The sequence below is a fragment of the Actinacidiphila oryziradicis genome (assembly GCF_005047355.1).
In the GTDB taxonomy this organism is placed as follows: domain Bacteria; phylum Actinomycetota; class Actinomycetes; order Streptomycetales; family Streptomycetaceae; genus Actinacidiphila; species Actinacidiphila oryziradicis.
This window is the reverse complement of the sequence record NZ_SUMC01000014.1, coordinates 1-57,671: the sequence shown is the minus strand read 5'-3', so window position 1 is coordinate 57,671 and position 57,671 is coordinate 1. Positions and strand designations below refer to the sequence as shown.

General features: G+C 69.6%; 40 protein-coding genes and 5 pseudogenes (1 of these 45 running past the window's edge). 32 read left to right on the top strand and 13 right to left on the bottom strand.

Features of this window, described 5'->3' with window-relative positions; translation table 11 throughout:
- Positions 1-445, top strand: the final stretch of a protein-coding gene (locus FCI23_RS17020; protein WP_136724833.1) for a GH1 family beta-glucosidase. 911 nt of this gene lie to the left of the window's left edge; 445 of the gene's 1,356 nt are visible here — the last part of the coding sequence; its start codon lies beyond the left edge, outside the window; the stop codon is at positions 443-445.
- A gap of 124 nt (positions 446-569) precedes the next feature.
- Entirely contained in the window at positions 570-2,708 is a 2,139-nt protein-coding gene (locus FCI23_RS17015) for an RICIN domain-containing protein (protein WP_136724832.1), read from the top strand.
- Between the two features lie 64 nt (positions 2,709-2,772).
- Here FCI23_RS17015 and FCI23_RS17010 read toward each other — a convergent pair whose 3' ends face one another.
- A complete protein-coding gene (locus FCI23_RS17010; RefSeq protein WP_136724749.1) occupies positions 2,773-3,300 on the bottom strand; it encodes a metallophosphoesterase family protein in 528 nt (175 codons plus the stop codon).
- A gap of 317 nt (positions 3,301-3,617) precedes the next feature.
- Positions 3,618-3,811: pseudogene (locus tag FCI23_RS17005) on the bottom strand (LysR family transcriptional regulator); the annotation flags it as partial.
- On the opposite strand from FCI23_RS17005, the pseudogene FCI23_RS17000 reads away from it, so the two are divergent.
- The 3 genes and pseudogenes from FCI23_RS17000 to FCI23_RS16990 all read left to right on the top strand — a co-directional run.
- Positions 3,804-4,061, top strand: a pseudogene (locus FCI23_RS17000) (SRPBCC domain-containing protein); the annotation flags it as partial. The pseudogenes FCI23_RS17005 and FCI23_RS17000 sit on opposite strands and share 8 nt — an antisense overlap.
- 311 nt (positions 4,062-4,372) lie before the next feature.
- Positions 4,373-5,869: an efflux RND transporter periplasmic adaptor subunit gene (locus FCI23_RS16995; RefSeq protein ID WP_169316820.1), complete on the top strand. Its 1,497-nt coding sequence runs from the start codon at positions 4,373-4,375 to the stop codon at positions 5,867-5,869.
- Positions 5,870-6,393: 524 nt separating this feature from the next.
- Positions 6,394-8,541 carry a zinc ribbon domain-containing protein gene (locus FCI23_RS16990; protein WP_136724747.1) on the top strand — a complete coding sequence of 716 codons (2,148 nt, stop codon included), beginning with the start codon at positions 6,394-6,396 and terminating at the stop codon, positions 8,539-8,541.
- Positions 8,542-8,593: 52 nt separating this feature from the next.
- Here FCI23_RS16990 and FCI23_RS16985 read toward each other — a convergent pair whose 3' ends face one another.
- Positions 8,594-9,037 (bottom strand): MarR family winged helix-turn-helix transcriptional regulator, encoded by a 444-nt coding sequence (locus tag FCI23_RS16985; RefSeq protein WP_136724746.1) that lies wholly within the window; start codon positions 9,035-9,037, stop codon positions 8,594-8,596.
- A gap of 83 nt (positions 9,038-9,120) precedes the next feature.
- Here FCI23_RS16985 and FCI23_RS16980 point away from each other — a divergent pair, with 83 nt between their 5' ends.
- From FCI23_RS16980 to FCI23_RS16970, 3 genes are read left to right on the top strand one after another with little or no spacing between them, the layout of a single operon-like run.
- On the top strand, positions 9,121-9,723 hold the full coding sequence (locus FCI23_RS16980) for a non-oxidative hydroxyarylic acid decarboxylases subunit B (RefSeq protein WP_136724745.1): 603 nt from the start codon (positions 9,121-9,123) through the stop codon (positions 9,721-9,723).
- A 45-nt stretch (positions 9,724-9,768) separates the two neighbouring features.
- The gene (locus FCI23_RS16975) at positions 9,769-11,193 is read left to right on the top strand and encodes a non-oxidative hydroxyarylic acid decarboxylases subunit C (protein WP_136724744.1); all 1,425 of its coding nucleotides are present in this window, start codon (positions 9,769-9,771) and stop codon (positions 11,191-11,193) included.
- Positions 11,194-11,225: 32 nt separating this feature from the next.
- Positions 11,226-11,471, top strand: coding sequence for a non-oxidative hydroxyarylic acid decarboxylases subunit D (locus tag FCI23_RS16970; RefSeq protein ID WP_136724743.1), 246 nt, complete (start codon positions 11,226-11,228; stop codon positions 11,469-11,471).
- A gap of 19 nt (positions 11,472-11,490) precedes the next feature.
- Here FCI23_RS16970 and FCI23_RS16965 read toward each other — a convergent pair whose 3' ends face one another.
- Positions 11,491-12,765 carry an MFS transporter gene (locus FCI23_RS16965; protein WP_211265359.1) on the bottom strand — a complete coding sequence of 425 codons (1,275 nt, stop codon included), beginning with the start codon at positions 12,763-12,765 and terminating at the stop codon, positions 11,491-11,493.
- A gap of 257 nt (positions 12,766-13,022) precedes the next feature.
- Between FCI23_RS16965 and FCI23_RS16960 the strand changes: the two genes are divergently transcribed.
- From FCI23_RS16960 to FCI23_RS16935, 6 genes are all read left to right on the top strand, one after another.
- A complete protein-coding gene (locus FCI23_RS16960; protein ID WP_136724742.1) occupies positions 13,023-13,847 on the top strand; it encodes an LLM class F420-dependent oxidoreductase in 825 nt (274 codons plus the stop codon).
- Between the two features lie 150 nt (positions 13,848-13,997).
- Positions 13,998-15,005: a LacI family DNA-binding transcriptional regulator gene (locus FCI23_RS16955; protein ID WP_136724741.1), complete on the top strand. Its 1,008-nt coding sequence runs from the start codon at positions 13,998-14,000 to the stop codon at positions 15,003-15,005.
- 145 nt (positions 15,006-15,150) lie between these two features.
- On the top strand, positions 15,151-16,575 hold the full coding sequence (locus FCI23_RS16950) for an ABC transporter substrate-binding protein (RefSeq protein ID WP_136724740.1): 1,425 nt from the start codon (positions 15,151-15,153) through the stop codon (positions 16,573-16,575).
- A 2-nt stretch (positions 16,576-16,577) separates the two neighbouring features.
- Positions 16,578-17,537 carry a carbohydrate ABC transporter permease gene (locus FCI23_RS16945; RefSeq protein WP_136724739.1) on the top strand — a complete coding sequence of 320 codons (960 nt, stop codon included), beginning with the start codon at positions 16,578-16,580 and terminating at the stop codon, positions 17,535-17,537.
- Between the two features lie 10 nt (positions 17,538-17,547).
- On the top strand, positions 17,548-18,423 hold the full coding sequence (locus FCI23_RS16940; RefSeq protein WP_136724738.1) for a carbohydrate ABC transporter permease: 876 nt from the start codon (positions 17,548-17,550) through the stop codon (positions 18,421-18,423).
- A gap of 11 nt (positions 18,424-18,434) precedes the next feature.
- Positions 18,435-20,057: a glycoside hydrolase family 13 protein gene (locus tag FCI23_RS16935; RefSeq protein ID WP_246143762.1), complete on the top strand. Its 1,623-nt coding sequence runs from the start codon at positions 18,435-18,437 to the stop codon at positions 20,055-20,057.
- 155 nt (positions 20,058-20,212) lie between these two features.
- On the opposite strand, the gene FCI23_RS16930 is transcribed toward FCI23_RS16935, so the two are convergent.
- Positions 20,213-22,114, bottom strand: coding sequence for a ricin-type beta-trefoil lectin domain protein (locus FCI23_RS16930; protein WP_136724737.1), 1,902 nt, complete (start codon positions 22,112-22,114; stop codon positions 20,213-20,215).
- Positions 22,115-22,825: 711 nt separating this feature from the next.
- On the opposite strand from FCI23_RS16930, the gene FCI23_RS16925 reads away from it, so the two are divergent.
- The 6 genes and pseudogenes from FCI23_RS16925 (at position 22,826) to FCI23_RS63755 (ending at position 29,556) form a co-directional block, all read left to right on the top strand.
- A complete protein-coding gene (locus tag FCI23_RS16925) occupies positions 22,826-23,020 on the top strand; it encodes a type A2 lantipeptide (RefSeq protein WP_136724736.1) in 195 nt (64 codons plus the stop codon).
- A 214-nt stretch (positions 23,021-23,234) separates the two neighbouring features.
- Positions 23,235-24,041, top strand: a complete 807-nt coding sequence (locus FCI23_RS16920) for an HlyD family efflux transporter periplasmic adaptor subunit (RefSeq protein WP_136724735.1) — start codon at positions 23,235-23,237, stop codon at positions 24,039-24,041.
- A 167-nt stretch (positions 24,042-24,208) separates the two neighbouring features.
- A complete protein-coding gene (locus FCI23_RS16915; RefSeq protein ID WP_246143761.1) occupies positions 24,209-26,326 on the top strand; it encodes an NHLP family bacteriocin export ABC transporter peptidase/permease/ATPase subunit in 2,118 nt (705 codons plus the stop codon).
- A gap of 49 nt (positions 26,327-26,375) precedes the next feature.
- Entirely contained in the window at positions 26,376-29,225 is a 2,850-nt protein-coding gene (locus FCI23_RS16910) for an NHLP bacteriocin export ABC transporter permease/ATPase subunit (RefSeq protein ID WP_136724829.1), read from the top strand.
- An 11-nt stretch (positions 29,226-29,236) separates the two neighbouring features.
- Positions 29,237-29,419, top strand: a pseudogene (locus tag FCI23_RS63760) (DedA family protein); the annotation flags it as partial.
- Positions 29,365-29,556, top strand: coding sequence for a hypothetical protein (locus FCI23_RS63755; RefSeq protein WP_407645976.1), 192 nt, complete (start codon positions 29,365-29,367; stop codon positions 29,554-29,556). The pseudogene FCI23_RS63760 and the gene FCI23_RS63755, both read left to right, overlap by 55 nt.
- Here FCI23_RS63755 and FCI23_RS16900 read toward each other — a convergent pair.
- Positions 29,547-30,311 (bottom strand): type 1 glutamine amidotransferase domain-containing protein, encoded by a 765-nt coding sequence (locus tag FCI23_RS16900; protein WP_136724733.1) that lies wholly within the window; start codon positions 30,309-30,311, stop codon positions 29,547-29,549. The two genes, FCI23_RS63755 and FCI23_RS16900, sit on opposite strands and share 10 nt — an antisense overlap.
- Before the next feature lie 138 nt (positions 30,312-30,449).
- Between FCI23_RS16900 and FCI23_RS16895 the strand changes: the two genes are divergently transcribed.
- A complete protein-coding gene (locus tag FCI23_RS16895; protein WP_136724732.1) occupies positions 30,450-31,109 on the top strand; it encodes a hypothetical protein in 660 nt (219 codons plus the stop codon).
- 147 nt (positions 31,110-31,256) lie between these two features.
- Here FCI23_RS16895 and FCI23_RS16890 read toward each other — a convergent pair whose 3' ends face one another.
- Positions 31,257-33,602, bottom strand: a complete 2,346-nt coding sequence (locus FCI23_RS16890) for a GH92 family glycosyl hydrolase (RefSeq protein WP_136724731.1) — start codon at positions 33,600-33,602, stop codon at positions 31,257-31,259.
- 365 nt (positions 33,603-33,967) lie between these two features.
- Here FCI23_RS16890 and FCI23_RS16885 point away from each other — a divergent pair, with 365 nt between their 5' ends.
- Positions 33,968-35,422: a glycoside hydrolase family 47 protein gene (locus tag FCI23_RS16885; protein ID WP_136724730.1), complete on the top strand. Its 1,455-nt coding sequence runs from the start codon at positions 33,968-33,970 to the stop codon at positions 35,420-35,422.
- A 762-nt stretch (positions 35,423-36,184) separates the two neighbouring features.
- Positions 36,185-38,038: a glycoside hydrolase family 76 protein gene (locus tag FCI23_RS16875; RefSeq protein WP_211265358.1), complete on the top strand. Its 1,854-nt coding sequence runs from the start codon at positions 36,185-36,187 to the stop codon at positions 38,036-38,038.
- A gap of 7 nt (positions 38,039-38,045) precedes the next feature.
- Here the strand turns inward: FCI23_RS16875 and FCI23_RS16870 are convergent, their stop codons facing one another.
- The gene (locus FCI23_RS16870; protein ID WP_136724728.1) at positions 38,046-38,675 is read right to left on the bottom strand and encodes an alpha-ketoglutarate-dependent dioxygenase AlkB; all 630 of its coding nucleotides are present in this window, start codon (positions 38,673-38,675) and stop codon (positions 38,046-38,048) included.
- Positions 38,676-38,822: 147 nt separating this feature from the next.
- Positions 38,823-39,290, bottom strand: a complete 468-nt coding sequence (locus FCI23_RS16865; RefSeq protein WP_136724727.1) for a hypothetical protein — start codon at positions 39,288-39,290, stop codon at positions 38,823-38,825.
- A gap of 288 nt (positions 39,291-39,578) precedes the next feature.
- Between FCI23_RS16865 and FCI23_RS16860 the strand changes: the two are divergent.
- A pseudogene (locus FCI23_RS16860) lies at positions 39,579-39,770 on the top strand (aspartate/glutamate racemase family protein); the annotation flags it as partial.
- 113 nt (positions 39,771-39,883) lie between these two features.
- Here the strand turns inward: FCI23_RS16860 and FCI23_RS16855 are convergent.
- The 3 genes from FCI23_RS16855 to FCI23_RS16845 all read right to left on the bottom strand — a co-directional run bounded on the left by FCI23_RS16855 (position 39,884) and on the right by FCI23_RS16845 (position 45,832).
- Positions 39,884-41,344 (bottom strand): glycoside hydrolase family 76 protein, encoded by a 1,461-nt coding sequence (locus FCI23_RS16855; protein WP_136724726.1) that lies wholly within the window; start codon positions 41,342-41,344, stop codon positions 39,884-39,886.
- 34 nt (positions 41,345-41,378) lie between these two features.
- A complete protein-coding gene (locus tag FCI23_RS16850; protein ID WP_246143760.1) occupies positions 41,379-43,001 on the bottom strand; it encodes a glycoside hydrolase family 27 protein in 1,623 nt (540 codons plus the stop codon).
- 215 nt (positions 43,002-43,216) lie between these two features.
- A complete protein-coding gene (locus FCI23_RS16845) occupies positions 43,217-45,832 on the bottom strand; it encodes a glutaminase domain-containing protein (protein WP_211265357.1) in 2,616 nt (871 codons plus the stop codon).
- 709 nt (positions 45,833-46,541) lie between these two features.
- Between FCI23_RS16845 and FCI23_RS16840 the strand changes: the two genes are divergently transcribed.
- From FCI23_RS16840 to FCI23_RS16830, 3 genes and pseudogenes are all read left to right on the top strand, one after another.
- A complete protein-coding gene (locus FCI23_RS16840; protein ID WP_246143759.1) occupies positions 46,542-49,148 on the top strand; it encodes a PA14 domain-containing protein in 2,607 nt (868 codons plus the stop codon).
- A gap of 57 nt (positions 49,149-49,205) precedes the next feature.
- Positions 49,206-50,083 (top strand): annotated as a pseudogene (locus FCI23_RS16835) (ABC transporter permease); the annotation flags it as partial.
- Positions 50,084-50,188: 105 nt separating this feature from the next.
- Positions 50,189-51,217 (top strand): LacI family DNA-binding transcriptional regulator, encoded by a 1,029-nt coding sequence (locus tag FCI23_RS16830; protein WP_136724724.1) that lies wholly within the window; start codon positions 50,189-50,191, stop codon positions 51,215-51,217.
- A 33-nt stretch (positions 51,218-51,250) separates the two neighbouring features.
- Here the strand turns inward: FCI23_RS16830 and FCI23_RS16825 are convergent, their stop codons facing one another.
- A complete protein-coding gene (locus FCI23_RS16825; RefSeq protein ID WP_136724723.1) occupies positions 51,251-52,174 on the bottom strand; it encodes a hypothetical protein in 924 nt (307 codons plus the stop codon).
- 262 nt (positions 52,175-52,436) lie between these two features.
- Between FCI23_RS16825 and FCI23_RS63750 the strand changes: the two genes are divergently transcribed.
- From FCI23_RS63750 to FCI23_RS16805, 5 genes are all read left to right on the top strand, one after another.
- On the top strand, positions 52,437-52,703 hold the full coding sequence (locus FCI23_RS63750; protein WP_407645975.1) for a putative leader peptide: 267 nt from the start codon (positions 52,437-52,439) through the stop codon (positions 52,701-52,703).
- 75 nt (positions 52,704-52,778) lie between these two features.
- Complete coding sequence (locus FCI23_RS16820) at positions 52,779-53,993, top strand: LLM class flavin-dependent oxidoreductase (protein WP_136724722.1); 1,215 nt, start codon at positions 52,779-52,781, stop codon at positions 53,991-53,993.
- Between the two features lie 20 nt (positions 53,994-54,013).
- Positions 54,014-55,396 (top strand): NtaA/DmoA family FMN-dependent monooxygenase, encoded by a 1,383-nt coding sequence (locus FCI23_RS16815; RefSeq protein ID WP_136724721.1) that lies wholly within the window; start codon positions 54,014-54,016, stop codon positions 55,394-55,396.
- Positions 55,393-56,502 carry an LLM class flavin-dependent oxidoreductase gene (locus tag FCI23_RS16810; protein ID WP_136724720.1) on the top strand — a complete coding sequence of 370 codons (1,110 nt, stop codon included), beginning with the start codon at positions 55,393-55,395 and terminating at the stop codon, positions 56,500-56,502. The genes FCI23_RS16815 and FCI23_RS16810 overlap by 4 nt, the downstream gene beginning before the upstream one ends.
- A 14-nt stretch (positions 56,503-56,516) precedes the next feature.
- On the top strand, positions 56,517-57,644 hold the full coding sequence (locus FCI23_RS16805) for an LLM class flavin-dependent oxidoreductase (RefSeq protein WP_136724719.1): 1,128 nt from the start codon (positions 56,517-56,519) through the stop codon (positions 57,642-57,644).
- Positions 57,645-57,671: the final 27 nt, after the last annotated feature.

Here is a 57,671-nt window from a genome sequence, read left to right as displayed (position 1 = left end):
CGGCGGCGTCCCGTACACCCGGCAGGTCCCGACGCCCGGCGCCCACCTCACCGCCATGGGCTGGGAGGTGCACGCCGACGGCCTGGAGCAGCTGCTGGTGCGGCTCACCGAGGAGTACGGCGCCCGGCGCCTCATCGTCACCGAGAACGGCAGCGCCTATCGCGACACGGTCGGCCCGGACGGCCAGGTGCACGACCCGGAGCGCAGCGCCTATCTGGAGGAGCACCTGGCGGCCTGCGCCCGGGCCGTACGCCGCGGCGCCCCGCTGGCCGGCTACTTCGCCTGGTCGCTGCTGGACAACTTCGAGTGGGCGTACGGCTACGACAAGCGCTTCGGACTGGTCCACGTCGACTACCCCACCCAGAAGCGCACGGTCAAGGGCAGCGGCCGCCGCTACGCCGACATCATCGCCGCCCACCGTCTCCGCGCCCAGCGCGCGGCCTGAAGAACCCCCGCACAGCTCCGCCCCCCACCTCGAAGGAGCCCTGCATATGAGGCAGGCGTATATGAGACATTCGCCCACTATGGTCCGAACCTCACTGCTGACCGCCTTCACACTCCTGACCACCATGGTCTCCACTCTGACCCTGACCCTGGCCGCCGCCCCGGCCGCGAACGCGGCCACCCTGCCGACGGGCCTGACCACCGTCGTGAACAAGGGCAGCGGCAAGTGTGTGGACGCCCGGTCCGGGGCGACCGCCAACGGCACCGCCGTGCAGCAGTACACCTGCAACAGCAGCACCGCGCAGCAGTGGCAGCTCCAGGCGACCGACAGCGGCTACTACCGTGTGAACAACGGCAACAACACGGCGCAGGCCCTGGATGTCACAGGCGTCTCCACCGCCGACAGCGCGCTGCTGCAGCTCTGGGCGTACGGCGGTGGCACCAACCAGCAGTGGCTGCCGGTGGTGGAGTCGGACGGCTCGTACCACTTCGTCAACCGCAACAGCGGCAAGTGCCTGGACGTGCCCAGCGCCTCCACCGCCGACAGCGTCCAACTGCAGCAGTACACCTGCAACGGCAGCGCGGCACAGTCCTTCAGCCTGGGCGCGGCTGTCACGAACCCGCCCGGCACGCCGGACTTCGGCCCGAACGTCACCGTCTTCGACCCGTCGATGTCCGCCTCCTCCATCCAGTCCAAGCTGGACTCGGTCTTCTCCCAGCAGCAGACCAACCAGTTCGGCACCGCCCGCCAGGCGCTGCTGTTCAAGCCCGGCACGTACAGTGCCAACGCCAACGTCGGCTTCTACACGGAGGTGGCGGGCCTGGGGCTGTCCCCGGACGACGTCACGATCAACGGCGCCGTGCACGCCGAGGCCGACTGGTTCCAGGGCAACGCCACCCAGAACTTCTGGCGTGATGCCGAGAACATGTCCGTCAACCCCACCGGCGGCACCGACCGCTGGGCCGTATCCCAGGCAGCCCCGTACCGTCGCATGCATGTCCGCGGCAACCTCGCGCTGGACGACGGCGGCTGGTCCAGCGGCGGCTTCATCGCCGACACCAAGGTCGACGGGCAGATCCAGTCCGGCTCCCAACAGCAGTTCCTCACCCGGGACTCGCAGATGGGCAGCTGGTCCGGCTCCAACTGGAACATGGTCTTCGTCGGCGACCAGGGCGCGCCCGCCCAGTCCTTCCCGACGTACACCAACGTCAGCTCCTCGCCGACGATCCGCGAGAAGCCGTTCCTGTACGTGGACAGCTCGGGCAACTACCAGGTGTTCGTGCCCGGGTTGCAGACCAACGCCTCCGGCACCACGTGGAGCGGCAAGACCCCGGCCGGCAAGTCCATATCGATCGACCAGTTCTACATCGTCAAGCCGGGCGCCACCGCGTCCGACATGAACACGGCCCTCGCGGCGGGTAAGAACCTGCTGGTCACCCCCGGCGTCTACCACCTCAACCAGACGCTGAACATCACCCGCCCCGACACAGTGGTGCTGGGCATGGGCCTCGCCACCCTCGTGCCGGACGGCGGGATCACCGCAGTCAGCACCGCCGACGCCGACGGCATCGAGCTGGCCGGCCTGCTGATCGACGCGGGTACCACCAACTCCCAGACCCTGATGCAGATCGGCCCGGCCGGCTCGTCCGCCAGCCACGCGGCCGACCCGCCGCAGCTGTCCGACGTCTTCTTCCGGATCGGCGGCGCCACCGTCGGGAAGGCGACCCAGTCGCTGGTGATCAACAGCAGCAACGCGATCATCGACCACACCTGGATCTGGCGGGCCGACCACGGCAACTCCGGCACGGTCGGCTGGACCACCAATACGGCGGACACCGGTCTGGTGGTCAACGGCAGCAACGTGACCGCGTACGGTCTGTTCGTCGAGCACTTCCAGAAGACGCAGGTGCTCTGGAACGGCAACGGCGGCAGAACGTACTTCTTCCAGAACGAGATGCCCTACGACCCGCCGGACCAGGCCTCCTGGATGAACGGCTCCGCCAAGGGCTACCCCGCGTACAAGGTCGCCGCCTCCGTCACCACCCATGAGGCGTGGGGCCTGGGCAGCTACTGCTACTTCAGCTCCAACTCGAGCGTGGTCGCCGATCACGCCTTCGAGGTGCCTACCGTGTCGGGAGTCAAGTTCCACGACATGGTGACCGTCTCGCTGGGCGGTGTCGGCACCATCAGCCATGTCATCAACAGCACCGGCGGGCCGTCCAACTCCAGCACCAACGTGGCCGACCTGACCGCGTATCCGTAACCCGTCGTTCCCAACACGTCCGGGCCGTCACGTCCGAGGGTGCGTGACGGCCCGGACCGGCGGTTCAACGCCGCCCGGCCGGGTGGCGAGGCGGCAGGCGGTGCAATGTGACCTCGGACAGTGTGCCGTCCGCCACCTCGGCGGTCATGTAGGTGCAGTACGGCTGGCGGCGGCGGTCGGTGGGCGAGCCGGGATTGAGCAGCCGCATCCCGCCCCCGGCCGTGGCAGCTGTGGAGTCCCAGGGAATGTGGCTGTGCCCGAAGACCAGTACGTCCAGATCGGGGAATCGCCCGGCGCAGCGCCGCTCGCGGCCCTGCGCCGGGCCGGTTTCGTGGACGACGCCGAAGCGCAGCCCGCCGAGTTCGGCGCGGGCCACCTCGGGGAGGCGGCGGCGCAGCGCGGGGCCGTCATTGTTTCCGTACACCCCGATCAGCCGGGCGGCGCGGGCTTCCAGGAGGTCGAGCGTGGCGGCGTCCACCCAGTCCCCGGCGTGGATCACGGCGTCGGCGCGGGCGATCCGGCCCAGCAGCTCCTCGGGGAGCGCCTTGGCACGTTTGGGCAGGTGGGTGTCGGAGATCAGCAGCAGTCGCACATTTCCACGCTAAGGGCCATACCGTAAGTCTTGATGGGATGGTCCGGTATGCAGTCGCGGTGCTCCGGCGTGGTCCTTGGGCCGCTCGTTCGCGGGTCGGGTCTCATCCGGGGTTGCTGCGGTGCATGACCGAATTCTGCCGATCAGAGGCGCACCGCCAGGCTGGATGCCTGGCCAGCGCGCTGCCACGTAGCTCCCGGCCCGAAGGTATGGAGCCTCGCCGTGGTTGACTCGACGGGGCTTCTTGCAGCCCACCATGGAAACGAAGACGATCCCACGAAGTCACGGCCCCGTCCGATCGATATGCCGGATGAGGATCATTCTTGCCCTGGATGGGCGTCCGGCGCGGCCTCCGCCGTCGGTTCCGCCGGTTCGGCCATTTCCGCTCCGACCCGCGCGGCGGTCTCCCGGAGCCAGATGTGCGCCGCGACGTGCGTGTGGACCGGTGCCACCACAGCGCCTCCTGGAGCGGCACGGCCTCGTAGGGCGGTTCCATGATCCGTACGGCGGCGCGCGGCGCCCCGTATCGGACGGCCTCAGGCATCACCGGCGAGGTACGTGGATACCGGCCGGGAGACCGAATCCGCGTGACCTACGGCACCACAACCGTCCAGGTCGCCCTCACCTCCGCCGCCGACGGGGCCAGAACGATGCTCCGCGTCCACCAGGAGCGAATGGCCAGCGCCGAGCAACGCGAGCGGCAGCGGACGCACTGGCAACGAGTGATGAACAAGACCGCCGGAGCACTGGACCAGGGCTGAGCGCCCGGGTCGGATGACGAACCGTCAGCCCGCTACACAGCGGCGATAGCGATCTACTGCTGGAGTACTGACCGCATCGGTGTGGACGTTGCCTGGGAATTGGCCGTGAGTTCCCGGGGAAGTGGTGCGGCGCAGGGCCGCAGAAGGCGACGATCGCTGGTGTGGTTTGGCGTTTTCGGCCGAGTTAGTGAGGTATTCGCGAAGGCCGGGCTCCCAGAGAACTCCCAGGTTCCTTCCAGGGATTCAAAGGGGCGGGCAGCCAGAATTCCCCACTCATGAAGGTGCTTCCACGGCGGCGCAAGGCTGCCCTGATGAACTCGGTGTTGGGCGTTGTGCTCCTTGCGGCCGTCGGCGGTGCCTATGCGGGGGTGAGCAGCGGCACTGGCACTCGCGCGCCTACCGGCACGCGAGCGGTGGCGGTCGCCAAGGGCACGGTGCTGGCGATGGTGTCCGGCTCCGGGGCGCTGGTCTCGCCGAGCGATCTCGGAGTCAACTTCACCACCGGCGGCCAGCTCACCGAAGTGGACGTCAAGCCCGGTGACAAGGTCACCAAGGGGGAGGTGCTGGCCAAGGTCGACGCGACCGCGGCAAACGAGACGCTCACCCAGGACCAGGCGTCGCTGACGGCGGCCCAGGCCAACCTCAGCAAGGTCGAGGCTGGTCAGGCGAGTTCCACCTCGACGGGGTCCAGCGGCAGCTCCGGCGGAGGGTCCGGCAGCGGCGGATCGGGAAGCGGGTCAACCGGCGCCTCGGCGGGCACGGGCGGATCCGCAGCGCAGCCGTCCGGGTCGGTGCCGACGCGCAGCGGCGCCACGCACGGCCCTACGCCCAGTGCCTCGGCCAGTCCCAGCGGCGCCACGCACGGCCCTACGTCCAGTGCCTCGGCCAGTCCCAGCGGCGCCAGCAGTCCCGGGGCCCGGAACGTGTCCTTCGTCCAGGCGGTCGCCACCAACACCACGGCGAGCCCGTCCGCGTCCGTGGACCCGGTCCAACTCGCCCAAGCCCAGGCGCAGCTGATCCGGGCCCAAGACGCGGTGAGCGCGGCGCAGCGCGCGGTCGCCGGAACCGTACTGATCTCCCCCGTCGGCGGCACGGCGGCAACGGTGGCCGGCAAGGTCGGCGAGACGGTCTCCAGCACGGGCAGCGTCTCCGGTTCCGGCTCGGGCTCGACCTCCGGTTCCGGTGGCTCCACTGGCTCCTCGGCCACACCGACGGGTTTCGTGGTGATCACCAACCCGACCGGGATGCAGGTGACGGCCGACTTCTCGGAGGCCGACGCGCTCAAACTGCAGCCCGGCCAGGCGGCCACGGTCACCCTCAATGCCGAGCCCGGAACGGCGCTCAACGCCACTGTGCTGTCGATCAGTTCCCTGCCCGCGACCAGCGGATCCGGCTCGGGCGGCGGCAGCAGCAACTCGGGCAGTGCCGTGCAGTACGCGGCGATGCTCAACATCACCAGCCCGACCACCAACCTCAGGACCGGGCTCAGCGCCGGCATCCAGGTGGTTACGGGCGAGGCTTCCAGTGCGCTGTACGTGCCGACGGCGGCGGTGAGCGGGACCGGCACGAACCGCACGGTGACGGTGGTCAAGGCGGACGGCACCACGCAGCGCACCAGCGTGACGGTGGGCGTGGAGGGCGACACCGACGATCAGATCACCAGCGGCCTGGCCCAGGGCGAGCAGGTCCAGATCACCACGGTCTCCTCGACCGGGACGGGCGGCTTCCCAGGCGGCGCCTTCCCGGGCGGCTTGGGCGGCACCCGCGGTGGCGGCGGCGGCGGGGTCCGTCCCGGCGGCGGCGGATGAGAGTACGTGGTGGGCCGACGCAACATCTAACCGCCCCCAGGAGATGCGGCCCGCGAACTCCTCGACGATCGAGGATGAACGCACGCTGCTTACCAAAACGTAGCGCTGAAGGCGAAGAGGACCGTGCGGGGCGCATCGTCCACATCGAACTCGCCCGTCACTCTCCATCCGGGAAGCATCACGGAACCTCTGGCCCAGGGTCTTCAACTGTTGGGTGTTTGGCTTGAGTGGGCTGGTTGATGCTACTTCGTGTCGTCGGTGCGGATCCTCAGGATCTGCCACTGCTTCCATCCTGGTCAGTTGCGGTTTCCGTCTCCTTTGAGGGATGCGGGTGTTCACCGTCTCGTCCTCGTCGGATGCCGACGGTCGTGGTCTTCCCGTACTTTCCCCGGCCTTCCCGCACCCTCGGGGTGCGGGAAGGCCGTGTCCTTGTGTGATGGTCAGTGGTTAGGCCGATCGGAGTGCCGGGATGCGGCTGCTTTCGAAGATGACCGGACACGTGGGGGAAAGGCGGAGTGGTGGGCATGGCCAAGCTGATGGCGACGGCCACGTGTACCGCCTTCTCCGGTGTACTGGAGGGCACCGGCGAGCGGGTCGGCCGGCGAGCCCTGCTGGAACGGGTGGGTTTTCTGGCCCAGTTGAGCCGGGAGCTGACCGGCGCTCTGGTGGCCGCCCGGTGGGATGAGGGTTCCCTGGAGGTGCTGGCCGCCGGGGTGGACGAGCGGGGCCAAGACCTGCCGTCCAAGGGGTGGATGGCGATGCGTCGCCTGAACTGGCCGCGGACTCTCACGCCCCCGGCGGGGGTGTATGTCCCGGACCGGGTGCGGCGGGGTGCCGAGGAGTACGCCGCGCGCACGCTGCGGCTGGCCCTGCACCGTCGCGGCATCGTGGCCGCCGTCCTGGCCACCTGGCCCGATGATCCCTCGCGGCGCACCGGGGGCGAGTGGGCGGCACTGCGGGCGGCAGTGCCCGCCGGGGTGAGCGGTGCGGAGATCCGCAGCCGCACCCGGCGGATCCGCCAGTTCGTGGCCGGGCACGGGCAACTGCCCGCCGGGCTGTGTGCCCTGGAGGGCCCGCCGCAGGTGGCCGGGCAGGTGTTGCTGGCGGCGATGGACCGTCAGCAGGTCACCCTTGAGCGGGTGGATGCGGCCACCGCCCGGTTGCGGGTCAAGCTCCCCCTGCGGGCGGCCCCGGCCACGGGCCGGGACTGGGCCTGGCACGTGATCGACATCCGGCTGCCCGGCACTATCGCACCGGATGCGGTGCTGCACACCCCGACCCTGCGCCCCGCCCCGGCCGGGAGGATCGCCGTTGACCTGCCGCACTCCCGGCTCGTCCCGGCCACCAAGGCGAGCGGGCACCGTGTGGCGCTCGGCTTCGACTGGGGCGTCAACACCCTGCTCACCGGAACTGTGGGCCGCCTGACCGGCCAGGGCCCGGCCAAGCGGGTGGTCACCGACGGGCGCCCCCTGGTCTTCGACGCCACCACGGTCAGTGCCGCCCTGCACCGGCTGCGCGGCGTCCGCGAGCACCTCGCCGCCAAGCGTGACCACTACCGGGCGCTGGCCGGCGGGCTCGGCTCCCCGCACCTGGCCTGGGGCGAACACCTGGACCGGGCCCGGGTACTGCAGAGCGAGCACGGGCGGGTGTGTGCCCGGATCCGGCGGCTGAATGCCTCGCTGGCCTGGGCGGCGGCCCGCTGGGCCGTCGACCAGGCGGCAGCACTCGGCGCGAGCGTCATCTACCTCGAAGACCTGACCACCCTGGAAGCACGCGGCCACCGGACCGGCAACGCCCGGCTGTCCGGGCAGGTCCGCGGCACCGTCGCCGAAGCGATCCGGCACCTGGCCGCGAAGGCCGGGATCACGGTCGTCACCGTCCCGGCCCGGGGCACCTCCAAACTGTGCCCCGGCTGCCTGAGCCGTCTCACCCACCACCCCGCCCCCGACCGGCTTCACCAGCGCGGCTGGAAGTGGGCGCACTGTGCGGGCTGCGGACTGTCCATGGACCGGGATCACGCCGCCGCCCGCCGGATCGTCTCCCGCGGCCTGCTCGCCCAGGCCCACACCACCACCGACCGCGCCACCGGTGCCCGGACCATCCGCACCACGGTGGACGGCACGGTGGCTCTGGTGAGGCGTCCGAAGAAGGCCACCCGCCGTCTGCGCCGACAGCGCCGCGCGGAGCAGGCCCCGCCCCGCCCGCGCGGGCCCAAGGCCACCGAGGGCAAGCAGCGCCCCACCCCCGGCAGGCCGAGCGGCACCCGGCACCGAAGTGCCCGGCGCGCCGCCCCGGCACAGGCCCCGGGCCACAAGACTTCCCGCCGTATGCCCGATGTGCGTACGGTCCCCGCCACCACCCCCACCACGGGGGCAGTCCAGCGTCCGGCGGGGCATGACACCACGACACCAGCCGCCGTATCCGGGCCGGTGCCAGGTCATGGAGTACCCGCACCCCACCGGCCCGAAGATCTTCTTCCGGCCGGCCGGAGGCGGCTCTCACACAGAACCTGCCGGCAGCGCACCCGCGCCGCCGAGCGGACCGGCTTCCACCACCTGCACGCCACCGAGGTCCACCCCCTCACCCCGAGGTTCGGACCACCGGACGGCAACCGCACACGGCCACGCCGCGCCCGAAAAGCCTGGAAACCACAGGCACACACAGAGTTCTAGAGACGCTTAGTGCGGCGACCGCATGCGTTCGTCGGGTCCGTCGGCGCGCCGGTCACTGTTCGGGGACGAGTTTGACCAGCAGGGCGTGCAGCTGGTCGCGCTCGGCCTGGGTGAGGCGGTCGAGCAGTCCGCTGTCCACGGAGGCGGCCACGGGTATCGTGTCGGCGACCTCCTGGCGGCCGGCGGCGGTCAGTTCCAGGAGCCGGCGGCGGCGGTCGGAGGGGTCGACGGTGCGGGTGAGCAGGCCGCGCTGCTCCAGCCGCAGGAGGACGGCCGCGAGGGTGGCCTTGTCGATGCACGCTGCAGTGCCGACCGCCGACTGCTCGATGCCGGGACGCTGGCGCACGGCGCGCAGCACGGCGTACTGCGGCTTGGTCAGCAGGGGCAGCCGGGCCTGCCAGCGGGCGCCGTGCTCCTGCAGTGCCCGCCGTATGAGGTGGAAGGTCTGCCGGTACAGCTCGGAGCCGTGATCCTGGGGCCGTGGGTTGGAGCTCATGGGCCAATGTTAGGCTGTAAACGAAACGTTCGTGGACGAACTATAGGCCGACGAACGTTACCTGCTTAAACCTGTGAGGCATCATGCGGCTGATCATCGGAATGACCGGGGCCACCGGCGCCCCGCTGGGCGTGCGCCTGCTGGAGGCGCTGCGGGAGCTGGAGGACGTCGAGACACACCTGGTGATGAGCCGCTGGGCTCGAACCACGATAGAGCTGGAGACGCCCTACACCGCTCGTGAGGTGGCCAAACTGGCGGACGTCGTGCACGGGGCCGGGGACCAGGCGGCCTCGATCTCATCCGGTTCGTTCCGCACCGACGGGATGATCGTCATCCCGTGCAGCATGAAAACGCTCGCCGGTATCCGGGCCGGCTACGCCGACGGGCTGGTCGGGCGGGCGGCGGACGTCGTCCTCAAGGAGCGCCGGAAGCTGGTCCTGGTGCCGAGGGAGACCCCGCTCAGCGAGGTGCACCTGGAGAACATGCTCGCTCTGTCCCGGATGGGCGTCGCCATGGTCCCGCCGATGCCTGTCTTCTACAACCACCCGGAGGGCGTCGACGACATTGTCGACCACGTGGTCGCCCGGGTACTCGACCAGTTCGACCTGCCCGCCCCGCGGGCCCGCCGATGGGCCGGACTGGCCGACGCCCGCCGCGCCGGGGACCCGGGCACCTCGGACCACTGATCCCTCCCCGGGACGCGCCCGGAATGCGAAAGGAACACGAACACCATGGCTTACGACGACCTGCGGGCCTTCCTGGACGCACTCGACAGGCAGGGGCAGCTGCTGCGTATCACCGAGGAGGTCGCGCCCGAGCCCGATCTCGCTGCCGCGGCGAATGCCGCCGGCCGGATCGGCGACGGCGCCCCGGCCCTCTATTTCGACAACGTCACCGGCTTCACGGACGCGCGGATCGCGATGAACGTTCACGGCTCCTGGCGTAACCACGCGCTGGCCCTGGGCCTGCCCGTGAACACCCCGATCAAGGAGCAGGTGGAGGAGTTCGCCCAGCGCTGGGACGCTTTCCCGGTCGCCCCCGAGCGCCGGGAGAACGCCCCGTGGTCGGAGAACACCCTGGACGGGGAGGACGTCGACCTGTTCAAGGTGCTGCCGCTTTTCCGGCTCAACGACGGCGACGGCGGCTTCTACCTCGACAAGGCCGCCATCGTCTCCCGCGACCCGGACGACCCGGACAACTTCGGCAAGCAGAATGTCGGCATCTACCGCCTGCAGGTCAAGGGCCGCAACCGGCTCGGCATGCAGCCGGTGCCGATGCACGATGTGGCGCTGCACCTGCGCAAGGCCGAGGAACGCGGCGAAGACCTGCCGATCGCCATCACCCTGGGTAACGAGCCGGTCATCTCCATCGTGGCCGGCATGCCGATGGCCTACGACCAGTCCGAGTACGAGATGGCCGGCGCCCTGCGCGGCGCCCCCGCGCCCATCGTCACCGCCCCGCTCACCGGCTTCGACGTGCCCTGGGGCTCCGAGGTGGTCCTGGAGGGGGTGATCGAGGGCCGCAAGCGTGAGATCGAGGGCCCGTTCGGCGAATTCACCGGCCACTACTCCGGCGGCCGCAGGATGGCCGTGGTCCGGATCGACAAGATCTCCTACCGCACCAGTCCGGTCTTCGAGTCCCTCTACATCGGCATGCCGTGGACCGAGACCGACTACCTCATCGGCCCCAACACCTGCGTTCCCCTGCTCAAGCAGCTGCGCGCGGAGTTCCCCGAGGTCCAGGCGGTCAACGCCATGTACACCCATGGACTGCTGGTCATCATCTCCACCAAGAAGCGCTACGGCGGCTTCGCCAAGGCCGTCGGCATGCGGGCGATGACCACCCCGCACGGCCTCGGTTACGTCAAGATGGCGATCATGGTCGACGAGGACGTCGACCCCTTCGACCTGCCACAGGTCATGTGGGCGATGTCAGCCAAGGTCAACCCGGCCGGAGACATCATCAACCTCCCCAACCTCTCCGTCCTCGAACTCGACCCCGGCTCCCAGCCCGCGGGCATCACCGACAAGCTCATCATCGACGCCACCACCCCCGTCGCCCCCGACGACCGCGGCAACTTCAGCACCCCGGCCAAGGACCTCCCCGAGACCCCGCACTGGACCGCCAAACTCCAGGCCATGCTCGCCGCCCGCTGACCCGCACCCTTCCCGGGAGAGAAGAGAACCCCGTGACCTGCCCCCGCTGCGACTTCGACACCATCCGACAACTCGCCACCTCGCCCGTCCCCGGCATCTGGGACGTCCTGCAGTGCCACCGCTGCCTCTACACCTGGCGCACCACCGAACCCGCACGCCGCACACAGCGCGATACCTACCCCGACGAGTTCCGCATGACCCAGGCCGACATCGACAACGCCCCCGAAGTCCCCACCGTCCCCCCGCTGCTCAGCCGGCCGCCGCACACGGCGCACTGACGCGGCAGTCCGCCGCCGCTCACCGCTGCGCGGGCGGGCCGGGACGTCCGCATCCGCCGGGGAGCTCCTCGTACGCCATGCCGGTGCCCGGCGGCTCAGCCGAGCCCGCCACCACGGATCCGCGCGACCCCGAGCCCTTGGTGGCGAAGGGCGAGTATCGCGGCACCCAGCGCATCAGCGCCGCCGCGGCCAGCACCCCGACCCCGCCCATCAGGACGATTCCGGAGGCCAGACTGCCCAGCCCGGCGGCGGCGGACACCACCAGCGGTCCTCCGGCGCTCCCGGAGTCGGCGCACAGCCTCCACACCCCGAGGAACTGCGAGCGGGTCTCCGGCGGTGCGACATCCGCGCCGAGAGTCATCAGAATCCCGCTGCCGATCCCGTTGCCGAACCCCATGAGCATCGCGACAACGGTAAGCGAGACCAGTCCGTGGGTGAGCGGCAGCAGGGCCTGTGTCAGTCCCAGTACGAGCATCGACGGCACGGCGATCCACAGCCTGCCGGCGCGGTCCATGACCATGCCCGAGGGGTAGAACGTCAAGGTGTCCACGAGTCCGGCGATCCCGAAGACGATGCTCGTGGTCGAGGGGGCCTGACCGAGGTGCTCTGCCCACAGCGGCAGTACCGTCTGCCGGGTCGCGCGCACCGAGCCCACCAGGAAGACCGCCGTCCCCAGGGTCAGGAAGACCCTGTGGTGCCGCGCGACCACGGCCCGGACCGAGACAGGTGCGGAGCGGCGCTCCTGCGCCCTCCCCGGTTCCGACACGTCGCGGACGAGCAGGACCACCAGACCGGCGGCCATCGTGCACGCCACGGCCAGCCAGTACACGTCCCGCACCGGGCGGCCGTACACCACCGCCGCGCCGATGAACGGCCCGATGAACGCGCCCACCCGGGACATGCCCCCGAGCGTGGACAGTGCGCGGGCTCTCAGGCCCGCGGGGATGACCTCGGTGAGATAGGACTGCCGGGCCAGGGTGAACACGGCGTTCGTCGCCCCCGTGGCCGTGATGGCCAGCGCCAGTTGCCAGAGGGCGCGGGCCTGCGCGCAGCCGACCAGCGTCACCGCGGCGACCGCGGCGGCGACGAGCATGGCCTTGCGGTCGCCCACCCGGGCCGCCAGAGCCCCCGCAGGTACGTCCCCCAGAATCTGCCCGACCCCGAGCAACGCCAGCGTCAGCCCGGCCGCGCTCACCGAGGCGCCCAGCGCCCGTCCGCTCAGCGCGACGATCGGAGCGAGCGCGCCCATGCCGGTCTCGAATATCAGCGCGGGCAGGAAAACAGCCGGCGCCAAGCCGACAAGGGACACCTGCCGTGAACTCACCTGCTAAGGCCTCGCTTCGAAGGTCGCCAGCGATCCGGGTTTCCCGGCGATCATATGCGGCGGGGATCCGGCAGCGGCGGGCAGGTCCCGCACCGCGGCGGCGGACTCGTTGGACGATCGCACGTCGCCCGGATGGTCCCACAGACGTGGTGAGATCCGCCGAAGAGGGGTACACAGCGGGACGGAACCCGTCATTCGCCTGACAAGAACCAGCTGGAGGAGCCGCCGTGAAATTCGGGATCTCGACCTTCATCACTGACCAGGGCATCGGACCGGCCGCTCTCGGGAGAGCGGTCGAAGACCGGAACTTCGATTCGGTGTTCATCGCCGAGCACACACACATCCCGGTGGAGCGCCGCTCGCCCTACCCCGGCGGTGGTGAGCTGCCGGATATCTACTACCGCACCCTTGACCCGTTCGTCGCGCTGAGTGTTGCCGCCGCGGTCACCGAACGGCTGCTGCTGGGGACCGGTGTCGCGCTGGTGGCGCAACGGGACCCGATCATCACGGCGAAGGAGGTGGCCTCCCTAGACCATGTCTCCGGCGGTCGCGCGGTCCTCGGCGTCGGCGTCGGCTGGAACCGTGAGGAGATGCAGAACCACGGCACCGATCCGACCACCCGCGGCCAGCTGGTCAACGAGCGGCTGCTGGCGCTCCGGGAGCTGTGGACCAAGGACAAGGCGGAGTTCCACGGGGAATTCGTCGACTTCGGCCCGGTGTACTCCTGGCCCAAGCCGGTGCAGCGCCCGCATCCGCCGATCTACGTGGGCGGCGGCCGGGGCGCGTTCCCCCGGGTCGCGGAGTTCGGGGACGCCTGGCTCGCCAACAGCCTGCCGCCGGAGGAGCTCGGCCCGCAGATCGAGGAGCTGCGCGCCATGGCAGGCCGCGAGGTGCCGGTGACGGTGTACGGGGCAGCCGACGATCCTGCGGCGATCGAAGGCTACACGCGGCTCGACGTGGAGCGGGTGCTGCTCTACCTGCCGACGAAGCCGGAGAAGGAGACGCTGGACCAACTGGACAGGCTGGCCGAGCTGGCTGCCCGGTTCCGCTGAGCTGCCGGGAGACCGGGCACGCCGGCACCGGCTGATCAAGACGCCGGGCGGGGCCGTCCGGGGCCGTCCGGGGACGGCGGCCGACCGTGCTTGCAACAAGGCTGCAGGTTTCTGCAAACGGTTTGCATTAGGTGTCGTATGATTGCGGCCATGACGCGGCGACTTGCTCAGGTGGCGAAGAAGGTTGGGGTCAGTGAGGCAACGGTCAGCCGGGTGCTGAACGGCAAGCCGGGCGTGGCGGAGCCGACGCGGCAGGCGGTCCTCACGGCGCTGGACGTGCTCGGGTACGAACGGCCGACCCAGCTGCGCGGGGAACGCGCGCGGCTGGTCGGGCTGGTGCTGCCGGAGCTGCAGAACCCCATCTTCCCCGCCTTCGCCGACGTGGTCGGAGCCGCGCTCGCGCAGCAGGGGCTGACACCCGTGCTGTGCACGCAGACCGCGGGAGGGGTCAGCGAGGCGGACTACATAGAGCTGCTGCTCCAGCACCGCGTCTCCGGCGTGGTGTTCGCCGGCGGGCTGTACGCGCAGGCGGATGCGCCGCACGACCACTACCGGCTGCTCGCCGACCGGAATCTGCCCGTCGTGCTGATCAATGCCGCCATCGACGACCTGGCCTTTCCCCGGGTCTCCTGCGACGATGCCGTCGCCGTCGAACAGGCCTGGCGCCACCTGATCTCACTGGGCCACGAGCGGATCGGCCTGCTGCTGGGTCCGTCCGACCATGTGCCGTCCCGGCGCAAGCTCGCCGCCGCCCGCGCCGTCGCCGAGACCGGCGGCGGCGCGCTGCCCGAGGAGTACGTCGGACGGGCGATGTACACCCTGGAGGGCGGCCAGTCCGCGGCGGCGAGGCTGTGGGAGCGCGGGGTGACGGGCATCGTCTGTGCCAACGACCCCATGGCTCTGGGTGCCGTCCGCGCCGCGCGGCGGCTGAACCTCTCCGTGCCCGGCGACGTCTCGGTGATCGGGTACGACGACTCGGCGTTCATGAACTGCACCGAACCCCCGCTGACCACCGTGCGGCAGCCGATCGAGGCCATGGGCCGGGCCGCGGTGGAGCTGCTGGTCGCCCAGGTCGGCGGGAAGACCGTCGCTCCGGACGAGTTGCTCTACGAGCCTGAGCTTGTCGTCCGCAGCACCACGGGGCCGGCGCGCCGCTGATCCCGGTCTCACGGGTCCCTTCAGTCAATCTTTTGCGGAATCTGCGCGATATCTTGCGGTCATCTGTCGGGAGTGCTTGAGTTTGCCCCGCCCCCGCTGCGCGTAGTTGCGGGCTTTCCACGCTCATGCCCGAAGGGAACCACCGATGAGAAGCTCCTGGTTCCGCTCTCCCAGCTCTCCTCGCCGTACCGCCGCGGTCTGCCTCGTCTCCGCGCTCGCGCTGACCTCCGTGGCGGCCTGCGGTACCAGCAGCAGCAAGAGCGGCGACAACAACCCGACGGGCGGCGGCTCGTCCGACGCCTCCGCCCCGCTGGACCCGAAGGCCAAGGTGACGCTCACGATCGACTGCATGCCGCCGGCCGCCAAGGCGGCGCAGCTGAAGGAGTGGAACGCGGATGTGAAGACGTTCAACAAGACGTACCCGAACGTCACGATCCAGGGCAGGTCGACGCCCGGCCAGTGTGAGGAGCCGGCCCGCTTCACCGCCGCCCTCAAGGCGCAGTCCCAGCCGGATGTCTTCTACACCTACTTCACCGACCTTCAGCAGGTGCTGGACAACAACGGCGCCGCCGACATCACGGCGTACGTCAACAACAAGACCGTCCCCGCCCTCGGCGACATCGACCCCAACGTGCTGGGCGTCCTCAAGCAGGGCGGCAAGCTCTACGGCGTGCCCACCAGCAACTACCGCATGGGCCTGCTGATCAACCGCAAGCTCTTCACCCAGGCCGGACTCGACCCGAACAAGCCGCCGACGACCTGGGACGAGGTCCGCACCGACGCCAAGGCCATCGCCGCCCTCGGCAAGGGCATCGCCGGTTACGGCGACTACAGCACGGCCAACACCGGCGGCTGGCACTTCACCGCCGCCATGTACGGCCTTGGCGGCGACATCGTCTCCTCCGACGGCACCAAGGCCGCCTTCAACACCGCCCTGGGCCAGCAGATCGTGAACAATCTGCACGCCATGCGGTGGAACGACAACAGCATGGGCCAGACCCAGCTGCTCAAGTGGGGCGACCTGCAGAAGCAGATGGCGACCGACAAGCTCGGCATGTTCCTCGCCGCCCCCGACGACATCACCTACATGGTCCAGCAACTCGGCGCGAAGTACGACAACTTCGGCATGGGACCGATCCCCGGCGGCAAGGCGACGCTCTTCGGCGGCAACGACTACATGATCAAGAAGGGCAGCTCCCCGGACAAGATCAAGGCCGCCATCGCCTGGCTGAACTTCGAGACCCTCACCCCCGGGAAGGGCCAGTTCGAGTACGCGCGCACAAAGGTCGACGGCCTGCCCGTCGGACTGCCCCAGCCGGCCTTCTTCACCGGCGCGAGCAAGACCAAGGACGACGGGCTCAAGACCGCTAGCGCGACCATGCCGGTCGAGAACTTCAAGGCCTTCATGGACAACCCCGTCCCCGGCAAGGCGGAGCCCCCGAAGGCCCAGGAGATCTACAAGGTCCTGGACAACGTGATGTCCGGCGTGCTCACCGACAAGAACGCCAACGCCGGCGCGCTGCTCTCCGCCGCGGAGAAGCAGGTCAACCAGGTCCTGGCGAACGGCTGACGATGTCGGCACCCACGCTGGCCACGAGCGAGGCGGCGCGGCAGCGCCCCGGGCAGCCCGGCAACAGCCGGACGAAGAACTCCCACGAGGGGTTCGCCCGGGCGCTGCGGCGCAATCTGTCGGCGCACGGCTTCCTGATCGGCGCCGTCCTGTGCTTCGCGTTCTTCTCCTGGTATCCGATGGTCAGGGAGTTCGTCCTGGCCTTCCAGAAGACCAAGGGCGGCCACACCACCTGGGCCGGCTGGTCCAACCTGACGTATATCTTCAACGATCCGGCCTTCTGGCAGGCATGGCGCAACACCCTGCTGTTCACCGGCCTCGCGCTGATACTCGGGTTCGCGGTGCCGTTCCTGGTCGCCGTCACGCTGAACGAGTTCCGGCACGGCCAGGGCTATCTGCGCATGCTGGTCTATCTGCCGGTGATGCTCCCGCCGGTCGCCTCCGTCCTGCTCTTCAAGTACTTCTACGACCCCGGATACGGTCTCTTCAACCGCATCCTGCAGCTGTTGCACCTGCCCGACCAGCAATGGCTGCAGTCCACCAGCACGGCCATGCTCTCCGTCGTGATCGCGTCGACCTGGATGAACATGGGCGGCGCGACCCTGATCTACCTGGCCGCGCTGCAGGGCATCCCGGGGGAGCTGTACGAGGCGGCCGAGCTCGACGGGGCCGGACTGCTCCGCAAGATCTGGCACGTGACCATCCCGCAGACCCGGCTCATCCTCTCGCTGATGCTGCTGATGCAGATCATCGCGACGATGCAGGTCTTCACCGAACCCTTCCTGCTCACAGGCGGTGCGGGCCCCGAAGGCGCCACGACCACGGTGGTCTACCTGATCTACCAGTACGCGTTCAACTTCAACAACTACGGCAGCGCGGCGGCGCTCGGCCTGGTCCTGCTCGTGCTGCTCGCGGGGTTCTCCGCGGCGTACGTACGACTGAGCCGCAGCAGCGAGGACTAGGAGGCGGACGATGACGACGAGAACGCTGATTTCGCCCGCACAGCTGGGCAGGACCCGTGGCAAGGTCGTGTACTGGACCGTGTTCGCTGTGGTGATCACGGTCTTCACCCTGGTCTTTCTCGGCCCGCTGTACTGGATGGCCACCGGCGGTCTCAAGACCACCCAGGAGTTCGTCCAGACCCCGCCCACCGCCTTCCCCACCTCCCTGCACCCGAAGAACTACTCGCACGCCTGGGCGGTGATGGATCTGTCCCGGCTGCTGTTCAACACCCTCTGGTACGCCTTCGGCGCGCTCGCCTTCCAGTTGGTGTTCGACGTTGCCGCCGCCTACTCGCTCTCCCGGCTCAGGCCGGTCCTGGGCAAGCTGATCCTGGGGATGATGCTCGCCACGCTGATGATCCCGGCGACCGTCCTGGTCGTACCGCAGTACCTCACGGTGCTGGACGTGCCGTTCTTCCAGCGCAATCTGCTCAACTCGCCCTGGGTGATCTGGCTGCCGTCCGTCACCAACGCCTTCAACATCTTCCTGCTGAAGAGATTCTTCGACTCGATCCCGGGCGAGCTGCTGGACGCCGCGGCGGTGGACGGGGCGTCGCGGCTGCGGACCCTGTGGTCCATCGTGCTGCCGGTCTCCCGGCCGATCCTCGGCGTGGTCTCCATCTTCGCGGTGGTCGGCGTCTGGAAGGACTTCCTCTGGCCGATGCTCACGCTGCCCGACCCAAGCAAGCAGACGCTCAACGTTGGCATCTACTCGCTGGCCAGCGGCGTGCCCGAGAACTGGCTGGTCGCCGCGCTCGGCATCGCCTCGCTGCCGACGCTGCTGATCTTCCTCGTCTTCCAGCGCAACATCATGGGCGGCCTGACCGCCGGCGGTCTCAAGGGCTGAAAGGAATTCGTGTGCTCACTTCGGACTGGTGGCGCTCAGCTGCCATCTACCAGGTGTACGTACGCAGCTTCGCCGACGGTAACGGCGACGGCACCGGCGACCTCGCCGGGGTACGCGCCCGGCTGCCGTACCTGGCGGACCTCGGCGTCGACGCCCTGTGGTTCAACCCCTGGTATCCCTCGCCGATGATCGACGGCGGGTACGACGTGGCCGACTACCGTGACATCCACCCGGCGTTCGGCACCCTCGCCGACGCCGAGAAGCTGATCGCCGAGGCGCTGGACCGGGGCATCCGGACCATCGTCGACATCGTGCCCAACCACATCTCCGGCGCCCACCCCTGGTTCCGGGCCGCCCTCGCCGCCGGACCCGGCAGCGCCGAGCGCGAGCTGTTCCACTTCCGGCCCGGCCTCGGCGAACACGGCGAACGGCCACCCAACGCCTGGCGCTCCCAGTTCGGCGGCTCCGCCTGGACCCGCACGACCGGCCCGGACGGCACGCCGGGGGAGTGGTACCTGCACCTGTTCGCCCCTGAGCAGCCCGACCTGAACTGGGCCCACCCCCGGGTGCGGGCCGAGCACGAGGAGGTGCTGCGCTTCTGGCTCGACCGAGGAGTCGCCGGCGTACGGATCGACTCCGCCGCCCTGCCCGCCAAGGCCCCGGATCTGCCCGACTTCACCGAGGGCCGCGACCCGCACCCGTACGTCGACCGGGACGAACTGCACGACATCTACCGCTCCTGGCGCCGTGTCGCCGACTCCTACGACGGCGAGCGCGCGCTGATCGGCGAGATCTGGCTGCCCGACACCGAACGCTTCGCCCGCTATCTGCGCCCCGACGAGCTGCACACCGCCTTCAACTTCGACTTCCTGGCCTGCCCATGGGACGCAGCGGGGCTGCGCGCCTCCATCGAAGCGACCCTGGCCGCCCACGCACCGGTCGGCGCCCCCGCCACCTGGCTGCTGTCCAACCACGACGTCACCCGCACCGTCACCCGCTACGGCCGGGCCGACAGCTCCTTCGACTTCGCAGCCAAGGCCCACGGCATCCCCACCGACCGGGCGCTCGGCACCCGCCGCGCCCGGGCCGCCGCCCTGCTCACGCTGGCCCTGCCCGGACCCGTCTACATCTACCAGGGTGAGGAACTGGGCCTTCCGGAAGTGGAGGACATCCCGACAGACCGGCTCCAGGACCCGATGTACTTCCGCTCCGGCGGCACCGACCCAGGACGCGACGGCTGCCGGGTCCCGATGCCCTGGTCGGGGCACGAGCCGCCGTACGGCTTCGGTACCTCCGGCGATCCATGGCTGCCCCAGCCCGGCGACTGGGCGGAGCTGACCGCCGAGGCCCAGGCAGCCGACCCGGCCTCGATGCTCGCCCTGTACCGGGCCGCGTTGCGCCTTCGGCGTACCGAACCGGGGCTCGGCGACGGCCCGATACGTCTGCTGGACACCGCCGAGGGGGTACTCGCCTTCACCCGCGAGGGCGCCTTCGGCTGTGTCCTCAACCTCACCGGACAGCCGGTGGCGCTGCCTGGCCACCGGGAGGTGCTGCTGGCCAGCGGTCCGCTCCGGGACGGGCTGTTGCCGCCGGACACGGCGGTCTGGCTGCGCCTGGACGGCGAGGCCGCATAGGGCGGGGGGACGGGTCGCCTGCGCGGGCCGGTGGCCGATGTCGCGCCCACCGGTGCCGCCCTGCGGCACGCCTGCCCACAACGCTGGAGGCATGACGCAGGGGCGCGGCGCCGAGTCGAATCGGCGGCGCGCCCCTGCGCTTTCATTCGCCGTGGTTATCCGGTTGGCACCGTCCACTTCTGGTTGGTGGCGCCGGTGCAGTCCCAGATCTGCAGGCGGGTGCCGTTGGCGGAGCTGGCGCCGGTGGCGTCGAGGCAGCGGCCGGAGGCCGGGTTCACCAGGGTGCCCGAGGTGTAGGTCCACTTCTGGGCGTTGGTGCCGTTGCAGTCGTACAGCTGCACCTGGGTGCCGTTGGCGGTACCGGCCGATGTGAGGTCCATGCACTTGCCGAGCGCCTGGAGGGTGCCGTCGGTTGAGACGGTCCACTGCTGGGCGCTGGTGCCGTTGCAGTCGTACAGCTGGACGGCGGTGCCGTTCGCGCTGGCGGCGCCGGCCAGATCGACGCACTTGCCGCCGATGCCGGTGATCGTGCCGGTGGGAGCGGTGGCGCCGCTCTGGGTGCCGCTCCAGGTGAAGGTGGCCGAGGTGTGCGCCGGCACGGAGTACGTGAAGGACTGGCCGCCCCAGACCACATGCAGGCTCTGGGCCGAACTGGAGTCGTTGTAGGAGACCAGAGCCTTTGAACCGTCCGGGTTCTGCCACGCGACGTTGGGCACAGTCGAGTTGGCCGTGGAATCGATGCGGTAGGCGCCCGGCTTCACGAACTTCGTCAGCTGGCCCATGTCGTAGTACTCGACGTTGTAGTCGACCTGTCCACTGCGGCTGTCGCCGTTGTGCACGGTGATCAGACCGGTGCAGGTGCCGCAGCCGCCGTTGTGCGGACCCATGTTCTGGTCGACGGCGAGGGACCACTTGACCACCGACTTACCCCAGTTGCGGGTGTAGTCGATGATGTTGAGCATGTCCTCGCGCTGCTGGTCGGAGACCCAGGTGCCGCCCGAGTGCTCGGTGTCGAAGGCATCGGTGGCGGGGTACTGGTTGTGCACGGTGGTCTGCTCGGTGACGTTGCCGCCGTAGCCGTGCCAGGCGATGCCGCCGAACAGCGAGTCGTTGCGGATGGCGGCGGTGTCGACGGTCGGGGCGCCGTACGAGGCGTAGGTGTCCCAGTTCCAGTCCAGGGCGAGGACTTTGGTGCTGAGCCCCGCAGCGTGGAAGGCCGGCAGGAGATTGGTCCCGATGAAGTACTGCAGGCCGGAGCCGTTCCAGTTCATGGAGGGGTAGCCGGAGCAGCAGGTGGGCTCGTTCTGCGCGGTGACGTAGTCGATCGGCACGCCCTGCGCCGCGTAGGCCTGGACGTACTTCACGAAGTACTGGGCGTAGGCGGCGTAGTACTGCGACTGCAGCCAGCCCAGGCTGGTGGCGCCGTTGTCCTTCATCCAGGACGGGGCGGTCCACGGCGTGCCCATGACCTTCAGCGATGGGTTGAGCGCCTTCGCCTGCTTGGTCAGGGGGAGGACGTCGGTCAGGTCGTGGCTGATGGAGAAGGAGTTGAGGTTGGGATCGGTCGAACCGGCGGCCACGTCGTCGTAGGTGTAGCTGTAGCGGGCCAGGTCCGAGGCGCCCATCGGGTTGCGCAGGAAGCTCAGGCCGATGCCGGAATTCGGGTCGAAGAGCTGCTGCATGACGGATGTGCGGGTCGCGCTGCTGAGCGCGCCGCTGCTGTTCATCAGGTAGGCGGCGGTGTCGGTGAAGGACGCGCCTGCGCCGCTGAACTGCTGGTATTTCGTGTTCTCGTTGACGACGACGGTCTGCCCACTGCCGCTGGTGCCGGAGGTGAAGGCTGTGGGCGTCTGCTGCTGGAGGCCGCGGGTGACATTCCGGCCGCCGGAGTCGTTGGTGGTGGTCAGCCAGACGTTCACCGCCTCGCCCGCGGCGTGGGCGGGAGCCTGGCCGGTGAGTGCCAGGGCGGCGGTCATGACGGTGGTGAGCAGCGCCGCGGCCAGGCGGCGCGGGCGGTGGCGGCCGCGGCCCGGTCGCGGGGTGCGGGAGTGTCTCATGGCGTGATGCCTTTCGGCCGGCGGTGGGGGGAGCCGTGCGGCCTCTGGAGCAGACATGTCGTGTCCCTGACATATCTACTTCGCCAGGCCGTCGGCGGGGGCGGCGGATGCTGCCGGATGCCGTGTCAGGACCCTGTTCCGACGGGCGGCTACTGAAAGGTCCAGACCTTAGTTCACGTCGTGATTTAACTCGTGATGTAAGGGGGGTGTCAAGAGTGCGAACGTGCGTCAAGAGTGCGAACACCCTTACCGGCGGTCCCGCGGACGGGTGATCCGCCACCGGAGTGCGTCTCACGGCGATCCCGGTGATCCTGCACATCGCTCACGCAGAAGGCGCACAGCAACCTGACGGAATCCCGGCATGCCCGTGCCCGGCAAACCAAAAATGCGGGTATGTCCGACCGGGATCCGGGGCGCGACCCACCGATGGGAATTGCGTCCTGGAATTATGTGAAGAAGTCGTCACCGTATGGTGGGCAAAGCAGCGGTGGGCGTGTTGTGTCACCGAAACGTTGACCCAAACATCGGACCTGCCGGGTGGACGGGCGGCCCGCTGGCGTGGTTCTATCGGGCGCTAGACGGGAGTTGTAAAAAGCAGGTTCCCGGGGTTTCGGGCATCAGGCGACCGTTGAAGTGGCCGGATCGGCTTGACGCTGAGCCGGCCGATGCTATTCAGGAACACTCAAAGAGCAATGAAGGGAAGCAACAGTCATGCGTAACGACTTCACGCCCCAGGTCGAGACCCGCGAGATTGCCGACAGCGACCTGGACAACATTTCCGGTGGCATCCTGGGCCTCGTCGGTGACGTCGTTGGGACCGCCGAGTCCGTTCTGCCCGTTTCGCTGCCGCTCGCGCAGGTCACCGGCCTCGTCGGCCAGACCACCGGTCTTGTTGCCGGTCTCTGACGGAGACGTTCGCTACGCGGCTTCATAGCCGCGAGCGCCACTCGGTCTACCGCCCCATCTGAATCCCGATGGGTCGGCCATGGGCTCCGGAATTCTTGTTCCGGGGCCCATGGGTTCCGTAGGCCGTCGGCTGCCGCTTGCGCAGGCGGCGCCTGTGTTATGGTCGCGTATTGCTGTACCCGACCGAGACGAATGCAGTTGAGGGAATAGTTCCGTGGAGTTCCGGCAAAAGGCGCTTTCCAAGCTGCAATCGCCTGAGGAGCTCGATATACCTGTGCGCTTCGCCCGGCCGCAGGGCTGGCTCGTACTGGCTGTCACGGCGGTCGTCATGGGCGTCGCATGTTTCTGGGCCGTTACCGGCTCTGTGTCATCCAAAGTGAGCGCACCCGGGATCCTGACCCATGCGGAGGGCAGTTACATCCTGCAGAGCCCGGTCGCGGGCCAGGTTACCGCCGTCTTCGCCAATGAGGGCGACACGCTGCCCAAGGGCGCACGACTGCTGAGCGTGCGCACAAGCCAGAGCGCGGAGACCGTACGCACGGTAGCCGCGGGCCGGGTGACCTCGCTGTTGGCCAAGATCGGTGCGGTGGTCGCCACCGGTGCGGATCTGGCGACAGTGGAACGAATCGACAACCCCAACGAGCCGCTGGTGGCGGTGTTGTACGCGTCGAGCAGCAGCGGATCGACGATTCCGGTGGGTTCTTCGGTGGATCTGACCGTCCAGTCAGTGCCGGCACAGCGGTACGGGGTGCTGCGAGGCCGCGTCCTCGCGGTCAGCCGGATACCCGAGACCCGGCAGCAGATCACCAGCTTCCTCGGGAGCAGCCAGTTGGCCGAGCAGTTCTCGGCGCAGGGCCAACCGGTGGCGGTTGTGGTCCAACTGACCCGGTCGGCCGGCACGAAATCCGGGTACAAGTGGTCGTCGGCGCACGGCCCGCCGTACGCGGTCGATTCCACGACGTTGGCCACTGGCGCCATCCACCTGGCCGCGCAGCATCCGATCGACTGGATCCTTCCGTGACCGCGCGGCACGATTCCGCAGCGACGGAGCCGACGCCGGTCCAGGGGCGTGGGCGGCACCGTCCGAACCAGCTCGACCGCGGGCGGCACCGTCCGGACCGGGCGAAGCCCGAGCCGAGGCCGAAAGGCAGAAAGCAGAAGACCGTCCGCAGTCCAACGGTCCTTCAGATGGAGGCCGTGGAGTGCGGTGCCGCTTCGCTGGCCATGGTGCTCGGCCACTACGGCCGGCACGTGCCCCTCGAAGAACTGCGTATGGCCTGCGGTGTGTCCCGCGACGGCTCCAGGGCCAGCAACCTGCTCAAGGCCGCACGCGGCTACGGCCTCACGGCCAAGGGCATGCAGATGGAACCGGCTGCCCTGGCGGAGGTGCGGGCACCGGCCATCCTGTTCTGGGAGTTCAACCATTTCGTGGTATTCGACGGGATGGGACGGCGCCTCGGCCGTCGGGTGGTGCACATCAACGATCCTGCCCGGGGCCGTCGACCGGTGTCGTTGGAGGAATTCGACTCCAGTTTCACCGGCGTCGTGCTGACCTTCGAGCCCGGCGGCGAATTCCGCCGGGGCGGCCGGAAGCCGGGTTTCCTGGCCGCCCTCCCGGCGCGGCTGCGCGGCACTACGGGCACAATGCTGGCCGCGTTGATCGCCAGCTTCCTGCTCGTCGTGGTCGGCGCGGCGGCACCGGCCTTGAGCCGTACGTACATCGACATGTTCCTGTTGGGCAATCAGACGTCATTGCTGCTGGTGCTCTTCGCGTCGATGGCCGCCATGGTCGTGCTGACCGCCGTACTGACCGCTCTGCAGCAGGCGAATCTGCTGCGTGGGCGCATCATCTCCTCCACACTGAGCAGCGCCCGGTTCCTGCGGCATCTGCTCAGGCTGCCCGTCACGTTCTTCGCCCAGCGCAACCCGGCCGACCTCGTCCAGCGACTGCAGTCCAACGACACGGTCGCCGAGACCCTGGCGAGGGACCTCGCCGCCGCCGGTGTGGACGCCGTGGTCGTGGTCCTCTACGCGGTCCTGCTGTGGACCTATGACCCGCAGCTGACCGTGATCGGGGTGCTCATCGCCCTGCTCAACGTGGCGGCACTGCGGTTGGTGGTCCGGATCCGGGGCACCGGCGTGCAGAAGCTGCGGGCGGACAGCGCCCGGCTGACCAACACCTCCTACAGCGGGCTCCAGCTGATCGAGACGATGAAGGCCACCGGAGCCGAGAACGGCTACTTCCGCCGCTGGTCCGGCCAGCACGCGACCACGCTGGAAGGCCAGCAACGACTCGGTGTGCCGAGCGCGGCGCTGGCCATTGCCGCGCCCACGCTCGCGGCACTCAACAGCGCGCTGATTCTCCTGATCGGCGGGCTGCGGGCGGTCGAGGGCCATATCTCGATCGGTTTGCTGGTGGCCTTCCAGTCACTGGTGACCAGCTTCACCGCACCGGTCACCCGGCTCAACGGGGTAGCCGGCCGGATCCAGGACTTCGCGGCCGACGTGGCCCGGCTCAAGGACGTCGAGAGCTTCCCGGTGGATCCGCTGTACTCACGCCCCGAGCCGGCCGCGAGCACCCGCAGGCTCAGCGGGCATGTGACGCTGGACAACGTCACCTTCGGATACAGCGCGCTCGACAAACCACTGCTCACCGACTTCTCACTGTCGGTCGGGCCCGGCCAGCAGGTCGCGCTCGTCGGCGGATCCGGCAGTGGCAAGTCCACGGTGTCCCGGCTGATCTCGGGTCTCTACAACCCGTGGAAGGGCGAGATCCGCATCGACGGACAGCGGCTGGAGGAGATCTCCCGCAGCGCGCTGTCCGCCTCGGTCTCGTTCGTCGACCAGGACATCTTCCTCTTCGAGGGCACTGTCCGCGACAACGTGGCCTTGTGGGATCCGTCGATAACGGATGAGGCCGTCGTCGCGGCCCTGAAGGACGCTGCCATCCATGACACCGTCTCCAGGCGTCCCGGCGGCATCCACAGCCGGGTGGAGCAGGACGGCCGCAACTTCTCCGGCGGCCAGCGACAGCGGCTGGAGATCGCCCGGGCGCTGGTCCGTCAGCCCAGCGTCCTGGTGCTGGACGAGGTGACAAGTGCCCTGGACGCGGAGACCGAGCAGTTGATCATCGACAATCTGCGGCGGCGCGGCTGTGCCTGTGTCGTCATCGCGCACCGGCTGAGTACCGTCCGCGACAGCGACGAGATCGTCGTACTGGACCACGGAACGGTCGTGGAACGCGGGCGGCACGAGGACCTGGTCGCTGCCGGAGGGCCGTACGCCGAGTTGGTCAGGGAGCACTGACGTGACATCTGTTCACCAGCCCGTGGCCGCCGGGGCCGAGCCCGGTGACATGGTGGTCGGCGCCATGGGCGGCCTGGGCCGGCCGGTCGACTGCACGAGCACGCGCAGCCTGTCGCTGGAGGGCCCCCATGTGCTGTGGCTGGTCGTGCACGGCGAGATGGACCTGTTCGCGGTCGACGCCGCCCAGCAGGGGCGCTGGCACTTCCTCGGCCGGCTCGAAACCGGCGCCCTGCTGCTCGGGCCGGCCGACGGCCCGCGGCACACCCTCCTCGGCAGGCCCCTGCAGGGGTGCGTGCTGCACCGGATCCAGCTCCGGGAATTGTTCCGGCCCGAGTACGGCGAGGAGTGGTCGTACAACAGCTCCGAAGCGGGGCTCAGCCCGCTGGAGGACGCGTTCGCCCGCGGTGTCGGACGCAGCCTGCGCCTACTGTTCGAAACGCCCGTGGACGGCCGGCCGGCGCAGGGATCCGGGCCGCCGGTACCCGGCCAGGAAACGACACCAGGAGCTGAGCGCCCGGCAGATGAGTACGAATCGGCCGACGACAGCATCCTGTGGATGCCGGTGGCACCCGGCAGCCTGCAGTACGGTGCCGCGTTCGGCCCGGAGGCGGCCGAAGACCTGCTGATCGACGGCGCCATGTGGCAGCGCCTGGTCAACCAGCAGACCCGACTGCTGTTCGCGCTGGACCGCTGGATCGACCGGCTGGAGCGGGCCCACGAGGACCGGACAGCGGCCGGCATCAAGGCCGGCGAAGCTGTTCGCGCCCAGGCGGACCAGGCGTTGCTTGCCTCCATCGACACCTCGGGGAAAGCCGCCTCCGGTCTTGTCGGGACCGCCGACGACGCCACACTCGCCGTCTGCCGCGCCGTCGCCGAAGCCGCCGGAATCAGGATCTCGGCGCCCGCCGAGGGCGGTGCGCTGGACGGCCGGATGAATCCGGTCGAGCGGATCGCGATGAGCTCCCGGTTCCGCACCCGCGTGGTCAAGCTCGCCGGGCGCTGGTGGCGGGAGAACGCCGGCCCCCTGGTCGGCCACCGTGCCGGGACCGGAGCCCCGGTCGCTCTGCTGTGGCGCCGTGGCAGGTACGAGGCGGTGGATCCCGCCACCGGTGGACGTAGGCGGATCCGCAAGGCGGACGCGGAAGAGTTCGAGCCCCGCGCCGTCATGTTCTACCGCCCGCTGCCGGACCAGCCGATGGCCGCCTGGCGGTTGCTCCGCTTCAGCCTGCGCGGCACCCGCAAGGATCTGCGCAACCTGGTCCTGGGCGGCCTGGTAGCGGTCGGGCTCGGGGCGCTGGTGCCGATCGCGACCGGACAGGTTCTCGGTGTCTACGTGCCGAACGCCGAGAACGGTTTCATCGTCCAGATGTCCCTGGCGATCGTGGCCACCACCATCGTCTCCGCGGCTTTCATGCTGCTGGAGAACATCTCCATCCTGCGCCTGGAGGGGCGTGTCGAAGCCACGCTGCAGTCGGCCGTCTGGGACCGGCTGCTGCGTCTGCCGACGAAATTCTTCACCGAGCGCTCCACCGGAGAGCTGGCCAGCGCGGCAATGGGCGTCAGCGCCATCCGCCGCGTGCTGTCCGGCATCAGCTCGGTGGCCGTACAGGCCGGCACGGTCGGCACGGTGAACCTCGCTCTGCTCCTTTGGTACAGCCCGCTGCTGACTCTGGTGGCGGTCGCCATGCTGGTCGTCATCGCCGCGGTGTTCCTCGGTATGGGCCTGTGGCAGCTGCGGTGGCAGCGCCGGTTGATCGTGCTCAACAACAAGCTGAACAACCAGGCCTTCCAGACCCTGCGCGGACTGCCCAAACTGCGCGTTGCCGCAGCGGAGAGCTTCGCCTACGCGGCCTGGGCCCGGGAGTTCGCCCGCAGCCGCGAGCTGCAGCAGCGGGTGGGCCGGATGAAGAACCTGATCACGGTCGTCAACGCGGTCTATCTGCCGCTCTGTACGCTCATCATGTTCATGTTGCTCGCCGGTCCGGCCCGCGGGACGTTGTCGGTGAGCAGCTTCCTCACCTTCAACACCGCCGTGACGATGATGCTGACCTCGGTGACCCAGCTCACCGGCGCGCTCATCTCGGCCGCCTCCGTACTGCCGCTGTTCGAGCAGATCAAGCCAGTGCTTGACGAGACGCCCGAGGTACGCGGGGGAAGCACGGCACCCGGCACCCTCTCCGGCGCGATCGAGGCCAGAGACCTGTCCTTCAGGTACGCCGAGGACGCCCCCCTGGTCCTCGACAACGTGTCCTTCCAGGTGCTGCCGGGCGAGTTCGTCGCGATCGTCGGAGCCAGCGGCTGCGGCAAGTCGACCTTGCTCCGGCTGCTCATCGGCTTCGACAAACCCGTCTCCGGCGGTGTGCTCTACGACGGTCAGGACCTGGCGGCCCTCGACCAGGCAGCCGTCCGCCGTCAGTGCGGAGTCGTCCTGCAGAACGCACAGCCGTTCACCGGATCGATTCTGGACTGCATCTGCGGTGTCGAGATGTTCTCCCTGGAAGAGGCGTGGGAGGCCGCCGGGATGGCGGGCCTGGCCGAGGACATCAAGCGCATGCCGATGGGCATGCACACCGTGCTCTCCGATGGCGGCGGCACCGTCTCCGGCGGCCAGCGGCAACGCCTTATGATCGCCCAGGCCCTGATCCGCCGCCCGCGCATCCTGTTCTTCGACGAAGCCACCAGCGCGCTGGACAACGAGACCCAGCGCATCGTCATCGAAAGCACCCGCAAGCTGCGCTCCACCCGCGTCGTGATCGCCCACCGGCTGTCCACCGTCATGGACGCCGACCGGGTGATCGTCATGTCGGACGGCCGGGTCGTCCAACAGGGTTCGCCCGCCGAACTGCTCGCCGACACCGGCGGCCTCTTCCACGAGCTGGTCCGCCGTCAGATCAGCTAAGAGACCGCCGCGTCCTGGTGGTGACCTTCGCGGAGTCCGGCCTGCTCGTGGTCGGCTTCTTTCTCCCCGGTGACACCCTGCTCTTCCCAGCCGGAGTGCTGTGCGCAGGCGGGACACACGGCAGCCCACGGCTCACCCTGTGGCAGGTGCTCATCTGCGCGGCCGTCGGGATGACCGCCGGGGCACAGGTGGGCTCTCGTCCGTCCCCCGCGTCGACCAGTACCTGCTGCCACTCGTCGCCGTCGCCGTTGCGCTGTCCTTCCTGCCCATCGCCGTCGAGCTGCGCCGTGGCCGGCAGGCCAGGTCACGCAAGGGAGACCGTCAGCCGTGAGCCACCTCCGGCGGCCGCTGTGCCAGCAGGGCGTGGAACCGTTCGGCGAAGAGGTAGGCGTCCCCGGGCCAGCGGGCCGAGAGGTAGTTGCCGTCCTGCACGACGAAGGCGTGCGAGTGGTCGGTCGCCGTGCCCCGTGCCAGCGATCGCGGGCCCCGCTCGAACCAGTCCGGGGCAGCCAGAGCGGCTCTGACCTCGTCCTCGACATACGCCGGGTACGTCCGGTAGTACCGTCCCAGGCGCCAGGCGGTGGAGTAGTAGGCGGCCCGTTCCATGCTCTTGGGCAGACAGGTGGTGCGCCGGTCCGCGAGCACGCTCCGGCCGGTGGCCGGATCCCGGGTTCGGGCGAGGACCAGGACGCCGTGGCAGATGGCTGCGACCGGGCGGCCCAGCGCCCAGAAACGGGCGACCTGCTCCTGCAGGGCGGCCGAGCCGAGGTACTGCCGCATGCCGGGGGCGTGGCCGCCGGGCAGGAGCAGACCGTCGTAGTCCGCGGGGTGCAGGGTGCGCCAGCTGACCGGCCGGCGGAACTCGGGCGCCTCAGCGAGCTGCCCGTACCAGGCGCGGGCCTCCGGCTCGGCGCCGAGTTTCCCGAAAAGGACCCCGGTGAGCAGGCGCGGGTCGCAGCGCGGAGTGATGCCTCCCTCCTCGGTGGCGAAGGTGACAGAGTGTCCGAGGTCGGTGAGCAGCCGCCACGGAACCGCCACCTCGGTGGTGTCGAAGTCGCTGTCGGGCACCGGCACAAGCAGTTTCACTGTGATCCTTCTTTGAGCGCCGCCCAACCGCCGGCCGACATTGCTGCCGCTGAAATTGAACGCCGGACCGGACAGACACCGCCGATTCGATCACCATAGCCCCAGCCGGTCCGGCGACAACCGAGGAGCCCGAACGACATGAAGCTGTACGCACAGACCCGGATCCGCCGGAGCCGCCAGGCGCTCGGCGATCTGTCCATCGTCGCCTGGATAGCGCTGTGGGGCTGGATCGCTTGGCTGGTCCACGGTGCGATCATGAAACTGGCGGTGCCGGGGCGCAGCCTGGAGGACGCCGGTACGCGGCTCGCCTCCGACCTCGACTCGGCCGGGAACCAGGCCGGCTCCGTGCCGTTCGTGGGCGACTCGCTCAAGAAGCCGTTGGTGAGCGCCGGAGGGGCGGGAACCCAACTGGCCCAGGCAGGACAGGCAGAACAGGACGCGGTCGCCCACCTGGCAATGCTCTTCGCCCTCATGGCGTTCGCCGTTCCCGTCGTGCTGGTCCTGTTGCTGTGGCTGCCACGCCGGTTGCGGTGGATGCGTCGGGCCTCAATCGTCCAGCGATTGCTGGACACCGATGGCGGCGGCGAGCTGTTCGCACTACGAGCACTGGTCGGACCGCTCCCGGCGCTGGCCGCCGTGAGCCGGCTGTACGGTGACCCGGCCGCGGCCTGGCGGCGCGGCGACCCGGACGCGACGGCAGAACTCAGCCGCCTCGGCCTCGCCCGGCTCGGACTCCGTCCTGAAGGCCGCCGCTACGGGGGACGGCTCCGCCGCGACCGCGGCGCCGACGGCCGATGACGGGACCGGCCGGCCGATCAGGCCGTCGCGACGGCCCGATCGGCCGGCCGGGCGTCTGTCGGCAACCCATGGACAAGACGGCGCGGGGTTGACGTCGCTCACCCCCGCCCGCCCCGGGGGAGCGGGGCGGGCGGGGGCGGACCCGGGTCAGTGCAGCGCGGGGGGTGCGGCCGAGGGGGCGGTGCCCCAGCCGGAGGGGGCGCTGCCGGTGGTGAGGGTCAGATCCCGCGAGCGGCGGATGCCGGCGGTCGTCAGATAGGTCTTGTCATAGGCCGCGCCGTCCAGCCGGACCGACTGTACGTACCGGTCGGTGTCCGAAGTGCCCGGCGCGCTGACCGTGAACCGGCCGTGCGGGTACCACCGGCGGTCCAGAGTGAGATCCACCTGGTCGAAGACCGGGGTGCTCAGGCCCCAGGTGTCGGTGCCAGGCTGCACCGGGAAGATGCCGATGGCGGACAGCACCATCCACGACGACATGGTTCCCAGATCGTCGTTCCCCGTCATGCCGGTGGGAGTGTCGGTGAACAGGGTGAGTGCGGCGTGCACCACGTCGGTGGTCTGCCACGGCCGGCCGGTCGACAGATAGCTGTACGGGGCGATGAGGTCGGGCTCGTTCTGCGGGTTGTACTTGTCGGCGTTGTAGTAGTCGTACGGGCCGTTGACCCACACCGTGCGGGCCGTCCCGGCCGGATCCGCCAGAAGCCGGTCGTAGGCGAAGAACGAGTCGAGCCGGGCGTTGGCCGCGTCGTTGCCGCCGATCAGGCTCACCATCCCTGGCAGGTCCTGGGGGACCAGCCACTGGTACTGCCATGCGGTGCCCTCGTGGAAGCCGACGCTCTGGGCGGGCTCGGCCGGTCCGGTGAAGGCCCCGTTGGCGTCGCGGGCCCGGAAGAATCCCGTGCTGGTGTCGAAGATCCTGCGGTAGTTCTGCGCCCGCGCCGCGTAGCGCTTCGCGTCCGCCGTGTGGCCGAGGTCGCCGGCCATCTGCCCGAGCATGGCGTCGGCGAGGGCGTATTCCAGCGTCGCCGAGGCGCCGTGGTCGAAGTCGGAGTCGCCGGGCTTCCGGTGCTGCCACCCCTCGATGTACGGCGCGAATCCGGACGCCAGGTACTGCGCGTTGGCCTCGCGGCCCACGGCGGGGGAGTCGGCCGGCGGGACGCCGTCGGCGTTCTTCTTCAACGCCCGGTACGCCTCCTCCTCATGGCCGCCCAACAGCCCTTGCTGGTAGGCGTTGGTGAGGTACGGGGTTACCGGGTCGCCGGTCATGATGTTGGTTTCGACCGTGCCGTAGCCCCACTTGGGCAGCCAGCCGCTCTCGGCGTCGATCCGCAGCACCGACAGTGCCATGTCCCGTGCCTCGGCAGGTGCGAGGAGCGACAGGAGCTGCGCCTGGGTGCGGTAGGTGTCCCACAGGGACCAGTTCTGGTAGTACGTGAAGCCGGTGGCCCGGTGCTTCTTCTGGTCCCAGCCGGTGTAGCGGCCGTCGGCGTCGCTGCCGATGTTGGGGGCCAGGAAGGACCGGTAGAGGGAGGAGTAGAAGGTGCGGCGCAGCGTGGTGCTGCCGCCGTGGACCTGGACGGCTTCCAGCCGCTTCTCCCATGCCCTGCGGGCGGCCTCGGCGGTGTGGCGGAAGCTGCCGCCGCCCTCGGCCCGTAGATTGCCCGCGGCGCCGGCCGCGTCCACATAGCTGATGGCGGTGGTGGCCTCGACGACCTGGTTGTGAGTTGTGTCGAACCGGACATACGCGCCGTTGCGACCGGTGCTGGTGGAACTGGCCGAGCCCTGGGTCACCTGGCTGCCGTTCCACGTTCCGTAGGAGGCGAACGGCCGGTTGAAACGGGTGATCGTGTAGAGCGTGTACGGCTTGGTGTCCTGGCAGAAGCCGCTGCCGGTGATCGTGGTGCGTACGGTCCGCGCATCGAGGACCTCGACGGTCGTCGACAGGGTCCGGTGCAGCGACTGGCCGGCGTTGAGCAGGACGTTGGCGTGGTCGGTGGCGGGAAACGTATAGCGCTGGCGGCCGGTGCGCGCGGTGGCGGTCAGCTCGGCGGTGATCCCGCCGTAGGACGTCAGCTTGACCTTGTAGTAGCCGGGACTGGCCTGCTCGTTGTCATGACTGAACTCGGCGGCGTACTTGGCGTAGTCGGTTTCGGTCACCTCGCCGGTCGTCGGGAGCACCGGCAGGTCCCCGCCGAGGCCGCAGCCGACGCCGGACAGATGAATGGCGCTGAAGCCGCGGATGTGTGAGTCCGCGTAGTCGTATCCCGTGCTGTGGCCGGTGTCCGGGGAGAGCTGCAGCATGCCGAACGGCACCGCCGCACCGGGGTAGGTGTTGCCTTCGTTCTGCGTGCCGATGAAGGGATTCACCAGGTCGGTAAGCGGCTCCGGGCGGTCTGCCGCCTGCACGGGCGACGGCACTGCGGACAGAAGCAGAGCGGCGAAGGCGGCAGCCACCCCGTAGGTGCGCAGCCTGGCGGGACCGGTCCATCTCATCGTTCACGACCTTTCCGGGCGTATGACATCGTTGTCATCTTCTCAACCTGGACTGCCCGCAGAGCTTCCCGTCTGGTCCTATTCATGTCAAGGGGGTCGTGGGTGTGTTGGGGGAAGTGGGGAGTTGGCGAATCGTCCTCCGGGGCCGTACGACGCCTTGACTCTCCCGACTTGCGGAAGTCAGTCTGTGTGACAACGTTGTCCCGGAGGAAATCCGGATTCGGGCGCGACTTGTCAGCGGCACGGCAGAGCTCTTGTCCACCGGCTGCTGTGCGAGTACCGTCCCATCCGCTACCAGCCCTTGACAACGATGTCCAGCCAGCCCCGCGCGCACTGGAACACCGGACAGAGAGCGAGCTCCTCAGATGACCTCATCGTTCCCCAGCACCCGGAATGTCACCCGGCGCGGATTACTGCGCGGAGCCGCCACTGGAGCCGGAGCCGCAGCGGTACTCGGGCTGCTGGGCACACCCGCCGCACGGGCCGAGCCGGCGGCCCTCGCCGCCGGCCGCCCGAACCGGCTGCCCGGGGCGGACCGGGCGAAGGCGGCGCAGGTCCGAGCCGAGTTCCTGCACGGCTGGAACGGCTACAAGAAGACCGCCTGGGGCCACGACGAGGTGAGACCCGTCTCCGGCGGGACCAATGAGTTCTTTGTTGCCGGGCAGCCGATCGCGCTGTCGGTGATCGAGGCGCTGGACACGCTGTACCTGCTGGAGCTGGACGACGATCTGCGTACGAGTTGCGACTACCTGGAGCAGCACCTCGACCTGGACATCGACGGCAACTTCCACGTCTTCGAGGCCATCATCCGCGTGGTCGGAGGGCTGCTGTCCGGCTACCTGGTCACCCGGCGCCCCAAGCTGCTCGACCTGGCCCGTGAGGCCACCGACCGGCTGCTGCCGGCATTCACCAAGTCGCCCACGGGCCTGCCGTACACGCAGGTCAACATGCGCACCGGAGCGGTGTCGGGGAACACCCCGCCGCTGGCCGAGATCGGGACGAACATCCTTGAGTTCGGGGTGCTCTCCCAGCTGACGGGAGATCAGAAGTATTACCAGGCAGCCAAGACGGCCTACCGGGAGACGATGCGCCGGATCTCGCCGCTGGGTCTGCTCGGGACGTCGATCAATGTCGAGACCGGCGCCTGGGCCGATGAAACGGACACGGCCCCGAACCCGCCGGTGGACTCCTTCTACGAGTACCTGTGGGGCGGCTGGGAGCTGTTCGGCGACCGCGACCTGCTGAACTGGTACCGCCAGACCACGGACGCACTGCTGCGCCGGCAGGCGGTGACGGTGGACGGCAACCTGTGGTTCCGGCAGGTCGACATGAACACCGGGGCGACCACCGGCACCCGGAGCTCGGAACTGGCCGCCTTCTACGCCGGCCTGCTCGCCATGGGCGGCGACCCGGCGCACGGCGAGGCGTACTACCGGTCCTGGTCGGCGGTGATGGACCACTACCCGGTGCTGCCCGAGGAGATCGACTACACTACGTTGGCCGCCACGCAGAAGGGCAACCAGCTGCGGCCGGAATATGCGAACTCCTCGTTCAACCTGTTCCAGCTGACCGGCGGACAGGAGTGGCGCGACACTGCCTGGAAGTACTTCCAAGGGATGAAGAACCTGCGGGTGGACGGCGGTTACACCATCGCCGACGACGTCACGGTCGCCCCGTTCGCGCTCGGAGACCTCACACCCGGGTACTGGTTCGCCGAGAACATGAAGTACCTGTATCTCACCTTCGCCGACTCTCCGCGCTACGACTACCGCACGGGCTACCTCTCCACCGAGGGCAAGCTGCTGCGCGGTGTGCGCTGACCCGCTGCCTACCGCCTGCGGCGTCGCCGGGCGGACCGGGGTCCCAGAACGCGTGACCGGCGCTGTGGCCGCAAACCTCCGCCGCGTCGCGCGGCCTGCGGCCGCCAGGGCCTGTCCGGCGGATCGTGGGCGGCCGCCGCGCTGGGGGCACCTCCCGTTGGCAGCCGGGGGAGGTTTGCTCGCGCCCGCCGCGGAGCAGCTGCGGTGCCCGCAGCGGCGAAGGGGCCGTTCATGATCCGCCGGACTGGCCCTGGTCATCAATCGCCGGACGGGCTCATTTTCTGAGCCCGTCCGGGGGCAGCCCCCAGCGTTGGCCGGGCGATACCGAGGATGGAACCGGTGATCCAACCATCCGCGTCCAGGCGGCGGGCCGGGGCTGGGCACGGCTCGCCCGATGGGTTGACACTCCGTCAGCTGGACCCCATCATCGGGTGGAACTTGACGGGCAGTCTCCCGCATTCCGCTGCTCGAACGGATGTTGTCTGGAGCAACGGGCTCCTTCACCGCCACCTCCGGCATCACCGGAGCGAGCCAGGACGGCAGCTACGTCTGTCTCACCGGCGTCGCCGCGGGCAGCTACAGCGTGACCGCCTCCGGCCTGGGCAACCCCACGGCGCCGACAGCGCCGGGCACCAGTGCCCTGCGTGCCGGCTTCACCCGGTGTACCGGCGAGGGCGGCACGTGCTCCTTCCGCGGCACTCGCCTCCCGCAGTTCCTCCGCAACAGTTGCGCCACCCGCCCGAGCTCGGCAGGGAGATATCCATGGCACTACTCGATCGTCGGATGCCCAGGGGACTCCTGGCCATCGTCACCGTGGTCGCGGCGTTGGTCGCGGCGTTGCTCACCGCCCCGACGCACGCCGTCGCCGCCACCGCCGTGTGTGCTTTGTCCTGCGACACCCGGGACCCATCGCTCGCCCAGCAGGAGAGCTTCCCGGTGGCCGACAAGGCCATCAACGGCCGGACGCTGCGACTGCACGTGTCCGGCGCGGACGACATGGCGTGGGCCAGTATCGACGGTGGCGTGAGCGGCGACTCGGTCTGGATCGACCGGTCCTGGGACGGCGGCGCCACCTGGGAGGGGCTGCTGGGCAAGGCGAGCATCCCCAGCACCTGGACCGGCACCAGGACGCTCATGTACAACATCACCGATCCCAGCGGCCACCGGCGCGGACTGGTCCGCGCCTGCGGCGACGCGAGCGCGGTGGCCTGCACGGGCTGGGTCTACCCGACCGTCTGCGACACGCTCTGCGACGGCACCGACGCCGCTCAGGCCGCCGGTGACGACCAGCCGGTGTCGTCGACCACCCTGTACGGCCGCACCATCCGACTGCATGTGGACCAGAAGAACTCCATGGCCTGGGGCAGCATCGACACCGGCGGCTCCGGCGACGAGATCTGGCTGGACCGCTCCTGGGACGGCGGGTCGAGCTGGCCCGACGGATCCTCGCTCGGCCGCACCAGTACGCCGTCCGGAGCCACCACGACCCGCACCGCGATGTACGCCACCCGTGACCCGCGCGGTCTCCTCTACGGCGGTGCGGTCCGCGCCTGCGGCCGGGAGGCCAGCCACCAGGAGGGAAGCTGCACCGCGTGGGTACGGCCCGCGCCGTCCAGGGCGCGCGCGGCGGCGGACGCGCTGATGTCCTCGTACGACCCGTACAACGGCTGGTGGCCGAGCAGTTGGTGGAATTCCGCCGCCACCCTCACCTCTCTCATCGACTTCGCCAAGACCACCGGCACCCATGACTACGACTGGGTCATCGCGCGCACCTTCGACCAGAACAAGGGCACCTTCGCCGCGGGCGTGCGCAGCTCGGACGCGATCGAGGGCGACTTCATCAGCCGGGCCATCGACGACGCGGGCTGGTGGGCCGTGGCCTGGCTGGACGCGTACGACTACACCGGCAACTCCCGCTACCTGAACGAGGCGGTGACCATCACCAACTACGTCAACCAGTACTGGGACACCGGCACTTGCGGCGGCGGCGTGTGGTGGGACCGCGAGCGCACCTACAAGAACGCCGTGACCAACGGGCTGTACCTGTGGCTGACCGCGTCATTGCATCAGCGCATCAGCGGCGACACCCTGTGGCTCCAGCGGGCGACGACAGCCGCGGCCTGGTACAGGTCCAGCGGGCTGATCAACTCCTCGGGGCTGGTGAACGACGGGCTGAACTCGGCCTGCGCGAACAACGGACAGACCGTCTACAGCTACAACCAGGGGCTGGCCATCGGCGGCTTCGTCGAACTGTGGAAGTCGACCGGGGACAGCGCACTGCTGACCACCGCCCGCACCCTGGCCGACGCCGCGATGACCAGCTCGCAGCTGACCAGCAACGGGGTGCTCACCGAGTCCTGCGACGTCGGCTCGGCGACCTGCGACGACAACGGGAAGCAGTTCAAGGGCATCTTCATGCGCCACTTCGCCGACCTCGCTGCGGCCACCGGGGCGGCCACCTACAAGGCGTACATCCAGAAGCAGTCGGACACGCTGTGGGCGAACGACCGCACCTCCCTCAACGCCCTCGGTGAGCGCTGGGCCGGCACCAGCCCCAACCAGGCGGACTGGCGCACCCAGGCCAGCGCGCTCGGCGCACTCACAGCCGCCGGATAAGGGCGCCTCAACGGACATTGCGCGGGCGGTACTGGATGCTGATGCGCGGGCCGACGGGCTTGGCGGTCTTGGGAATCGCGTGGTCCCAGGTGCGCTGGCAGGACCCGCCCATGACGATCAGGTCCCCGTGGCCCAGCGGCTGCCGGACGGTCCGGCCCTTGCTGTCGCGCGGTCGCAGCAGCAGGGGGCGTGGCTCTCCGACGGAGACGATGGCCACCATCGTGTCCCGGGTGTCGCCCCGGCCGATCCGGTCGCCGTGCCAGGCGACGCTGTCGCGGCCGTCGCGGTAGTAGCAGAGGCCGGCGGTGACGAAGGGCTCGCCGAGCTCGGCGGCGTAGTGCTCGCTGAGCGCCTGGCGCGCCTCGGCCAGGATGGGATGGGGGAGTGTGTCGTCGGCGTCATAGAAGGAGAGCAGCCGGGGCACGTCCACCTCGCGGTCGTACATGTGCCGCCGCTCGGCCTGCCACGGTACCCGCCTGGCCAGTACTTCGAACAGCGCGTCGGCGCCGCTCACCCAGCCCCGTCGCACGTCGATCCACGCGTCGTGGCTGAGCACTGTACGGCGGACCGGGTCCAGCGGGCCCAGGCCGACCTCGTCGGTCTCATCGAAGAGTGAGCCCTGCAGGTAGATGGCCATACCGACAGTTTACACTCCGAGTAGAACGTATGATCTAATCCGTCTCCCTGAGTGCGCTCTCCTCGGGAGATCGGTGGAGCCGCCGGCGCCACCGATGTGCGCCGGCGGCCCTACGCCGTACGTACTGCGCGTATTGCCCGCGGGTCGTCAGAACACGAAGGGACCGGGGGACTGGGTGGAGGTGGCGGTGCAGGTGGCGGTGATGCCGAGCACCACGACTGTCAGCGATGTCGCCGACAGGCTGTCGCCCGAGGCCACCGTGCCGGTGAGCGGCCCGGTCGACACGGCGCTACCGGCCGCGAGCGCCGGGTTGGAGCTGCCGGTGAACGTGGTGGTCCCGGAGCCGTTCTCGGTCAGGGTGAGTGTCGACTTGACCGAGTTCGCCGAGATGGCGATCGGGGTGGTGATCGCCGACGTCGACACGTTGATGGTCGCCGCTGTCCCGCTCGCGGAGGCCGTGAGTGTCGCCGATCCCGAACCCCAGATACCGCAATTGAACGAAATGGTGGCGGTGGTGGGCGTCACCGCGTCCGCTACGGGTGCCATTACGAGCACACCTGCGACGGTCGCAGCGGTGCCCAGCACCGCGCTGATCGCGAGCTTGCCGCGTTTCATGGAATTCCCTTCCGGCTGCCGCATGGTGGAAGCGGCGCACCACGGCTCGCCCGGTGGCATGGCCAGGTCCACACGGCGGCGGCGCGCTCCGAGAAGGCCGGCTCTGTGCGGGGCCGCGGCTCAGACCCCGCGCCGACCTTGAGAAGATGATGACCCCTCAGCTTTCAGGGACCACCCTTATTGATGCGCGCGTCCCGGAAGAAGGCAAGAGACATTTCCATGAGTTTTGGCATGCTCGCTTCAATGCTTCCGCCGACGGGTGTACTTCGTCCCCCACCGCAACGGCGCGGCATGCCGGTGGTGGACGGCGTGGCTGCCGCGGTGCGTCTGGCCGAGTCCCTGGTGGCGCTGGGCCTCTCCACCAGCCGCGCCGGCTCCTACGCGAAGCCGCTGCCCAAGCAGCGCCGGTGGGGCCCGCCGGAAGGGTGGTCCAGCCCTCCGGCCGGCCCGCCCCCGGACCGCGGGGCAGAAGATCACTGACGACAGGGGCGCCGGGGCCGGCCGGTGTGCGGGCCTGCTCGTCCCAGATCTCGGCACCCGGGACGATGCGGCAGGGGTCCGGCACCGCGGCCGCCCGCCCCTTGACGGTGCCGTCAGGATGCCGCGTTCATCAGGTCGACGGCGCTCTGCTGGCGGGCGGCGTCGGTCGTGTCGAGCGGGCCGGCCCAGTGCAGCCCGTACGCGTCGAGCGCGTTGCGGTCGTTTGCGTACGCGGAGTCGGCCTGCCGCCCGATGTACGAGGTGTAGGGGCGGTCGGACAGCTGGGCGTTGAAGGCGCTCAGCCCTCGGATGCAGGCGCCCTTGAAGGTGGGGCCGTCGGCGCCGCAGTCGCCCGTCTCGCACGGCTCCCGCAGGATTCCGCCGGAGTTCAGCGAAACGGAGGTGGTCAAGGCGTCACCGATCTGCCGGCCCGCGGTCAGCAGGGCCGAGGTTCCGGTGGCACGATACAGCTCCGCCAGACCGCCGAGCAGTACGCCCTGGTTGTACGACCAGGTGGTGGCCCCGTTGTTGCCGCAGGTCGACAGACTGATGCCGTCGTTCACCAGGTGCGAGCTGTTGATCATGCCGGTGCCGCTGAACCACGACCACTCCGCGTTGGCCCGGCCGAGGTAGACCGTGTCGCCCGCGATGCGGTTGTGCAGCGCGGCGTTCAGCTCCAGGTAGAGGGAGTTCTCGATGGCGTTCTTGTAGGTCTTGGCGGTGCTCCACCACACGCCGCCGCCGCACACCGAGTCCCAGTACCGCGCCATGTAGTCCGCGTCGGCGCGGGCGGTGGTCAGGTATCTGCTGTCGCCGGTCAGGTCGTACGCGTCGACCCAGGCCAGTCCCCACCACCCCGAGTCGTCGATGTAGTCGTTGGTGAAGTTGCCGCTCTGGGCGGACAGATTGCGGTCGTAGGTGTTGGCGATGGCGTACTTGTAGCTGCCCATTCCGGTGACGCGGATGTTGTCGATGACGGCGGTCAGGGCGTTGGCGGAGTTCCACCAGCCGGTGGTGTCGAACAGGCCGGTGCTGTTGTTGTAGGACTGCATCAGCGCGGTGGCCGCCGCGGTCGGGCGGCTGGACGCGTTCCAGGTCGTGCGAGCCCACGGCGTGCACGCGATCTCGATACGGTCACCGGCCTTGCCGCAGGCCCGGAGTGCGCCGACGCCGAGATTGTTCCAGTCGTCGACGTTGTACATCAGGGTGCGCCAGCCGGTCTGGCCGGTCGGGACGGTGGTGTCGCCGAGCTTGCTGCCCGAGCTCCAGGTGCGGCCGCCGTCGAAGGAACGGTCGAGCCAGACCTCGTCGGTCGGGCTTCCGCCTGCGATCGAGGCCCAGCCCATCGCGTCGTTGTCGTCGAAGTGCAGGACGAGGTTCCGGGAGTAGATGGTCGCGGTCACCGGTTGCCGGTCCTGCGAGGAAAGCGCGGCGTCACGGCCGTCGCAGTACTTGTTGCACACGGTTGCCTGGGCCGCGGCGACCGCGACGCCCGCGGTCGCCGGGATCAGGAGAGCGAGGGTCGCGATCAGGCCGACCCCGGCTCTTCGCGTTCTACTTTCTCTTGAGCTCATGTCAGCTCCGAAGGCGTGGGGGGATGGAGCCGGGTCAGCCCAGGCGCCACTGCTGGTTGGCGCCACCGTTGCAGGTCCACAGTTCGATCTGGATGCCATTGACATTCCCGGAGGACTGATCGCCGCCGGTGACGTCGAGGCAGAGCCCTGACTGGGTGCCGGTGACGGTGCCGTCGGGGTTGAGGCGCCATTGCTGGTTGGCGCCCCCGGTGCAGGTGTAGAGCTGCACCCTGGTGCCCGAGGTGGTGCCGTTGCCGTAGGCGTCCAGGCACTGCGTGCCGCCGTAGAGCCGCAGTTCACCGGCGGCGGTGATGGTCACGGCCTGGTTGGCGCCACCGCCGCAGTCCCAGATCTCGATCTTGGTGCCGGGGGTGGTCTCGTTGTTGTAGGCGTCCAGGCAGCGGTTGGAGGAGGCGCCGACCAGCGGATGGGTGCTCCCGACGCTGGTGCCGCTGCCCACGGACACCCGGTACATCACCGAGCCGTGTGCGCGGACGGTGGCCGAGATGCTTCCGCTGGTGCTGCTGACCACGTGCGACCAGAGGTTGTTCAACTGATAGGAGGAGGCCGCCGGTAGGCCCGCCGCGGTGGCCGAGGTGGTGATGGTGGCCGCGGAGGAGTTCTCGTTGAACAGGACCACGGACACATCGCCGTTCGCCAGCGGCTTGGCCAGTACGTGAAGACCGCCCGAGGAGGACACCTCGGTTCCCTGCTTGCCCAGCGAGTCCTGGTCGACGGCGATGACCTCCTTGTTGCCGTAGAGCGAGAGGGTGGCGGCGGAGGCGCTGCGCAGGTCGGTCCCGGCGATCAGGGGCGCGGCCATCTCGGACCACAGGCTGAACTCGGAACGGTCCTCGGTGAAGGACATGCCGTTGCCGACCTCCAGCATGTCCGGGTCGTTCCAGGCGCCGGGGCCGGCGTACTGGGCGAGCTGGACGTTGGCCTTGTAGATGGACAGCATCGTGGAGAAGCTGGCGTTGATGTCGTTGGTGGTGCGCCAGCTGTTCCCGACCCCCGCCCCCCAGGTCCAGACGCTGGCCAGACCCCAGTTGCACAGGCTGTAGAGGATGGGGCGGCCGGTGTTGGCCAGGGCGTCGCGCATGGCGGTGTAGCGCTGCTGGTCGTTGATGCCCTGGTTGTTGCAGTTGTCGTACTTCAGGTAGTCGACGCCCCAGGCGGCGAAGCTGTTGGCGTCCGTCTGCTCGTGGTTGAGGCTTCCGGGGTAGCCCTGGCAGGTGGCGGTCCCGGCGCTCTCGTAGATGCCGAGCTTGAGGCCCTTGGCGTGGACGTAGGCGGCGGTTCCGCTGATGCCGTCGGGGAACTTGGCGGGATCGGGCACGAGCTGGCCCGCGGAGTTCCGGGCCGAGGTCATCCAGCAGTCGTCGATGTTGACGTAGCTGTACCCGGCGTCCTTCAGGCCGGAGGAGACGAGATAGTCGGCGGTCTGCTCGACCAGTTGCTCGCTGACGCTGCAGCCGAAGGCGTTCCAGTCGTTCCAGCCCATCGGGGGCGTCCTGGCCAGGCCGTTGTTGAGCGCCTGTGCGGGCGGTGCCGTGCCGAGGACGAGCAGGGCCGGGGCGAGGACGAGAAGCAGCGCCATCGCGACGGCAGCCCTCAGGGATCTCATGGAGCGTGCTAAGCCGGATGTGACTGTCATGTCTGGGTCTCCTGTTTCGCCGTGTGCGGACGGGGCGAACTCAGGCGCCCGACAACGTTGTCGAACTGTCGGGGCGGCCTGCTGTTGGAAACGTAATCATCGCGAAGGTGCCACCGGGCCGCCCTGGCGTCAATGGTCCGGACTAAATCTTCTGCCACGGGCCGCCGGGACGGCAGGAGGTGAACCCGCTCCTGCCGTCCCGGCGGCCCGGCGCGTCAGATGAGCCGCCAGAGGTGGTCGGTGGTGCCGTTGTCGTTCCACTGGGTCACCTGGGCGGCGTTGGCCTGGGACGCGCCGTCGACGGCCATGAGCTTTCCGCTGTGCACGTTGACGATTTTCATCCAGCCGTCACCATTGTCGACAAAACGCCATAGGTGGTCCTGGGTGCCGTTGTCGTTGTACTGCTGGACGTGAGCGCCGTCGGCGGTGCTCTGGTCGTGGACGGCGAGCAGCTTGCCGCTGTTGCGGTTGTAGATCCGGACGGTCCCGTCACTGCCCGCCACCACGGTCCACAGATGGTCGGCGGTGCCGTTGTCCTCGTACTGGGTGACTTCGGCGCTGTCGGCGAGTGACATGCCGCTGACGGCCAGCAGCTTGCCGGAGTTGCGGTTCTGGATACGCGACCAGGTGACGGCGGAGGCCGCCGGGGTGTTCAGGAGGGCGAGGGTGCCGCCGATGACGGGCCGGTCGGCGAAGCCCTGCTGGGCGCCGGAACCGACGACGTACCAGTCGGAGAAGGGCACCCGCTGCGGTGTGGTGTTGGCGAAGCCGTAGACGCCGTTGACCAGCATGGAGCGGGTGTCCGGGTGGTCGGCCAGCCAGGCGGCGGTCCAGATCTCCCAGTCGGTCTTGGTATAGCTGTTGCGCGGATCCAGCAGCACACCGTACGTACCGGCATGGGACAGATACCAGGCGGCTTCCTGGGCGGCGACCCCGGTGGGCACCAGGTCCAGGCCGAGGAGGCGGTCGGAGAAGCCGTTGTACTTCAGGCTCCAGGTGCCGTCCTGGTCGTAGGCGAGCTTGAGGTGCGAACCGGAGGAATCCTCGGCCAGGGTGACCCACTGGCTGATGTAGCCGCGGGCGACCGCCAAGTAGTGCGACGCGTCCGAGGTGTTGGACGCCGCGCGGGCCACCACGTTCATGGCGCCGATGCCGATGATGCCCTTGAGGGCGAGGTTGGCGCTGTGGGCGATGAAGCCGGTGAAGTCGTCGGTCTGGTTCTGGTAGCCGGGGTCCAGGGCGTTGGCCACGAGGTATTCGGCCCACTGGCGGAGGATCGTGTAGTGGGCGGTGGCGAAGGCGGACGCCTGGGCGGCCGGCAGGCGCTGGATCACGGCCGCCGCCATGATCAGCATGTCGGCGGACTCCTCGACCGGCATGTCCTCCTCGTTGCCGTCGTTGTGCCCGGCCGCGTTGGGATAGCTGGAGCCGAGGTCGTGCTCGGCGAAGGTCTTGGGCCAGCCGCCGTTCTCCGCGTAGGTCAGCAGGGGTTCGAGGAGCAGCCGCAGATACGCGGGGGAGAGGTAGAGGTAGGCGGGGGAGGCCGGGTAGGTGACGTCGATGGTGGAGACGTTGCCGTCGGAGGAGATCTCCTTGAGGAAGGCCCACGGGGAGCCGCCCCGGTCGACGAGTTCCGTACCGGCGACCGCCTGACGCAGCGCCAGGGCGCAGACGGCGGCGTAGTGCTCGCCGGTGTCCCCGCCGCCCGCCGCTGCTGCGGCGTCGGTGTGGATCTGCTGGTCGAGGGCGGTGGCGGCGGTCAGGGCGGCGGAGTGGTCGGCGTTGAACCAGTCGAGCATGTCGGTCCACGAGCCCCAGTAGTGCGTCCACCACGGGTTGAGGTTGGTGCCGAGGTAACTCATGGCGGGGGTACGCACATGGCCGACCGTGGCCTGGAACACCGCCGACGGGCTGCTCGAAGTGACCGTGCCCAGGCTCTGGTTGAGGCCGAGGACGGGCCAGCGGTCGTTGATGGCGCGGGGCTGGGCGGTGTCGGTGGTGTTGGCGAGTACCCCGTTTCCGGCGGACGCCCCTCGCACCACGGTGTCCTGGCCGATCTGCCAGGTCAGTTGGCCGGTGGTGGGGGCGGCCAGGACCAGCGAGCCCCACGACGCCTGGTCGCCGTTCTCCTGCAGCACCCCGGGGCTGGACGGCTGGCAGGTCAGGGCGGTCATGCTGCCGGTCTGCTGGTGGGCCCAGGTGACCAGGGTGGAGTTGTCGCCGTGCACCCACTCGGCGGAGGCGTCGAGGTGCAGGTCGACGGAGTGGCTCGCCCCGTCGGCGCTGGCGGCCTGCACGCTGATGTAGCTCAGCGGCACCGACTGGCGCTGGAGGTTGCCGAGGTCCACGGGGGAGAAGAAGGTGACCGTCAGCGTGACGCCGCCCCCGGTGAGTGTGAAGATCGAGCGGGTGGCGGTGAGTTGCAGCGAGGCCTGCGTCATCACGGTGAGCGTCGGGCCGCTCGGCAGGCCCGGATTGCCGAGGAATACGTACGGTGTGCCGTCGATACGGGCGATGCCGCACAGTGCCGTGATGTGCCCGTTCCAGAAGGTGGGCCAGGTGCCGGCGAGGTTGTCCCCGGCCAGCCAGGTGGACAGGTACGGGGAGCGTACGGCGAGCGGGGTGGCGGGCGGACGCAGCGGGCTGAACGTCGAAGCCGCGGCGTGCGGCGCGGGCTGGGCCGCGGAGGCGGGCCGGGCGAGCGGCCCGGCGATGGTGACGGCACCCACGGCGGCCACACCGCTCCACCGCAGCAGGTCACGTCGGGAAAACGGCGGTAAGGCCCGGGCGGGGCCGGGTATGGGGCGGTCGCGGTCTTCGGGGAGAGACACGGGGGACTCCTTCGGGAGAGGGCAGGAGGAGGTGGGCGAGGCGGACGGCACGCGGAACCGCGCCGGTCGGCGGCATGGGATCGACAGCGCCGCGCCCGACCTGCTCAGTGCCCGGCAGGCCGGGGTAGTCAGTCGACCTGACCTGGACCAGCCCTCGGAGGACCCTGAAAGCGCGGTGGACCGCCGGATTCAGACATCGTTATCAGGGGTGAGATGCCGACCTCGCCGTGGACTGCGGAGGCGGGGAGTTCGGTGTCATTGCGTTACTCCATCCGATGGACCGGCTCGGACGCGGAAGCCGGAGGCCGGGCGGCCCGAGGTGCGGGTCGGGGGAAACCGGTCGAACGGGTGCTTCGGTGGCCGTCTTTATAACGATGGAAACACGGCGTCAGTCGAATGACAGCATGCCTGGCGACCGCTGTCCAGGTCCCGCGCAGCACTCTTTTACCGCGCTTCGCCTGGCACGTTTCCGGGATTCAATATTTCGCGCGCGAGGTCTGGACACCACCTGAAGGGGTCTGCTTTCATCCTCCTCGTCGTCAAATTTCTAACGTTGTACACAACCGGTTCTGGTGTTCTGCGGCCTGCGTCGGGGCTCGGTGACCCCGCCGAGACCGTCCCCACCGGTGGCGACCACGCAATCTGAGGGAAGGCGTCCCGACCCATGCGTCCTGGCGGATTACGATCAAGGTTCCTCGGCCGTGCGGCCATGCTGCTGACTCTCCTACTCGGCGCGGCGCTCGCGGCGCCGGCATCGGCGAGCACCGCGGCGATCACGGCCGCGCCTTCCGCAGCCGGCACCCCGTCCGCCTCCGCGGGGCAGGGCCTGCGGGGCGACTACTACCGCAGCTCCAACGGCACAGCGCTGGACTTCGCCACGTACACCGGCACTTCGATCGACTCGTCCCTCTATGTCGATGACCTGCTTCCAGCACTGCGGACCTTCGCCGGCAGCACTGACAACGTCGCTGTGCGATGGACCGGACAGCTGGAGGTGCCCGCGGACGGCACGTACACGTTCTTCATCAAGGGCGACAACGGGTTCCGTATGTCGCTGGACGGATCGAGCGTCATCGACCACTGGACGACCGACTGGGACGTCCAGACCATGTCACAACCCCTGACGCTCACGGCCGGCCCGCACCAGCTGGCCTTCGACTACAACCAGGGCGTTGGCGGCGCCTACCTGCACACCGAGTGGTCGGGGCCGGGCTTCGCCAGGCAACCCCTCCCCGACGCGGCGCTGCGGCTGCCCGCCGGATTCACGCAGGCCGACGCCAGCGCCACGATCGACCCGGCCGGCACCAAGGCCACGATCCAGCTCGACGCCCCGGTGACGCAACTGCCCTCCGACGCCGCGAAGCACCTCGCCGTCGTGTCCGGCGGCGTCGTATGGACGGGCGAGGTGGCGAAGGACCCGCTCGACGCTTCCCGGCTCGTGGTCACCTCCAAGACGCCCATCTCGCTCAACGCCCCCGTGCGGGTGAGCTACGACGGCTACGGCGGGATCATGACGTCCAACGGGGACCTGAAGGTCTTCACCGCGGCCGCGAAGAACGACTCCCGGTGGTACTTCGCCACCAAGTGGGCCGCCGACGTGTCCCCGACCAACGCGCTGCCGGACTACCCGCGTCCGCAGCTGACCAGGAAGAACTGGCTCAACCTCAACGGCACCTGGCAGTTCCAGTCCACCGAGCAGGACGCGGCGCTGCCGACCGGGCCGCTGAGCGACCGGATCCTGGTCCCGTACCCGATGGAGTCCGCGCTCTCCGGTGTCGCCGCGCACCACGACTGGTCGCTCTACCAGCGGAGCTTCGAGGTGCCCCGGAGCTGGCAGGCGGGCTCCCACGAGCGCCTGCGGCTGAACTTCGGCGCCGTCGACTACGAGGCCTGGGTCTACGTCAACGGCAAGCAGGTCGCCCACCACACCGGCGGCTACGAGGCGTTCAGCGCCGACATCACCGACGCCGTCACCCGGCACGGCCCGCAGAACCTGCTCATCAAGGTCCGGGACACCACCGACGGCAACAGCTACGCCGTCGGCAAGCAGACCCCCACGCCCGGCGGTATCTGGTACACCTCGACCTCGGGCATCTGGCAGACCGTCTGGCTGGAGCCGGTTCCCACCGCGGCCGTCGACTCGCTCGTGCTGACCCCGGACCTCAAGAGCGATTCACTGGCCGTCACCGTGCGCCCCGCCGCGGGCACCAGCCCGGCGGCCCGGGTGACCGCCACGGCGTACGCGGGACACAAAGCGGTCGGTGCCGTCTCCGGCAAGGCCGGCGACACGCTGCGGCTCGCCATCGCCAACCCCCGCCTGTGGAGTCCGGACGACCCCTTCCTGTACGACCTCAAGGTCCAGCTTTCCGACGGCCGCTCGAAGGACTCGGTGGGCTCCTACTTCGGGATGCGGTCGGTCGAGGTGGCCAAGGTCGGCGGTGCGAGCAAGATCGAACTCAACGGCCGGCCCACCTTCCTGCTGGCCACCCTGGACCAGGGCTTCTGGCCCGACGGCCTCTACACCGCCCCCACGGACGCTGCTCTGCGATCCGATCTGGAGCAGCAGAAGAGCCTGGGCTTCAACACCGTCCGCAAACACATCAAGATCGAGCCGGCCCGTTGGTACTACTGGGCCGACAGACTCGGGCTGATGGTGTGGCAGGACATGCCCAGCCGCAACCCCGGAGCGCCGTCCACTCCGGAGACCGACAAGGCCTTCACCAACCAGGTCCACACGATCGTGGACCAGCACATCAGCTCCCCGTCCATCGTGATGTGGACCATGATGAACGAGGGCTGGGGGGAGACGAGCCGGACGGCCACCGGCGAGCTGGCCACCGCGGTCAAGCAGCAGGACCCCTCCCGCCTGGTCGACGCCCACTCCGGAGTCAACTGCTGTGCTTCGCAAGGTGACTCCGGCATGGGTGACCTGATCGACTACCACGACTACCACGGGCCTGCCTCGCCCACCCCCGACGGGACCCGGGCCGCGGCCGACGGCGAGCACGGCGGCTACTCCCTGACCGTCCCCGGCCACATCGCCAACGTGTCCGGCGGCCAGAACTACGGGGACGTCCCGGACTCCGAGGCGCTGACCGAGGCGTACGTCGCCAACACCCGGAGGCTGATCCCAGGGGCCGCCGGCTCCCTTTCCGGATCCGTCTACACCCAGATCACCGACGTGGAGGGGGAGCTCAACGGGCTCCTGACCTACGACCGCGCGGTGCTCAAGCTGGATCCCGTACGGGTCAGGGACATCAACCGGCAGGTCATCGCCGCCGGAGCGGCAGCAGGCCGTACCGGCGCACAACCCTGAGCCGCCGTCCCGTTCCGGTGGTCGTGGTAATCGCCGGCGTCCGTCGCCGTGACCTCGTCCTTCCTCTTCCCGGCGTTCGCTACTCTCGACAACGCCCGCGGCATCACCGTCCAGGCCTCCTTCCTCGCCATCGTCGCTCTGGGCATGACGCTGGTGATCATCACCGGCGGCATCGACCTGTCCGTAGGGTCGGTGTTCGCCCTGGGCGGCGTCCTCGCCGCCTGGGCGTCGCAGTGGGGAATGCTCCCCGCGCTGCTGCTGCCGCTCGCCGTGTGCGGGGCGTTCGGAGCCGTCAACGGTCTGCTGATCGCACGCGCCGGCATGGCGCCGTTCATTGTCACGCTCGCCTCGCTGCTCGCCGCCCGCGGCCTGCTGCTCAACATCACCCACGAGGGAGCGACGACCAATCTCGTGGAACGCGGCTCGGCCTTCGCCCAGTTGGGGCAGGGCACCGTGGGCGGCTTCGGCTATCCGGTGCTGATCGCCCTCGGCCTCTTCGGCGTGGGCGGCCTGATCCTGCAACGCACCTCGTTCGGCCAGTCGCTCTTCGCGGTGGGGGCAGCAGCGATGCCGCCGCGCTGATGGGACTTCCGGTGGCCCGCACCCGCGTGCTGGTGTACGTCCTCAGCGCCCTGCTGGCCGGCTTCGCGGGAGCGCTCAACGCGGCCCGGCTCTCCTCCGGGGTCACCATCGTCGGCGTCGGCATGGAACTCGACGCCATCGCCGCCGTCGTCATCGGCGGCACGCTCCTGGTGGGCGGCGCCGGCTCGGTCAGCGGCACCCTGTGGGGCGTGCTGCTGCTCGGGGTGATCCAGAACCTCATCAATCAGATCGGCTCGCTCAACTCCTCCTACCAGTCCGTGGTCAGCGGCGGTTTCCTCGTCGTGGTGGTCGTGGCACAGCGCTATCTGGGACGTGCTCGAACGACCATATGAAGGACGCCGGGTCCCGGGGGGAGCCCGGGACCCGGAGCACGCGACCAGGGACATACACTGCCATACACCGCCGTGCACAACGGCTGGGCACATAGAAGGAGCGCCGTGGGCGTCAGCCTGAAGGACGTCGCACTGCGAGCGGGCGTATCGGTGAAGACCGTCTCGAACGTGGTCAACAACTATCCGCACGTCACGACGGTCACGCGAGCCCGCGTCCAGCAGGCGATCGACGAACTCGGCTACCGCCCCAACCTGACCGCACGCCATCTGCGCAAGGGCCGCACCGGAATCCTCGCGCTGGCCGTTCCGGAGCTGAGCAACCCGTATTTCGCCGATCTGGCCGGGGCGGTCATCGACGCCGCCGCCCGCCATGACTACACCGTCCTCCTCGACCACACCGCGGGCGAACGGGCGAAGGAGATCCTGGTCTGCCAGGGCTTCCGCTCCCATGTCATCGACGGCCTCATCCTCAGCCCGATAGAGCTGGAGACCGAGGACCTGCTCGGCCGCACCGACACCGCACCGCTGGTGCTGCTCGGGGAGCGTCAGTACGACGTCCCCTACGACCACATCGCGATCGACAACGTCGCGGCCTCCCGCACCGCCGTGCGCCACCTGCTCGACCTCGGGAACCGGCGCATCGCCTTCCTCGGCGCCCGGTTCGAGAGCGAGAGGCAGCCCGCCCACCTGCGGCTGCGGGGCTGGCGGGAAGAGATCCGGGCCGCGGGACTCGTCCCGGACGAGTCCCTGGTCATCGCCACCGACGGCTACGGGCGAACGGACGGCGCCGCCGCGATGGCCGCCCTGCTGGACCGCGGGGAGCGACCGGACGCGGTCTTCGCCTACAACGACCTGATCGCCCTCGGCGCGATGCGAACCCTCACCGAGCGGGGTCTGCGGGTGGCCCAGGACGTGGCCGTGGTCGGGTTCGACGACATCGAGGAGGGCCGGTTCGGCGGGGTCTCCCTCACCACCATCTCGCCCGACAAGCAGGCCATCGCCCGCCTTGCCGTCGACGGTCTGGTCCAGCGGCTCGCCCGTTCGCCCTCCGGCCCGCCCGCCGCGGAACCCCGCCGGGCCCGGCCGGGATTCCGGCTGGTGGTCCGTGAGTCCACCGCCCGCCGGACGCCCTGAGCGCTCCGTGATCGCGTTGGAGACCCTGAGCGGTCAGCCGAAGTCGTTGACCCCGTTGGTCGTCTGTGCGCCGGTGGCCTGCCACTGCTGGGGATCCAGCAGACGGGTCCGCTCGGCGATCCGGTGCAGAGCGGCGACGGCGGCTCCGGTGAAGGGCGCGCCACTGTACCCGACGTAGGCCACCACGCCGGGCGTCGGCTCCCAGGCCAGCAGGCCGTCGCCTTCCAGCGCGGATGTGACGACCGCGGGCTTGCCGTGCACCGTGCCGGCCGCTCGGGCCTTCGCGGCGTACAGCCGGTCCTCGAACCCGCCGCAGCGGACGACGCCGGTGAACGTGACCCCCTCGGAGAGCGCCGCGGCCTCCCCGGCGGCTGCCGAAAGGTACCGGACCTCGCGCAGATCGCGGGGCCGTGACGGGGCGGTCGCTGTCACCGAGAACCCGGCCGGCGGTGCGACCGCCGGCCGGCCGGCCGTGACAGTCGTCGCGGCGGCGATCGCGACGAGCTCAGGCTCGGGCAGATCACCCCGGACCCGCGCGTACGCGCCGCCGATCCGCCAGGTGATCTCACCGTCGCCGGCTGTCCCGGAGGCCCCGCCGACCTCGACAGCGCGTCCCTTCCCGGGCGCGGGCACCGGGAAGGTCACCACCGCGCTGTTTATGCCTACCGAGCCGTCGTGGCGCCGTACGGTCACTGTCCAGGGGCCCGAACCGGACGCGCGGTCCCGCTGGTCCCATGCGGAATCCCCGTCCAGGGCCGCCCACTTGATCACCATGCCGGGCGTCTGACCCGGTGCGACAGTGGCGTCCGGGCCGTCCGGGAAGACGATGCCGGACGGGTGGGGTGATGACGAGGCCGGTGCGGAGGCCGCCTGGTGCGGCTTGTCCGGACCGCTCACCGCGACGATGCCCGCTGTGAGGACCGCGACCGCTCCCACGGTCGCCCCTGCTGCGATCATCCAGCGCGGTGGGGTCCACCTCGGCCGGTCCGGGCCGTGCTGAGAATCTCGCTCATGCGCGCAGTCTTCTCCGCGTGCGGCCGACTGTACAACTTGAACCGGAAACTACTACGGGGGAGTGGCCGGTGCCGTACCGTGGTGCTCTGCCGGCTTGCCCTGCGGGGCGCAGGACACGTCTTCGAACGTTGTCCCGTCCAGACCCGCGACGACGACCGAACGTGGCACACGTAGCGGCTACGCGGCCGGGTGGAATAAGGAATAAATGGCGTGGCCCTCGCGTTGTGGCGACGGCGGTGTGGGCATGATCTCCCGGGATTGCGCGGTGCTATGGGCCCCGCGTGCCGTTCCGCAAGCGCGATGCCGGCGAGGCTCTCGGGCCCGCCAGGCGGGAAGGGTGGAGGTGACATCGATGCGGCCTGTGTCCTGCCGGTTCACGGTCACCGTCCTCGCACCGCGCCGGTGCGTCCGCCTGTATTCCCGGCCCCACATCGACCTGCAGCGGGTGGCCGGCGCACTCTGTTGCGCCTGACCTGTTCCCCCGCCGCCGAGCCTTCCGACTGAGGGCCGGCGACCACGTCCGGTCGATCAGGAAGGCAGCCCTTTCGTGTCCGCACCCCATTCATCCCCCGCACCGATACATCTTGCCGTCGCGCTCGACGGCGCGGGCTGGCACCCGGCTGCCTGGCGCGAGCCGCAGGCCCGGCCCCGGGACCTGCTCACCGCCGGTTACTGGGCCGACCTCGTCACCGAGGCGGAACGCGGCCTGCTGGACTTTGTTACCTTCGAGGACGCGCTGGGCCTTCAGTCCTCGCACTTCGCGGAGCCGGACGAGCGCACCGACCAGGTGCGTGGGCGGCTGGACGCGGTGCTCATCGCCGCCCGCGTCGCACCACTGACCCACCACATCGGGCTGGTGCCCACGGTCGTCACCACTCACACCGAGCCGTTCCACACCTCCAAGGCGGTCGCCACTCTGGACTATGTCAGCGCCGGTCGTGCGGGTCTGCGGGTCCAGGTGTCGGCGCGGCAGCACGAGGCGGCGCACTTCGGCCGTCGTACGTTCCCGCGCCTGCGCATCGAGGACCTGGACGCCCCGGAAGTCCGGGAGGTGACCGCCGAGCTCTTCGAGGAGGCCGCCGATTACGTCGAGGTGGTGCGCCGGCTGTGGGACAGCTGGGAGGACGACGCGGAGATACGCGACGCCGCCACCGGGCGCTTCGTGGACCGCGACAAGCTGCACTACATCGACTTCGAGGGCCGGCACTTCAGTGTCAAGGGGCCCTCGATCACGCCGCGGCCACCGCAGGGACAGCCGGTCGTCAGCGCACTGGCGCACCGGAGCGTGCCCTTCCATCTGGTGGCCGGCGCGGCCGACATCGGCTATGTCACCCCGCACGACGCCACCCACGCAGGCGCCATCGTCGACGAGATCCGCGCCGCCCAGGCCGCGGCAGGGCGCGCGGAGGATTTGGTGCACGTCTTCGGTGACCTGGTGGTCTTTCTCGACGACGATCCGGCGGCGGCGGCCCGCCTCGCCCGTCTGGACGGCCTCGCGGGCTACGCCTACACCAGCGACGCGAAGGTGTTCACCGGGACCCCAGTCCAGCTGGCCGACCTGCTCCTGCAGTGGCAGCGGGCGGGGCTGTCCGGCTTCCGGTTGCGCCCCGGCGTTCTCGGCCACGACCTGCGGGCGATCACCCGCGGCCTGGTGCCCGAGCTTCAGCGTCGCGGTGCGTTCCGGCGTGCCTATGAGGCCGACACCCTGCGCGGGCTGCTCGGGCTGCCCCGCCCCGCCAACCGCTACGCCGCCGCCGTCTGAGCTGGAGGGACCGTCCGACCATGAGCAAGCCACTTAAGCAGATCCATCTCGCGGCCCATTTCCCCGGCGTCAACAACACCACGGTGTGGAGCGACCCGCGGGCGGGCAGCCATATCGAGTTCAGTTCGTTCGCGCACTTCGCGCGGACCGCCGAGCGCGCGAAGTTCGATTTCCTGTTCCTTGCCGAGGGGTTGCGGCTGCGCGAGCAGGGCGGGCGGATCTACGACCTGGACGTGGTGGGCCGGCCCGATACCTTCACCGTGCTGTCCGCGCTGGCCGCCGTGACCGAGCGTCTGGGCCTGACCGGTACCGTCAACTCCACCTTCAACGAGCCCTACGAGGTGGCCCGGCAGTTCGCCAGCCTCGACCATCTGTCGGGCGGGCGCGCCGCCTGGAACGTGGTGACCTCCTGGGACGCTTTCACCGGGGAGAACTTCCGCCGGGGTGGGTTCCTCCCCCAGGAGGAGCGGTACTCCCGGGCCAAGGAGTTCCTGGCTACCGCCACCGAGCTGTTCGACTCCTGGCAGGGGCACGAGATCGTGGCCGACCAGGGGTCCGGTACCTTCCTCAAGGATGCCCAGGCCGGCGCGTTCGTCCACCAGGGACAGCACTTCGACATCGCCGGGCGGTTCAACGTTCCGCGCAGCCCCCAGGGACGCCCGGTGATCTTCCAGGCCGGTGACTCCCCTGAAGGGCGCGAGTTCGCTGCCTCCGGCGCTGACGCGATCTTCAGCCGGCACAGCACCCTGGACGCCGGCCGGGAGTTCTACGCCGACGTCAAGGGCCGCCTGGCCCGACACGGACGCCGCCACGACCAGCTGCTGATCCTGCCGGCCGCGACCTTCGTCCTGGGCGACACCGACGCCGAGGCACACGAGCTCGCGCACGAGATACGGCGCCAGCAGGTCAGCGGTCAGACCGCGATCAACTTCCTGGAGCAGCTGTGGAATCGTGACCTGTCCGGCTACGACCCGGACGGCCCGCTCCCCGACATCGATCCGGATCCCGGCGAGCACACCATCGCCCAGGGCAGGGCCAGCGTCCGGATGCACCGGGACCCGCTGGCCGTCGCCAGGGAATGGCGCGAGCGTGCCGCGGCGCAAGGGCTGTCGATCCGCGAGCTGGTCATCGAGACCACCGGCAGGCAGTCGTTCGTCGGCTCGCCGGCCACGGTCGCCGAGACCATCGACTCCTTCGTGCAGGCGGACGCCGCTGACGGGTTCATCCTGGTCCCGCACATCACACCCGGGGGCCTGGACGTGTTCGCCGACACCGTCGTCCCGCTGCTCCAGGAACGCGGGGTGTTCCGGGAGGACTACACCGGCACCACGCTGCGGGACCACCTCGGGCTGGCCGAGCCCGACGCCGGCGCGGAGCCGTTCACCGGGCGGGCGGCGTTGTGAAGTTCCTGGCGATCACCCTTATCGTGCATGCCCCGGACCCGGTGACCGGCGTGCTGAAGCCGACCAGTGAGCGTTTCCGTGAGGTGATCGACAACGCGCTGCTCGCCGAGGAGCTCGGGTTCGACGGCTTCGGGGTCGGGGAACGCCACGAGCGGCCGTTCATCTCCTCCTCGCCCCCGGTCGTGCTCAGCCACATCGCCGCTCTCACCTCCCGGATCCGGCTGTTCACCGCCGTCACGACCTTGAGCCTGCTCGATCCGGTGCGTGCCTACGAGGACTACGCGACCCTGGACCATCTGTCCGCGGGCCGCCTGGACCTGATCATCGGCAAGGGCAATGGCACCGCCCAGCGTGAGCTGTTCCACGTCACCCCCGAGGACCAGTGGGACCGTAACGCCGAAAGCTACGAGCTGTTCCGCCGGATCTGGCGGCAGGACAAGGTGACCGCCTCCCCGCGCTTCCGCCCGGAGCTGGCCGGGGCCGAGGTGTGGCCCAGGCCGCTCCAGCAGCCCGTCCGGGTCTGGCACGGCAGCGCGACCAGCCGGGAGTCCGTCGATCTCGCGGCCCGCTACGGTGACCCGCTGTTCTCGGCCAACGTCAGCAACCCGATCGGGCCGTATGCCGAACTGATCCGCTACTACCGGCAGCGGTGGGAACACTACGGCCATGACCCCGGCCGGGCCGTGGTCGGTGCGGGAACCGCCGGGTACTACGCGGCCCGCTCCTCGCAGGAGGCGATCGCCGCCTACCGGCCGGTGTTCGAGGGCTATCTCGGGTTCCAGAAACGGCTGGGCGTCGAGCCGGTGTTCCCGACCTTGCAGGACTTCGTGGAGCGCAGCTCGGCGTTGATCGGCAGCCCCCAGCAGGTGATCGAGAAGGTGCACCGCTACCACGAACAGTTCGGACACAGCGTGCTGCACCTGCACGCGGACGCGGGCGGTCTCACCGGCGCCCAGCACCGCGCCTCCCTCGAACTCTTCCAGTCCGACATCGCCCCCGTACTGCGGCGCGACATCCCCGACCCGCCGTTTCCCTGGGCCCCGGTACTCGCCGGGCCCGGGCCCGCGTCCGTGCCCCAGCCCGAGCCCGGGCCCGCCGACCGCTGAGGAGTATCCCGATCATGTCCGGTATCCCTCTCGGGGTTCTCGACCTCGTGCCGGTCTCGTCCGGCTCCACCGCCGCCGAGGCGCTGCACCGCACCATCGACCTCGCCCAGCAGACCGAGCGGTTCGGCTACACCCGCTACTGGTTCGCCGAACACCACCTCAACCCGGGTGTGGCCGGGACCTCTCCCGCCGTCGTGCTGGCCCTGACCGCCTCCGCGACCTCCACGATCAGGATCGGCTCAGGGGCGGTACTGCTCGGTCACCGCACCGCCCTGTCCACCGTCGAGGAGTTCGGGCTGATCGACGCCCTGCACCCCGGGCGGCTCGACCTGGGTCTCGGCCGCTCCGGCGGACGTCCCCCCGGAAAGACCACCGGGCCCTTGCCGACCGCGACCCCCGTCGTCGACGGACGCACCCCCAACGGGCTGCTGATCCCGCCACGGTTCTCCTTCGCACACCTGCTCGGCTCACCCCGGATCGCCCTCCAGCGGCACCTGCTGCAGCAGCCGAACGCCCAGGCGCAGGACTACGGCGAGCAGGTCGACGACATCCTCGCGCTGCTGCGGGGTGAGTACCGGTCCGCGGACGGAATCGAGGCGCACGCGGTACCCGGCGAGGGCGCCGAGCTGCAGGTGTGGATCCTCGGCAGCAGCGGCGGGGAAAGTGCCCAGGTCGCCGGCCGTAACGGCTTGCGCTTCGGCGCCAATTACCACGTCAGCCCGGCCACCGTACTGGAGGCGGCCGAGGGCTACCGCGCCGCGTTCCAGCCGTCCGAGGACCTCGACAAGCCCTACGTCAGCGTCTCCGCCGACGTCGTCGTGGGCGAGGACGACGCGACGGCCCGCGAGCTCGCCACCGGCTACGGCCTGTGGGTCCGCAGCATCCGCACCGCCGAGGGCGCCATCCCCTTCCCGAGCCCCGAGCAGGCCCGCACCCACGCCTGGACCGACGCCGACCGCACGCTGGTCGCCGACCGTGTGGACACCCAGTTCGTCGGCTCCCCGGGGCGCGTCGCCGACCGGCTCGAACAACTCCAGGAAGCCACCGGCGCCGACGAGCTGATCATCACCACCATCACCCACGACCACGCCGACCGGGTGCGCTCCTACCAACTCCTCGCCGAGGAGTGGCAACGCCGCTGAGCTGTGGCCGGTACGGGGGTGCCTCGC

What these genes read in the sequence shown, in the direction of transcription:
- FCI23_RS17015 (WP_136724832.1), top strand. Translation starts at nt 570, where the DNA reads ATGGTCTCCACTCTGACCCTGACCCTGGCCGCCGCCCCGGCCGCGAAC.
- FCI23_RS16995 (WP_169316820.1), top strand. Translation starts at nt 4,373, where the DNA reads ATGAACTCGGTGTTGGGCGTTGTGCTCCTTGCGGCCGTCGGCGGTGCC.
- FCI23_RS16990 (WP_136724747.1), top strand. Translation starts at nt 6,394, where the DNA reads ATGGCCAAGCTGATGGCGACGGCCACGTGTACCGCCTTCTCCGGTGTA.
- FCI23_RS16985 (WP_136724746.1), bottom strand. Translation starts at nt 9,037, where the DNA reads ATGAGCTCCAACCCACGGCCCCAGGATCACGGCTCCGAGCTGTACCGG.
- FCI23_RS16980 (WP_136724745.1), top strand. Translation starts at nt 9,121, where the DNA reads ATGCGGCTGATCATCGGAATGACCGGGGCCACCGGCGCCCCGCTGGGC.
- FCI23_RS16975 (WP_136724744.1), top strand. Translation starts at nt 9,769, where the DNA reads ATGGCTTACGACGACCTGCGGGCCTTCCTGGACGCACTCGACAGGCAG.
- FCI23_RS16955 (WP_136724741.1), top strand. Translation starts at nt 13,998, where the DNA reads ATGACGCGGCGACTTGCTCAGGTGGCGAAGAAGGTTGGGGTCAGTGAG.
- FCI23_RS16950 (WP_136724740.1), top strand. Translation starts at nt 15,151, where the DNA reads ATGAGAAGCTCCTGGTTCCGCTCTCCCAGCTCTCCTCGCCGTACCGCC.
- FCI23_RS16945 (WP_136724739.1), top strand. Translation starts at nt 16,578, where the DNA reads ATGTCGGCACCCACGCTGGCCACGAGCGAGGCGGCGCGGCAGCGCCCC.
- FCI23_RS16940 (WP_136724738.1), top strand. Translation starts at nt 17,548, where the DNA reads ATGACGACGAGAACGCTGATTTCGCCCGCACAGCTGGGCAGGACCCGT.
- FCI23_RS16930 (WP_136724737.1), bottom strand. Translation starts at nt 22,114, where the DNA reads ATGAGACACTCCCGCACCCCGCGACCGGGCCGCGGCCGCCACCGCCCG.
- FCI23_RS16925 (WP_136724736.1), top strand. Translation starts at nt 22,826, where the DNA reads ATGCGTAACGACTTCACGCCCCAGGTCGAGACCCGCGAGATTGCCGAC.
- FCI23_RS16915 (WP_246143761.1), top strand. Translation starts at nt 24,209, where the DNA reads ATGGAGGCCGTGGAGTGCGGTGCCGCTTCGCTGGCCATGGTGCTCGGC.
- FCI23_RS16910 (WP_136724829.1), top strand. Translation starts at nt 26,376, where the DNA reads ATGGTGGTCGGCGCCATGGGCGGCCTGGGCCGGCCGGTCGACTGCACG.
- FCI23_RS16895 (WP_136724732.1), top strand. Translation starts at nt 30,450, where the DNA reads ATGAAGCTGTACGCACAGACCCGGATCCGCCGGAGCCGCCAGGCGCTC.
- FCI23_RS16890 (WP_136724731.1), bottom strand. Translation starts at nt 33,602, where the DNA reads ATGAGATGGACCGGTCCCGCCAGGCTGCGCACCTACGGGGTGGCTGCC.
- FCI23_RS16885 (WP_136724730.1), top strand. Translation starts at nt 33,968, where the DNA reads ATGACCTCATCGTTCCCCAGCACCCGGAATGTCACCCGGCGCGGATTA.
- FCI23_RS16875 (WP_211265358.1), top strand. Translation starts at nt 36,185, where the DNA reads ATGGCACTACTCGATCGTCGGATGCCCAGGGGACTCCTGGCCATCGTC.
- FCI23_RS16870 (WP_136724728.1), bottom strand. Translation starts at nt 38,675, where the DNA reads ATGGCCATCTACCTGCAGGGCTCACTCTTCGATGAGACCGACGAGGTC.
- FCI23_RS16865 (WP_136724727.1), bottom strand. Translation starts at nt 39,290, where the DNA reads ATGAAACGCGGCAAGCTCGCGATCAGCGCGGTGCTGGGCACCGCTGCG.
- FCI23_RS16855 (WP_136724726.1), bottom strand. Translation starts at nt 41,344, where the DNA reads ATGAGCTCAAGAGAAAGTAGAACGCGAAGAGCCGGGGTCGGCCTGATC.
- FCI23_RS16850 (WP_246143760.1), bottom strand. Translation starts at nt 43,001, where the DNA reads ATGACAGTCACATCCGGCTTAGCACGCTCCATGAGATCCCTGAGGGCT.
- FCI23_RS16840 (WP_246143759.1), top strand. Translation starts at nt 46,542, where the DNA reads ATGCTGCTGACTCTCCTACTCGGCGCGGCGCTCGCGGCGCCGGCATCG.
- FCI23_RS16825 (WP_136724723.1), bottom strand. Translation starts at nt 52,174, where the DNA reads ATGATCGCAGCAGGGGCGACCGTGGGAGCGGTCGCGGTCCTCACAGCG.
- FCI23_RS63750 (WP_407645975.1), top strand. Translation starts at nt 52,437, where the DNA reads ATGGCGTGGCCCTCGCGTTGTGGCGACGGCGGTGTGGGCATGATCTCC.
- FCI23_RS16815 (WP_136724721.1), top strand. Translation starts at nt 54,014, where the DNA reads ATGAGCAAGCCACTTAAGCAGATCCATCTCGCGGCCCATTTCCCCGGC.
- FCI23_RS16805 (WP_136724719.1), top strand. Translation starts at nt 56,517, where the DNA reads ATGTCCGGTATCCCTCTCGGGGTTCTCGACCTCGTGCCGGTCTCGTCC.